This window comes from Corynebacterium sp. HMSC062A03, assembly GCF_001811145.1.
GTDB lineage: Bacteria > Actinomycetota > Actinomycetes > Mycobacteriales > Mycobacteriaceae > Corynebacterium > Corynebacterium aurimucosum.
Genome location: NZ_KV803651.1, coordinates 285,073 through 334,473 on the forward strand (window position 1 = coordinate 285,073; position 49,401 = coordinate 334,473).

Here is a 49,401-nt window from a genome sequence, read left to right on the forward strand (position 1 = left end):
TAGGTCACCATTGGGCCAACCATTGTGTTGATCTTTTCATTCGGGAAGAACCCGTCCGGAATGAAGAGAGCAGTCAAAATGCCCCACGCAATGAAGGCACCGATGTTCGGCATGATCATCGAAGAAAGGAATGTTCCGAACTTTTGGACAGCGACTCGTGCGCCACCCTTGCTTTGTTGCGTCTCAGCCATGCGCATCTTCCTTTACTTGTGACTGTGCGCGCACACTAGGCCCGCGCACAATTGAAGAGTTTCGTTTCTGATCCTATTACCTTGAGTGCTTTTCACATAGCCTAAAAGTTGTTTCTTTCTGCTCCCCGAAGCATAGGGACTCATTGTGACGCGTTGATTCGCCTAAGCAGCGACGCATTCCACCTGTGCGGGCGATCTTTGCTCTATTCTGTAAAGCGTGTCTGCGAATTTGAAGAAGCATCTCGGTACGTTGTCTAAGCGCGGCCCGCACCGCGTTCTCGTCGGGGACCTGTCCTATGCAGGGCTGGAGGGCAAGGTCTACACCCCAGCTGAGGGTAAAGGTCTGCCTGCCGTGGCATTTGCCCACGACTGGACGAAAAGCGTTAAGGACTACCACGCCACCCTGCGCCACTTGGCCAGCTGGGGCATCGTGGTGGTTGCTCCCGATACGGAGACAGGCGTCTTTGCCAAGCACCGCAACTTGGCTGCCGACCTCGAATCGGCGTTGCAGATTGCCGCTGGTGTCCGGTTGGGTGCCGGAAAGATTTCGGTGTCCCCCTCCAAACTAGGTGTCTTTGGGCACGGCATGGGCGGCGGCGTAGCCACCTTGGCCGCCGTGGATAACCCAAAGGTCCGCGCCGTCGCTGCCCTCTACCCCGCCGATACTTCCCCCTCTGCAGTTCAGGCCGCCCACGCTGTTAAGGCCCGCGGGCTCGTTATCGGCGCAGGCCAGGATGATATCTTCCGCGCCGGTAATCCCGCGAAGCTAGCCAACGCCTGGGGCGGCCCGGTGGCCTACCGTGAGGTTGCTAAGGGCACGCAGTCCGGTTTCAGCGAGGATAAATTCTTCAAGTTGGCGCTTGGTTCCGGCTTCTTCCAAGGATCCGCCGTTGAGACAGCCCGCGGCCTAGTCACCGGCTTCTTGCTGTCCACCCTGGCTGGTGAGTCCAAATATGACGCCTTTGCGGCTGCCGACGCCTCCGCCAAGGGCGTCGAGAGCTTCCTCGGCGAGGACCTCACCAAGCGCGCGGGTTTCTAGCGACGGGAAAGGTTTCGACGAGCTAGCACCGCAAGGCGCACGTGTGCTCCGACTAAAGCAGGACGATCGTTTATACGTCCTGCTTTAGTCGTTTTAAGCGAGGAACTTCAAGAAGAAGCCAGGCGATAAGGCCAATTCCTGGGAGAAGCAGCTGCGCGGCCGTCCACAGCTTTATGTGGGCCATATCTCTGTCGCATTTAATCTCAATGCCAAGCACGACAAAAGCCACCAAGAGGTACAGCATAGGAAGAACTCCCCACAAGACGTCATAAAGCCAAGGAACTGTCATGTGGTCTTCCCCCAAACCTTGGTTGATACGTGCAGTGGCTACTCACGCCACAGTAACACCGGGAGCTGCTGGCCCACTGAGGAGTTTCCCGGTTTCCGTGTCACCCGCGCCTGAGCACTGATTGCACTTGGCCGCGCGGGCGGCCTCGCCCCTGCCTTTGGCTTTGGCTGTGCGCTCCGCTCCTAGAAGCAGGGTTCCGCCGCTGCGCCTCTGTAGGCGATTGGGCTTGGGCGGCACGCTGCGCAGACTTTTCCAATTCGTCCTGTGCTTTAGCCATGGCTTTCTCAAATTCCAGCAGCCGTGCGGCTGTGCGCTCGCGGAATCCGCGTGCGAACTCATCAAAATCATTGTGCGGCATTACCACTGCCCTGCCTTTCGTGCGTGTACGGAGGAGGTTTCTGAACTTTCTTGCGGGGGCATTTCTGGCGTGGCCTCAGCCCCAGCGGCCGGACCTGGTGCTGGCTCAGGTGCAGGTGCTGGCGCCGGGGCTGGCTGTGGCGCCGGCGCCTCCGCTGCCTGCATGTGCGCAAGTTTCTCTGGCGGTACCTCTGGCTCAGGAACGTTGTTCAGCTCCGGAGGCGGCGGCGTAACACCGTTGTCAGGAGCAGGCTCTGGTGCAGGCGGTGGGCAGGGTTCGGGCTCTGGCTGCGGTTCTGGCTCGGGTACAGGCTCCGGTACGGGCTCCGGCTCCGGCAGATTCTCCACGAAGTCCATAGCTGCCTCAGCCAACAGACCCAGCCCCAGAATGGCAACGCCCACGCCAAGCAGGCCTAAGCTCCCACAGCAGGCATCTTCAGGCTTGCACTCACCTGCTTCCGCACCGGGTGGCTGCTCTGCTTCTTCGTAGTCCTCGTCTCCTACAGGTTCTTCAGGGCACTCGATGTCTTCGGCTGCCGGCTCCACGTTCTCAGGGCAGTCCACCACCTTCTGCGGCACAGGTTCAGTGGGAACCTCAACCCCTGCATCGGCGGGCTTCGTGGTTCCTAGTTCACGTTGATGTGCACCACACCCGCACGACTGTGCTTCCTTTTCGGCATTGCAGCGGCACGGTGTGTGCTCCTCTTCTGGTGCCGTTGAAGCAGGCTCAGTTGGCACATGCGCAGGCTGTGGCTTCTCTTCAACCGGTGGGCAGTCTTTTTCAGGCACCGTGGCGGGCTGAGTGGGCTCCGGCTTTTCTGGTGGTGCCACCGGTGTTTCTGGTTTCGGCTCTACAGGTTGCTGCGGTGCGGCTGGCGCCGAAGGCTGGGCTGGCTGTGTGGGCTGAGACGGTGTGGACGGGGCCGGAGCTGGTGACGGCTGGGCCGATGCACAAGGTTCAGGCTCAGGTTGCGGGCACTCTTTCCGCTTCTCCTCACAGCCGCATTCGGGCTCTGGCGGGGTTTCCGGCAGCTCCCGCTCGCACACCTCGGTGCAGCGCCGTTCAAACTCGTCATAGCAATTCTCAATGGCGGTATCGCGGTCCCGGCACGTTTGCGTGATGGTGTCATTCGTCTGATCGATAAGCTCCCCACCAATGCGCGATATCACCGGGATGATGACCTTTCCCAGAGGGTGCCGCTGCAACAGCATGGTCAAGATGTTAATCAGTGGAATCACAGCAGAGATAAGCTCTGCCACCGCGGAATCAGAAACATCAACGACGTCTTCGATGGCATCCGAACACTGCTGCGCGGATTCCACCAAATCATCGGCTTCGTCCCTTTCCTTTTCGAAATCGTCTTGCACGCCACGCAAATGATCCATGATCGCTCCCCCGGCCAGCGATAGAACCGTGCCGAGAAGGAATTCCCGCAACCCGTTACCACCGCGCCCTGGGCGGCGAGCACCCATCGCCGACGCAGTGTTCGTAACCAAGTCGCCTGGGTTAATCCCATCGACCGACCCCACCATGTCCCCCAACAAGCCAATGGGCGTGCTGGGCCCGGAATAGCCTCCTTGGCTTGCCGCTTGGAACTGGGACACCGCTTGTGAATAATCACCCAAGAGTGACTTGACCATCGTGGACATCAATTCACCCCTGCTTCCTGGTCACCGAGTTGCCCGGCGAGGCCGCGGTCCACGTCCCCGAAAGCACGCAGTTGTTCGCGCGCGGCATCCGCTGTGGCCGATATGTTCTCTAACCGCCACGCACCGCGTTCATGGAGCCGGTTCAACAGGCCCTGAATCTGTGCGCCGTGCCCGCCGAAATCACGCCCCGCGGAGGATTGGGGAAAATTCGGCCTATCCCCGCGGTGCGCGTCACTTTGGGCACGGGTTTGGTCCACGACGGCGTCGAGAAGCCGCGTGGCTTCATCCTCATCAAAAAATACGTCGGGCATATGCGCCCTCCTTCTCGTCCACAACAAACAGTGATTCCTGCTTTTATTGGACTGAGCAACATCCACTTTGGTTCCCACACCACCCCACAAAACACGAAACCCCAGGCCAGCAGCCTGGGGTTGTGGTGGAATGAGTAGAGCTACACTGCAGCAACGACGGCCGCAAGCTTGCCTGCGACCTTGCGCGCCTGCTCCTTTTCAGCAGCCTCCACCATGACGCGGAAGAGCTCCTCCGTGCCGGACGGGCGCAGCAGAACGCGGCCCGTATCACCGAGCTCTGCCTCGGCAGCAGCGATAGCTTCCTTAACCTCAGGGGCGTTAAGGATGGCGGTCTTGTCGGACACCGGAACGTTAATGAGCACCTGCGGCAGCACCGTCATCACGGAGGCCAGCTCCTTGAGGGTCTTCCCGGACTTGGCCATGCGCGCCATGATGGACAAACCGGTCAGCGTGCCATCACCAGTGGTGCAATCATCCGGCAACACCACGTGGCCGGACTGCTCACCGCCCAGAGAGAAGTCACCGCGATTGAGCTCTTCCAGCACGTAGCGGTCACCCACAGCGGTTTCCTTGACCTCGATGCCCTGCTCCTGCATGGCCAGCTTCAGGCCCAGGTTCGACATCACGGTGGCCACCAAGGTGTTGAAGCGAAGATCGTTTTCTTCCTTCATACCCACGGCGAGTATCGCCATGATCTGGTCACCGTCAACGACGTTGCCTTCGGCGTCCACGGCTAGGCAGCGGTCAGCGTCACCATCGTGCGCTAGGCCCAGATCGGCGCCGTGCTCGACGACGGCCTCCTGGGTCTTCTCAATGTGCGTCGAGCCGCAATCCTCATTGATGTTGAAGGCATTGGGCTTGTTGTGAATGGCAACGACCTCAGCACCCGCAGCCTCATAGGCCTGCGGTGCAACCTTGGAGGCAGCACCATTTGCAGTGTCGACGACCACCTTGATGCCGCTGAGATCCGTGGTAACAACCTCGGCCAAGTGCTTCAGGTAGCGCTCGCGACCATCCGGAGCCTCCGAAATAATACGACCAATCTTGGTCGCAGTCGGGCCATCTTCAGTGAGATTGTCCATAGCAGCCTGGATGCGGTCTTCCACCTCATCCGGCAACTTCTTGCCGCCCGCGGAGAAGAACTTGATGCCATTGTCTGGCATCGGGTTATGGGAAGCGGAGATCATCACGCCGAGATCTGCCCCAAAGTCATCGGTAAGGAACGCGATTGCCGGGGTAGGCAGCACGCCGACGCGCACGACGTCAACGCCTCGCGATGCCAGACCCGAGGCAATCGCCGCATCCAGCATCTCACCCGACACACGCGGGTCGCGCCCGATAATCGCGAGCGGGCGACGCTCATAAGATTCACGGTCTGAAGTAAGAACTTCCGCTGCCGCCTGGCCCAAGCGCAGCGCGAGAATCGGTGTGAGCTTCTTGTTCGCGAGGCCGCGAACTCCATCGGTTCCAAAAAGTCGAGTCATAGTTGTTCATTATGCCCGCTCCCCGTTGTGTGGCGCAGATCGGTCCACCTTTGGGGCTTGGTTATACCCCGCAACATAGCAGGAAACTCGCCCCACCCCTGCCATACACGGCGAAAGCCGCCGCCTCCACGAAAGGGAAGCAGCGGCTATCGGAAAATGCAGTAAGCGAAGATTAACGCTTGGAGTACTGCGGGGCACGACGTGCCTTGTGCAGACCAGCCTTCTTGCGCTCCACGGCACGAGCATCACGGGTGAGCAGGCCAGCCTTCTTCAGGGCCTGGCGGTCAGCCGGGTTGTAGATGTTCAGTGCGCGGGCGATAGCCAGGCGCAGGGCGCCTGCCTGACCGGTCGGGCCACCACCGTTGACGGTGACCTTGATGTCGAACTGACCCTCGCGCTCGAGGATGGTCAGCGGCAGCAGGATGTCCTGCTGGTGCAGCTTGTTCGGGAAGTACTCGTCAAAGGCGCGGCCGTTGACGGAGATGTTGCCGGAACCAGCAACGAGGCGAACACGAGCGATGGCGCGCTTACGGCGACCAACGGTCTGGATCGGGCCCTCATGGATAGCCGGGGCAGCGGTCTCAACCTCAGCCTCGGTATCGGTTGCCAGGGAATCACCGATGGTGTTGGTGAACTCCTCGGTAGCGGCGGTTGCTGCAGCGATGTCGGCAGCGTCGGCTACATTGTTGTCGATGTTCTGCTCGGTCATTACTGTGCCACCTGCTTAAACTCAAAGGTTTCCGGCTTCTGGCCGGCGTACGGGTGCTCCTCGCCCACGAAAACGTGCAGCTTCTTGATGGAGGCGTTGGAAAGCTTGTTGTGCGGCATCATGCCCTTTACAGCTTCCTCGATAACGCGGACCGGGTTGGCGTCCAGGGACTGACCAAGGGTCATGGACTTCAGGCCGCCCGGGTAACCGGAGTGGCGGTAGCGCATCTCGCGCTCGCGCTTGTTGGAGGAAATGTGGATCTTGTCCGCATTCAGGATGATGATGTGGTCGCCGCAATCAACGTTCGGTGCGTACTGGGGCTTGTGCTTGCCGCGCAGCATGTCAGCCACGGTGGAAGCGAGCTTGCCCAGAACCACGTCGGTAGCGTCGATGACGTACCACTTGCGGGTGATGTCACCGCTCTTCGGGTGGAAAGTAGACAAAATGACTCCTTGAAAGTCTGTCTCGGAACTGCCGGCCATCGCTATGTAAGCCCCTACGCGGTACATACAGCGGCCGGTGGAGACCTGCAGCACGCGCGCACCAACGTTCAACGAGGTGCGGACACATAGGTGTTTCACTTTAGTACGCAGCGGATCAAAAACCCAAAACGCCGATATCGCCCCTCACCAACGCCTCCATCCCAGCTAATTCGGGGTGGGGGTTCGAGACAGAAACGTTGATGAGAAGCGATACCGGCGCCTTTTACTGAGTGGGCGGAGGGTGGTGTGGGTCAAGGTGGCGCGTCCAGCCCTTCCATTCTCTGCGCCACTCCCCTAGCCTCCGCGTCTTCCCCCCTCCCGCTCACTGCTCATGGTGGTGAATGGTCAGGCAGAGAGTGTCCGCACACCCAGCTCAAGACTCACAGTAGGAGTGGTTTAGCCCCAGCTAGCGGCAGCGCGACGGTTGACGTCGCTCATATTGTCATTGCCCTGGGAAACCGTGGTGGAGATGGTCGCTAGCACCGTGTTGAGCTCGGCGGCTGCCTTGTCCCATTTCGCCTGCGCCGCGTTATATGCGGCAGCGGAATCTCCCTCCCACGTCGATACCATCGGCTGCAGGGTGGATTTGAGGTCACCGAGGAGCCCGTTGATGCGGCCCGAGGTGGAGTTGATGTCGGCGGCGGCACCGGCGATGGCGCCAAACTGATACTTGATTCCAGACATTGCGTGTTCCTTATCTTCTGTGTTCGTGCGTGGTTCAGCGTGTGCAGTAGTCAGTGAAAGCAGCTCGTGTTTAGAGGGCCAGGCCCGCGCCGCCAACGTTCTCGAAAGACTGGGCGTTATCAGCCTCGACCGAATCAAAGTTGCGGGCATTGTCCCTGATGTTCTCGCTGATGGCGGTCAGCGCCTCACGCAGCTGCTGCGCGGAGGAGTTGTAGCGCTGCATTAGGTTGTCAAAGGAAACCTGCGCGCGGCCTGCCCAGCTGCCACGGACGGAGTCCACAACACCCTGCAGGCGGGTGAGCTCCCCCTGTACCTCGTCGTTGGTGGAGTCGACGCGGCCAGCGGTGGCCACCATTACGTCGGCTTCTGTGCGGAACGTTTGAGTCATGTCCTTCTCTTTCTGTCTTGTTCCCTACCTTGGGGCGTATCCCTTATTCCTAGGGATTGGTGTGTGTTTCTTCCCCCGAGAAGCACCCTGTGTCCTTCTCACCCTTATTGGACTGAGCTAGTAGCTCATCGGTTCCCGCTAATTTCCAGATTCTTTGAGATTCGCAGAACTTTCCCGCTTAGTCCTTCTTGACCAGCGATTCTGCCGCCATTCGGCAGGCAGCCTTCTGCACTACATTGGGCTCAAACTTGGTGTGACAGCCCACGGACATCTGATGGCCCTTGTCTTCCCACATCATCCACGTCACCCGGGAGCCGTCGCCGGGGTCCTCGGTATACGTCAGCCGTCCAGAGTCCTCTACCGGATCACGGAGGGCAGGATCGGATTCGATCTGCTCTTTAATCTCTGTGAACAACGCGTCGACAGGCACATTGAAAAGCGGATCAGCAGCCAGGAGGATGCGCAGGTTGGGGTCTTCACCGGCAGCGGTGACCAGACCATCCTCCACGCTGGTGCGGAATCCTTGAGGAAGCACCAGGGACATTCCCTCCACGTCGATGGCCTGCTGACCGGGTCGCAGCTGCCTGCTTCCGGATTCCTGAGCTCCGGTCCCCTCAGCAGAGCTCTCGGGCTGTGCCTCCGTGTCGGGATTCGGGGCCATGCCCGAAGTGCCGGAGGCGGCAGATGCTCCTTCAGCTGTCTGATCGGGAGTCGACGCTGCCACAGCCGCATCCTTGCGACCCACCGCCCACCACGACACCCCGGCCACCACGAGCACCATGACCGCGATAGCGATGTAGAAAAGATCGATACCTCCCAACAACGCGGACCAGCGGGATTCCGCTGCACGGTGCGAGCGCCCGCGGCGGACAGGCCGGGACAGCTCGGCAGTCGCCGCGTCCTCATCCCCAAGGTCCTCGTGCTGCGTGCCCACGACCGAACGGGAAGAAGACGGTGCAGCACTAGCCGCAACAGACACGGACGGCGGCGATGGTTCTGGTTCCTGCACGGTCGCACCCGCACCAGCGAGCTGACGGCGCAGGATATTCACGGCTTCGACGCTGACCTCCGTTCCGGAGGGATCCGCCACCACATCAACGCTGATATCCGGCCATTCCGCCCCGCAGACTTTTTCGGCTTGGTCGAGGACTGCCTCCAGCGCCCAACCTTCGGCGATTCCAGTGCCGGGCAGGTCATAGCGATAGATCGTCTCTGGGCCTTCATAGATCGTGGCGGCATCGAGCACCGTAATAGCTAGCGTGGTCTCGGGCGCGGTTGTCGGGGTTCGCAGTGCATGCGTCGTGGTCATTGGTTCTCTCCCTTGTTGCTTGTGGTCTGTGGTGAGGTATGTGAACTATCGGCGCTTGGCACATAGACCTGCGCCAAGCCTTGGGATACGCCGCGGACGACCCATTGGCCACGGCCGGGCGGCAATGCCGTCGGTTTGATGCCGAAGATGGCGCCTTCGTCACGGTCGGCGTCGAGAAGCAGCAACGCCGGCTGCAAGTCCCGCACCGCCGAGAGGAACTGCCCAAACATCGCGCGCCCAATGCCACCTGCTTTGCGCGCGAACACCAGGTGCAGCCCCACATCGCGGGCGTGCGGGAGGAGCTCCAGCAGAGGTGCTAGCGCTATCTCGCTGACGAGGTCGAGGTCATCGATGACAAGGTAAATATCTGGGCCCTGCCACCAGCTCCGCGCGGCGAGCTGGGCAGGGGTGACGTCGGCGCCAGGGAGGCGCTGCTCTAGGGTGCGCACTGTATCGAGAATGGCTTGGGTGGCCGCGCTTGCCGACGCCCCATAGGCCGCCACCATCTCCTCATCCAGCGTCCCCAAATGCGCGCGGCGCTCATCGATGACCACCAGGCGGGCTTCCTCCCGACTCAGCTGGCTGATTCCGGCGAGAATCACGCTGAGAAAATGCGATTTGCCGGAGCCTTGAGAGCCAATGCACACGAGGTGAGGCTGGACGCCCGGATCCCAGTCGAGGACCTCTAGGTCCGGACCACCAATGCCCCAGGCCACCCCGTCTGATGACGAACCATCTTCCGGCTCAGGCAATTCGGTGAGCACAGTGGGCAACATTTTCAGCGGTGGAACCGGAACAGCATCCGCATGCACGCCACAGATATGAGCGATATCCTGCGGTGAGGTCGCTGCAAAAAGGAGGTTTTCTCCTGCTAAAGTGATCCCTCGCCCAGGTGCTGCCGGCAACTTCTGCTGCGCCTTGCGGTCGATGAGGGAATCCATGGCTTCGCCCAAGCGCAGCTCAAGGCGGGCCGCGATGAGATCCCGAATCGACGGCCGCAAACTGGTCCACCGCGCCGCTGCAATCAAGACGTGAACGCGGGCGGAGGCACCGTCAGCAACCAACTGGGTAATCGGCTCAGCTAAGTCCTCAAAGTCTGCCCCGGACGTGCCGATGTGGTGCCAGCCGTCCACGATCAAAAAGGTGTGGCGAGGTTCCGGGCGGCGCACGAGGCCGGCGACTTCATCGACGATGCGCCGCACCTTTTCCGGTTCCTCACGTCCGGCTACCCCAGCTACATGAGGCAGACGGTCCAACACCCGCAACTGCCCGCCTCCTAGGTCGATGACATAAAAGCGCACCTGGTCCGGTGAATGCCACAGGGCCATACCGGAGGCGATGCTGCGCAGCGCCATCGACTTTCCTGACTGCGGTCCGCCGCACAGTGCGAGGTGCCCACCGCCCGTCGTGAAATCCACGAGCAGCGGGTCTTGACGCTGGTGATAAGGACGATCAATAAGCCCCACCTCCGCGCGTAGCCCGCCACCTGCGCTGAGTGAATCCGTGCGCAGAGCGGCAACGCTGGATAGCTCTACCACGGGCGGCAAGGGTGGCAACCAGATTCGCCTCGCTGACTGGCCGCGCTTGGAGGCTTCCTCCCGGGCGGCAGCCACCACTGTGTCCAAGAGTGTGCTCGAAGAATCCACGAGCTCCGTATAGTCCGCGTCCTCCTCCGCCGTACGATGCCCACTAAAAAGCTCTACGCGTGCCGAATGCCGCGTATGTTCGGTCACCTCATCACGCACTACCCGGCGCGTGACCGGGCCAGAAACATAAGAAGCCTGAAAGCGCGTGGGGGCATCGGCATCCGTTTTGAGGTAGCCGGCTCCCGGCTGGGCGGGGAGGTGATAAGCATCAGGCACACCGAGGACCTGGCGGGATTCCCCGGCGGAGAAAGTCTTCAACCCAATGCGATAAGACAGGTGCGAGTCCAATCCCCGCAAGCGCCCTTCCTCCAAGCGCTGGGAAGCGAGCAGCAGATGCACGTGCAGCGAGCGGCCGAGCCTTCCCACCGCGACGAAGAGTTCAGCGAAGTCCGGGTGCTGCCCCAACAGCTCCGAAAACTCATCCACCACAATGACCAACGCCGACAGCGGCCCGTGCTCCGCCACCGCGGCAGCGGAGGCGTTGAATTCGCCCACGTTGGCAAAATTTCCTGCCTTGCGCAGCAGCTCCTGGCGGCGATTCATCTCGCCGGAGATGGCATCGTACATTCGCTCCACCAGGGTGGATTCTTCTTCCAGGTTGGTAATCACGGCGGAGGTGTGCGGCAGTTCCTCACAGCCCAAGAAGGTGGCGCCACCTTTGAAGTCAACGAGCACAAGATTGAGTTCCTCCGGACTGTGCGTGGCGGCCAGCGCTACGACAAGCGTTCGAAGTAATTCCGATTTTCCGCTGCCTGTGGCACCAATGCATAACCCATGCGGCCCCATCCCGCCCTGCGCGGACTCCTTTAAGTCAAGCATCAAAGCGTGCCCGGACTCGTCGACACCGATGGGCACACACAGCCGCTCAGCAGGGCTGCGCCCCTGCCACATGCCGGAGGCTTGGAGCGCATCTACATCCCGAAAGCCCAGCAACGAGGGCACATCCGCATTGCGGCCATGCCGAGGCGTGGACGCGACATCGCCACCGAAGGGGCGGTGATAGGGCGCGAGGGTGCGGGCAAGGAGGAGGGCCGTGGGGACGTCGACAAGCGCGCAGCTTCCTAGCTCCTCCTCGCCCGCGGCAGTAACCACGGAGAGCGTGCTTTCCGCCCGCAGGTAGATGCCCTCTTCCTCGGCGCGCCGTCCCAGCGGCGAATGGGGTGTCACCCCCACGGCGATGGTGGTTGTGGGGCTATCCCCCGGCGCGTCACTGCGCAGCACACCAACGCTATGCCCTTGTTCCTCCGTCATGACGCAGATGCGAAACTGCGCCTGGTCAGGCTCCCTGGAATGCGGCAGCCACTTCAACCATCCCCATTCCGCACCGTGATACTCAATGCCCACGGTCTCCGGGCCATGCAGCACCGCCAGGTGTAACAGCAGCGCGCGGGCCACCCCAGCGGCGTCTTCACCGGCCAGGCCGACGACGCGAAAGGCCTGCAACTGGATGACCACCGGCATATCCGCGAGGGTTCCCACCGCACGCACGGTCTGGCGCAGGCTCACCGCGCACACCGGGTCGAGGTCTTCCGCCGCACCCGAATCCGGCACATTAATGGGAGTGCACAGGGCCATCGGCCCCGTCCCCACCCGCACTTCCAAGGCATCCGGGGCATCCGCCGTCCGCTCCCACAGCCGCGGGGTGGGAATCAGCGCGCCAAGCTGTTCGGGGTCAGGGTTGCGGTGTTCCTCGTGCGCGCGCTGAGCCGCCCCACGCTCTAGTGCTTCCTCCCGCAGTGCCTTGAGGTGGCGCAAGTAGGTCCGGCGGGTCTCATCCGGATCGTGCCCGCCTGCCTGTGGGTTAAACATCATGGCCATGCTGGCCAGCATCATGAGCGGGAACATGAGGCTCATGGGACTGATCCGTCGTGCATCCCCCGCTCCGAGAACCATGAGCGCCACCATGCCCAGCATGGCCGCGATCATCACCAGCGGCATGAGTAAGCGCACGAGCGGCACCGGTTGTGCGCGGGCTGCCTCCGGCACCGCCTCGGCATCAATGCTGCCCTGCGGCAACGGTGGTGCTGGCTCCCGATAGGCCGCCACCCCAGTGCCAACGACGCGTGTAGGTACGCGCATGTCAAAGTCCTTCCCCCCGAAGTACTCCACCGCCTCCTTAAGCGGTGGACAGCGTGCCACAAGTAAGCCACAATGTGAGGCAATGGGCAAGGGGTTGCCCAGAAAAATTTTTCGGGGGAGGTACTTTCCATGACTCGCGCACTTGCGCATTCCATTCACGTCACCGTCCGCATCCATGCAGGCCAGACCCGCAAAGAAGCAGATGTATCGCTACCGCTTTCTTCCAGCGTCGGGGAGGTGCTGGGAGAATTGCTCGTGCTTGTCGACGTCCCCCCGGCCCCCATCCTCTGGCGCGCCACCACCGCGGCGGGCAAAACCATATCGATGACCACGCCACTCGACCGCACCAGTTTGGAAGACGGCTCCGTCCTGGTGCTCAGCCCAGATGCGCCGACACCGGCGCCCATCGTGCGGGATGCCGCGGAGGCACTCGCTGCCGAGGCCTCGACCACGCAGCTGTCTGGTCTAGCCGGGGTCTGGGGCGTGGCAGGGCTTATCGCCGTCGGCGCCTTGCTCGCCGCCGCCCTATCTCCCTCGATTGGCTGCGCCGCCGCTGCACTCCTCGGCCTCGTGCTCGCGGCGTGGACCCGGCGCGGTTCTCTGCTTGCAACCGCCCACGTTGCTGCTGGTCTGGCGGGGGCGCTGTCCACTGGTTCGCCTGTGGCTACTGGCCCAGCCGGAACCGTGATTCCGGCCGCACCACTCGTGGGTGCTGCGGCGGCCGTGGGTGCTGTGGCGGTGCTCTCCCACGTGGTGCGTATTGGCGGATTACGTGCTCGGGCAAGTGCCGCCACGTGGTGCCTGCTCGCGCTCGTCGGTGTGCTTGGCCCCGGCCCGTTACTTGCCTCCACTGTGGTCCTGCTAGCGGCCTCTCCCCTGCTGACCACGCGGCTTGCTGGTCTCCGAGTGCCGCAACTGCCCACCGCCGGGCAGGACTTGAGTATCTCGGATGAGGATCCCACGGATAACTCACTCAAAGCCCGGCACGCCGGGCAGGCCTACGAAGGTATAGCGGTGGGCTGCACGCTGGCGGGCATTCCTTCCCTCTTTCTCGTCGCGCTCAACGCTCACACGGACGCAACCGTGGTTGCTTCCCAGGCATTATGCGTGAGCATCGCCGGAGCGGTCATCGTGCATGCGGCACGCCATGCCCGGCTCATTGCGGCGTGGGCACTGGGTATCTATGGCCTGGCCGCGGCTAGTGCCGCGGTGGCGGTGCCTCTGCGCGAGTGGCAGCTGCTTAGTGCCCCGACTATGGGAACGTGGGTGCTCAGCGTGATCGTGGGTCTCATCGTGGTGGCCATGCTTTCAGTACCGGTGTGGGCAGGCAAACTACAGCAGATTGAGCCAACTACCATCGTGTGGTTCGAGCGCGCCGAGGCACTCGCGCTCGCCGCTTGCCTGCCGCTCGCCGCGCACCTGGCCGGGCTCTTCGAGTTCATTCGGGGGTTGGGCGCATGACAGCTCTAAGCAGAATCAGCGCTGCCAGCGCAGCCCTTGGCGCCGTCCTGGCTTGGGGTTCCTGCGTGTTGCCTGGGCCGGTAGCTGCTGCCCGCGAACCGGATACCGCCTGTGCAGTAGCCACACGGGCTCCGGCAGGACCACAGCCCTCGGCGCAGTACTCGGAGTATCGTACGCGGTTGCATTCCTTTGCCACGGGTGCCGGGGTGAAGGTCGCGGTCATCGACACTGGAGTGGCCGCCCACCCACAGCTGCACGTATCACCAGGAGCGGACTTCGTAACCCCGGAGGAACCAGACCCGCTGCGGGATTGTGACCTGCACGGAACGGTGGTGGCCGGCGTCATCGCAGGTAAGGAACTCGGCGTGGCTCCGGATGCGGAAATCTACTCCATCCGGCAGACCAGTTCGCATTACCGGGCTCCAGCAGCAGAGAGCAGTGAAGCGGAACGAGCTGGCTCCGGCACACTGGCCAGCCTGGCTGCCGCCATCGAGGATGCTGTTAACGCAGACGCAAAGGTCATCAACGTCTCCGTGGTCTCCTGCGTTCCGCAGGATGCCGCGGCAAGGGTGGACCGCGCTGGTGTGGATGCGGCGCTTCGCCGTGCAGAAGAGGCTGGGGCGGTGGTCGTGGCGGCGTCGGGAAACGCCACGGCTGGCGGCTGCGAAAAGGATGACGTGGTCTTTCCCGCGGAAGCCGAAACCGTCCTCGCGGTCGGCGCCTTAGCTACGCCGCATGACCTCGCGGAGTACTCCATCGCCGCGCCCCTCAGCGCGGAAGGAAACGTCCCTCTCGCGCTTGAACCCGGCGGCGGCTGGGCCACGGGAAAAGGCGACGCTACCTTTCAAGGCACTTCCTTTGCTGCGCCGTTGGTCAGCGGTACTCTCGCTTTGCTGGTGCAGCGATACCCCGGGGACTCCCCGGCACAGCTGCGCCAGCGCATTATTGATTCGGCCGAACCCGGGCACGGGGTGGTGGATCCTCTTACTGCGGTAACCTATCGGCCCCCGAGCGATTCCCGTAAGGATCGCTCGATTGCGGTCGCACCAGCGGCGGCATCGAAAGGCACGTCCTGGCCACAGGTGCGTTTGCTCCTCGGGGCCTTAGGCATGCTCATCCTCGTGGCGGTTTTCAGTGCTCAGCCTTTAAGGCCTCCGCGCGGCTTAAGGTAGAGCCTTCCGGCAACAGGCGCAGGATCTCCCACGGCACCTGCTCCGGTTCCTCCACGCCCAGCGCGCTCAGCTCCGCGGCACCAGCCAGCTCGTGGCGTCTGCCAGTGGCGGACACCACGTGATAACCGTGCCCGCTATCCACGCCCACGCCAGCTTGGAGTCCGGCGAAACGGTGCGCGGGCGAATCTCCCGGTAGGTCCACCGTGGCCGCCACCGGCCGCAGCATGCCAGCACCCTGTTCGTGTGTCGCACACAACCAGCCTTGCTCGGGAGACAGGAAGTCCACGCGGGTGGTGGGCAGGTTGAAGGTCGGTGGGACGTCGCCCAGCGCGGCCACCTCTTGCGCCTGTGCGGGCAGGCGCTGAGCACCCACGCCGACGAGCATCTCCGCCTGGGTGGGGGTGATGGAGAAAACACCGTGCTCCGTGCGCGCCCACAACTGCTCGCCGGTGTCGAGGATCTCAGGCGGCGCGGCTGGAAAGCTCAGCGGCTCCAGCTCTGTGAAGGCGTTGAGCAATTCCTCGGGCATGGTCCACACAGCGGTTTCTGCAGTCATCCCCAACGCGCGGCGCAGGACCCTGCCCTGCGTGCTCGTAGCCTCAGGCAACACGACGCGCCCCTGGCCCGTCAGCAGCCACTGCGTTCCCGCGGATTCCACCACGGCGGCGTGCTCCGCATCGAAGGCAGGAACGGCATGGTGGGCCACCACGGTGACGATGCCGACGCGGCTGCTGGACTGCCAGTTCTCGCCTTGCGTAGATTCCTCCAAACAGGCCGACCAGCCTGACTCCTCCCCCATCGCCGTGCCCAGGAGGTTAGGCGCATCCGCAATTCCCAGCGGTGTGCCCAGGTTCACCTGCTCCAGGAAGCTTTCGCCGGCGGCCTGCGCTTCGACCGGTTCGTTGGCGATGAGTCTGGCCGAAGCCAGGTTGGTCACCGGATGATAGGTGCCATTCACTAGCGCTAAGAGCTGCCCCTCAGAAGAACGCACGACGGGCGCATCCCCTGGCTGCGGGTCCGGCTGCATCCACGCGATGAGCCCCGATCCGAGACTCAAAAAGGCCACGGCGGCCACCCCGCCAAGCAAGGCGCGACGCCGTCGCTTTAGCGGATCATGAATCATGCGGATATCCCCGAAGACCAAGCCGTGCTCGAGGCGACGCAGTAGAAACTTGTGCCCGGATACTTGGGCCTTGGTAGTAGGCAACGCGCGTGCCATGAGAGTCCTCCCCGAATCAGTGCGCCACCCTCCCACGGCGCAGTGAGTTCTAGATTAACCCAACTCGGTATCCTCTGCAGCGCGACGGCTGCGGGTCATCTCCGCGCGCGCGGCTAACTGTTCCGCATCGGGATAGTCCACGCCGACGAGGCTCAAACCCGCTGCCGGGGCGAGGGGAATCTGGGAAGACCTGCTGGTCTCTTTGAGCATCTGGTCTGCGAAATCCACGTCACGGGAGCCTTCGCCCACCCGCAGGCAGCAGCCTACGAGACAGCGCACCATGGACCAGCAAAAAGCATCGGCGCTCACGTGCGCCTCATAAAGCTGCGGTTCGGCTGGCGTGGAGACATCCTTCCACTCAAATGCCAACAGCTCGCGGATGGTGGTTGCGTGCGGCTTGGCTTTGCAGAAGGCCACGAAATCGTTGAGGCCCACCAGCCTGTCGGCGGCTGCCTGCATCAGATCCAGGTCCACCGGCTTGAACCAGGTCGCGGTATCGCGCGCGCGGGTCGGCAGTGCCCCGCGCGGATGCGTCGTAATGCGGTAGACATAGTGGCGGCATAGCGCCGAAAAGCGCGCATCAAAATCGGGCGATACTTCGGTGCAGGCGTGTACACGGACGTCGACGGGCAGCAGCTTGGCCAGGCGCCTGACCAGTTTGGCAGGGTCACCATCGATGCTCCGTTGGCTCAGCGCCTCACGGGTGGTGTCGAAGTGAGCCACCTGACCGCTGGCATGAACGCCCGCGTCGGTGCGCCCGGCCACGGTGAGCTCCACGGGGTGGCGCAGCACCATGCTCAGCTTCTCCTCCACGGTCTGCTGCACCGTGCGAAGCCCACCTTTCTGCCGAGCCCAACCATGGAAGTCGGTGCCGTCATAGGCCAAGTCCAGTCGCAGGCGAACGCTTTCACTCATGGGGGTTGATGATACCGTGCGCCCGAAGCGCCGTGCAGACTGCGTCGGTGGCCCGTTTTAACAAATAGTGGCCTAAAAACTGCAATTTTTGGACCCTTATTTGTTAAAACGGTACTTCATCCAGAGCACCTGCGCCGGGGCCCGTAAAAGACGACAAAGGCCCGCGTCCCACCACAGTGGTGAGCGCGGGCCCTATAAGACCTAAAGAAGAATTACTTCTCCTCGGTGGTCTCCTCTGCCTCAGCCTCGTCAGCCTTAGCGGACTCAGCCTCGGCCTCTTCAGCCTTAGCTTCCTCGGCCTGCTTGGAGGCAGCAGCGCGGGTAGCGCGGTTTGCCTCGGAGGTCACGGTCTCCTCGAGAACGAGGGAGATCTGGGACATCGGGGCGTTGTCGCCGGAGCGGTTCTCCAGCTTGATGATGCGGGTGTAGCCACCCTCACGGTTCTCGAACTTCGGTGCCAGCTCATCAAAGAGGTAAGCAACGACATCCTTGTGCGGGATGAGCTTGAGAACTGCGCGACGGTCAGCAACGGTGCCGGCCTTCGCCTTGGTGATGATCTTCTCGATGTACGGACGAAGAACCTTCGCCTTGGCATCGGTGGTCTTGATTGCGCCGTGCTCGATCAGGCTCGCAGCCATGTTGCTCAGCAGGTGCTTCTGCTGGCTGGCGGAGCCGCCGAGACGCGGACCCTTCTTGGGGGTAGGCATGATGTACTCCTCGTGTGCGGATTAATTGAGCGCGCGACGGGGCGCAAAAGTCGCGCCGTCACGATTCAGTGGAATTCTTTACTCGGAATCGTCGGAAGCCGGGTCTTTGAAGTCACCGGTTTCTGCGTCGTAGCCTTCCAGCTGGGTCGGGTCGAAGTCCTCGGGAGTGTCCTTGAGGGCCAGGCCCAGGTTAGCCAGCTTGATCTTTACCTCGTTTATCGACTTCTGACCGAAGTTGCGGATATCCAGCAGGTCCGACTCGGTGCACTCAGCGAGCTCACCAACGGTGTGGATCTCCTGACGCTTCAGGCAGTTGTAGGAGCGGACGGAGAAGTTCAGATCCTCGATCGGCATGCTGTAGGCGGCGATGTACTCCGTCTCCTGCGGGGACGGGCCAATCTCGATGCCCTCAGCAGCGGTGTTCAGCTCGCGAGCCAGGCCGAAGAGCTCGACCAGAGTGCCGCCGGCGGAAGCCAGGGCGTCGCGTGCGGAAATCGAGTTCTTGGTCTCGACGTCGATGATCAGCTTGTCAAAGTCAGTGCGCTGCTCAACACGAGTAGCTTCGACCTTGTAAGAGACCTTCAGCACCGGGGAGTAAATCTGGTCAACCGGAATGCGGCCGATTTCTCCCGAGGTAGCAGCAGCCGGGACGTAGCCACGGCCGCGCTCGACGACGAGTTCCATCTCCAGCTTGGCGGACTCATTCAGCGATGCAATGTGCAGATCCGAGTTGTGGATCTCCACGCCAGCCGGCGGCTGGATATCGCCTGCAGTGACCTCACCCGGGCCTTCCTTGCTCAGGTACATCACAACCGGCTCGTCGGAGTCGGAGGACAGAACCAAGCCCTTGACGTTCAGGATGATCTCGGAAACGTCTTCCTTCACACCGTTGATGGTGGTGAACTCGTGGAGCACACCGTCAATCTTGATGGAGGTTACTGCCGCGCCCGGGATGGACGAAAGCAGCGTGCGACGAAGCGAGTTGCCAAGGGTGTAACCGAAGCCCGGCTCGAGCGGCTCGATGACGAACTTAGAGCGGGACGAGTCGATGAATTCCTCGGTGAGCTGAGGACGCTGGGAAATAAGCATGGAGTTTCTCCTTGTCGGCGCCCGCTATATGACGCCGGTAGAAGGGGTAAAGATGAAAGTGTCGAAGGATTACTTCGAGTAAAGCTCGACGATGAGCTGCTCCTGCAGCGGGACGTCGATCTGAGCGCGCTCGGGCAGCTGGTGCACGAGGATGCGCAGGGTGTCCGGAACGACCTGCAGCCACGCCGGAACGTTGGCGTCGACCAGGCGGTCCTGAGCCTCTTCGAACCATTCCATCTTCTGGGAACGCTCACGAACATCGATGATGTCGTACTGCGTAACGCGGAAGGAAGGAACGTTGATCTTCTTGCCGTTCACGGTGAAGTGACCGTGAGAGACAAGCTGGCGAGCCTGGCGGCGGGTGTTGGCCAGACCGGCGCGGTAGATCACGTTGTCGAGACGGGACTCGAGCAGAACGACGAGGTTGTCACCGGTCTTGCCCGGGAGACGGTTAGCCTCGGCGTAGTAGCGACGGAACTGACGCTCCAGCACACCGTAGGTGTACTTCGCCTTCTGCTTCTCCTGGAGCTGCAGCAGGTACTCAGATTCCTTGATGCGGTTGCGGCCAGCCTGTCCCGGAGGGTACGGGCGACGCTCAAATGCCATGTCGCCGCCGACCAGGTCGACGCGCAGACGGCGGGATACGCGGGTAGCGGGGCCAGTATAACGAGCCATTTTCTTACCTCTTCCTTTCCCTTAAACCTTGCGGCGCTTGGTCGGACGGCAGCCGTTGTGCGGCTGTGGGGTGGCATCCGTGATCGAGGAAACCTCGAGGCCTGCAGCCTGCAGGGAACGGATGGCGGTCTCGCGGCCGGAGCCCGGACCCTTGACGAAAACGTCAACCTTCTTCATACCGTGGTCCATGGCCTTGCGGGCCGCGTTCTCTGCAGCCATCTGCGCAGCGAACGGGGTGGACTTACGGGAACCCTTGAAGCCGACGTGGCCGGAGGATGCCCAGGAGATGACAGCACCGTGCGGGTCCGTGATGGACACGATGGTGTTGTTGAAGGTGGACTTGATGTATGCGTGGCCAGCGGCCACGTTCTTCTTTACGACGCGACGACCACCACGGCGCGCGCCGGAACGAGTCTTGGGTGGCATATTTTACTTCTTCTTTCCTGCGATCGTCTTCTTCGGGCCCTTGCGCGTACGAGCGTTGGTCTTGGTGCGCTGACCACGAACGGGCAGGCCACGACGGTGGCGGATGCCCTGGTAGCAACCGATTTCAATCTTGCGACGGATGTCAGCCTGAACCTGGCGGCGGAGGTCACCCTCTACCTTCCAGGTAGCTTCAATGACGTCACGCAGCGCCGACAGCTGATCGTCGTCGAGGTTGTCGGTGCGCAGGTCGGGAGAAATGCCGGTCTTTTCCAGCAGTTCCTTGGCACGGGAAGGCCCGATGCCGTAGATGTAGGTGAGAGCAACCTCCATACGCTTGTTGCGCGGGAGGTCAACACCAGCTAGACGTGCCATATGGCTAGTCCTTTCGGGTTGTTACGATGGTTTTCTCCTCATCCGTCCCCCGCCACGCATACGCTTCGCCCCGGACCGTGCCGGGGTACTGTGGGCATGCTTAGCAGCGTGGGCTCAGGCCATCGCAGCCTGAGGTGAAAAAGGACGCAGCTAGTGCGTCCCGTGGGTGAGGAGGCTTACAGTCTTTACTTGTAGCGGTAGACGATGCGTCCGCGGGTCAGGTCATAAGGAGACAGCTCCACAACAACGCGGTCCTCCGGGAGGATGCGGATGTAGTGCTGACGCATCTTGCCCGAGATATGGGCGAGTACCTTGTGTCCGTTGTCGAGTTCGACGCGGAACATTGCGTTGGGCAGGGGTTCGACGATGCGACCCTCAACCTCGATTGCGCCTTCCTTAGCCATAACCTCTACTTTTCTGGTGAAGTGCGTGCCACGCTTGGCGACGCCCCCACCTGCATGTTTGATGTCTACTGCCTGGTGCCTCCAGCAACCACTTTGGCCGCATACAGACACCAGCACTAAAGCATACGCTGCGAGAACGGGTTTTCCAAATACAGAAACCTCCCGTCACCACATGGTGCGGGAGGCTGATGCCATGTAGCGGTGACTCGCTCACCGCAACGTCTTAGTAGATGAAGACCTTCGAGCCCATCGGCACATCATTCCAGTAGCGCACCGCATCCTGATGGGTCAGGCGCACGCAGCCATTGGACTGGTATGCCGGGGAACCCTCATGGAAGGCGTGGCCATTGTTGGTGAAGTACATGGCGTAGGGCATCGGGGCGTTGCCGAACTCCCAGGAGATCTCGTCCTTGATCTTGCGGTTGATGTAGAAGGTACCAGCCGGGGTTTCCTCACCCGGCTTGCCGACAGACATGCCCTGAGCGACGTAGGTGACGTTGCCGTTGCCATCCTGCAGCCAGGTACGGCTCCCACCACGATCCACGCAGATGCGTGCATCTGCCGGGCAAGGACCAACGTCGAAGCGCTGTGCCTGACGCTCAGCCTCAGCCTTGCGGGCAGCTTCCTCAGCGGCAGCCTTCTCGCGGGCAATCTGCTCAGCGTGGGCGCGCTCTTCAGCTTCGCGAGCGGCGCGGATCTCAGCATTCTTCTGGTCAATCAGACCCGGGAAGATCAGCTCGATGGCACCATCGATAACTGGGCGGAGGGCGTCAGCCGCCTGCGGGTTAACGCTCTGGAGCGTCTCCAGCATCTGGTTGCGGCTATTCCACGCGTTCTCGCGGGTCTGGCCAGCGAACTCATCAAGCTGGGACTGAACATCGGAAGACAGGGTGTCGATCGAAGGAACCGTCTGTGCGTTAGCGGCCGGAGCCACCGAGAGAGTGGCGGTTACCAGGCCAATTGCGGTGGCGCGACGTAGGGAACGGGCGCCAACTAGGGAGCGAATCTTAGACATGGCAAAAAGTATAAACCTTCCTTAGGCAAAATGCCTACCCAGGAAACAAGTTTTAATAACGCTGAGTCAGGATGCGCGGACCATTCTCCGTGGCCGCCACCGTGTGCTCCCAGTGGGCAGATAGTGAACCGTCGAGCGTCACGACAGTCCAATCATCGTCGAGAACTTCATTGTCCTCGGTACCCAGGGTCAGCATCGGCTCAATGGCGAGGACGGAGCCCTCCTGAATAATCGGGCCACGTCCCGCCTTACCTTCATTAGCCAGGTAAGGCTCTTCGTGCATTTCACGGCCAATGCCGTGGCCACCGTAGCCATCGACGATGAATAGCTCCACGCCGAACTTATCCTCGGCGCGATAGGTAGCCTGCTCGAGGGCTGCGGAGACGTCGGTAAGCCGGTTGCCGGGAACCATGGCCTTGAGGCCTTCGTGTAGGACCCATTCGGTGGCGTCGCTCAGCGCCTGTGCCTCAGGGCTGAGTTTGCCGACGCCAAACGTCCACGCACTATCCCCCACCCAGCCGTCTAGCGTGGCACCGCAGTCGATGGAGACGAGGTCTCCCTCGGCCAGGAGAAGGTCTTTGTGAGGAATACCATGGACAATCACGTCATTGACGGAGGCGCAAATAGACCCCGGAAAGCCGCCATAGCCCTTGAAGGTGGGCACGGCGCCGGCATCCCGAATGGTGTGCTCGGCTACTTCATCGAGTTCGAGCGTACTCACCCCCACTGCCGCGGCGGCCCGCACGGCTTGCAGAGCGCGGCCGACAACTTCTCCGGCCGCCTGCATGGCGTCGAGCTCGCCCGGCGTGCGGGCGGGAATGGTCTTGGTGCGTCGTCGAAAAGCCATGGCGAGGTTGGCAGATTACTTGCCCATAGCCTGAAGGGTGCGCTCGTTGATCTCCTCAACGCTTCCTTCAGCCTTAATGGAGATGATGGCATCGCCGTAGTGCTCAATGAGCGGGAAGGTCTCCTCGCGGTAGACACCTAGGCGGGTGCGAATGGTTTCCTCTGTGTCGTCCGCGCGGCCGCGAGCAAGCATGCGCTCGACCACGACGTCCTCGGATACCTCAAAGTTCAGGACGCCATCGAGCTTCAGGCCCTTGTCGGCGAGTAGCTTCTCCAGGATGTCGGCCTGCTCCACGGTGCGCGGGAAGCCGTCGAGAAGGAAGCCGTCCTTGGCGTCATCCTGGGTGAGGCGGTCCTCCACCATGCGGGCCGTGACGTCGGTCGGCACCAGCTTGCCGGCATCAATGTAGGACTTGGCCTCTACGCCGAGCGGGGTGCCCTCACCAATGTTGGCGCGGAAGAGGTCACCGGTGGAGATGTGCGGAACGCCGAGCTTCTCGCTGAGGAGAGCGGCTTGGGTGCCCTTGCCGGCACCGGGAGGGCCAAGGAGTACGTAACGCATTACTTAAGCAGTCCTTCGTAGTTGGATTGTAGGAGCTGGGACTCGATTTGCTTGACCGTGGTCAGGGCCACCGAGACCATAATGAGGATGGCGGTACCACCGAAAGCGGAGGTACCAGCGGCACCAGCGCTGCCGATTCCAAGATCCAGGAGGATATTCGGCAAGACGGCGATAACCGCGAGGTAGATCGAGCCGACGAACAACAGACGGTTCATGACAAAGCCTAGGTACTCGGCGGTCGGTCGGCCCGGGCGAATGCCCGGGATAAATCCACCATACTTCTTCATGTTCTCAGCCTGCTCGGCCGGGTCATATTGAACCGAAACGTAGAAGTAGGAGAAGAAGATGGTGAGCACGAAGTACAGGACGATGTACTGCCAGGAGCTCGGCGACTGCAAGTGCGCGATGACATTGCGCTGCCACCAGTTATCAGACACGCCCGCGGAACCGGAGTTAACGATCTGGGTGATGAGCACCGGCATGTAGATCAGCGAGGAAGCGAAGATGACCGGGATAACGCCGGCCTGGTTGACCTTAAGCGGCAGGTAGGTGGAGGAACCACCGTACTGGCGGCGGCCCACCATGCGCTTGGCGTATTGCACCGGAATCCGGCGCTGGCCCTGCTCGATGAAGGTAATGCCCACGACGAGGAAGATGAGCCCGGCAAGAACCATGGCGAAGACCAGGCCGCCATTGTTCTGGAGGATGTTAACGCCGTCGGTAGGAAGGCGGGTAGCAATACCGGCGAAAATCATCAGCGACATACCGTTGCCGATGCCCTTCTCAGTAATCAGCTCACCCATCCACATCACAAGGATGGCGCCGGAGGTCATGGTGATAACGAGCACGATGAGGGTGAAGAAGTTGCGGTCCTCCGCCAGGACGCGCACACCTTGCCCCAGAAGCTGCTCGCGGTCCGCCAGAGCCACGATGCCCGAAGACTGCAGCAGCGCCAACGCCAGGGTGAGGTAGCGCGTGTACTGCGTCATTTTGGCCTGACCGGACTGTCCCTCCTTCTTCAACTGCTCGAAGTGGGGAATGACCACGGTCAGCAGCTGCACGATAATCGACGCCGTAATGTACGGCATGATGCCGATGGCGAAGATGGACAGCTGCAGGAGCGCACCACCGGAGAAGAGGTTGATCACCGAATAGAGGTTGCCTGCTTCCTCCGTGAGGTCACGAAGCCGGCCGGCGATGGTGGCGTAATCAACGCCCGGCGACGGGATCTGTGCGCCAACGCGGTAGAGGATAATCAACACGAGTGTGAAGATGATCTTCTTACGCAGGTCGGCATCTTTGAAAGCCTGCAGAATGGCGGACACTACTAAATCCTCCTGGCCTACCGCGCTTGCTATGCGGTTCGAATTCGCCGCGCACGGGGGTGGATCTCATCTGTTCCCAAACTTTAAGAGTCTTTTTAAGGTCTCTCATAGGAACGGTTGAACACTTTTGACCCCATCACCCTACCAGCCTCGGCCTCATTCGCCACATTGAGCCCGCCCATGCCACGCCGCTGGGCTCCCTATGGTTTTCCCCCTTAGCGCCTTCTACAGATCGGGCCTACCATGGACCCCGTTGCTTTAAGGCAATGTCCTTACAAGATTTTTACGTCTTTTCGACCTTTCCGGCGACGCCTGGAGTGTCTCGGAGTATGGCCGTTCTTGATCTGCCAGACACTGAACCGAAAGAAGTATGTAATTTTATGAGTAAGCGATTCACCCCAATGACCGTGGCTGAGATCATCGATTCCTTCGTTCCCAGCCCCAACCCCTTCCGCTGGGAGGCATTCGACGGTTCCTCTACCGGCCCGGCCGATGCGCAGTTCACCGTCAGGATTAACAACCTCCAGGGCTTGGCCTATATCGCTACTCACCCAGGGGACGTCGGGTTCGCCCGCGCCTATGTCACCGACGGCATCACGGTCGAAGGCGAACACCCGGCGCATCCCTATGGCATCTTCGACGCCTTGCATGCGATGTATGACAAGTTCTCCCGCCCGGACGCCAAGACACTGGCCCGGGTAGCCCGCTCCTTAGCCTCGCTGGGTGCCTTCCAAATCCAGCCGGTCCCAGAGGTTGAGCGCGCTTCCTGGCTGCGCCGCAAGCTGCACGAAGGCCTGTCCAAGCATTCCAAGGAGCGCGATGCAGACGTCATCTCCGATCACTACGACGTGGGCAATGACTTCTACGAACTCTTCCTCGGCGATTCGATGACATATACCTGCGCCTACTACCCCTCCCCCGACGCCATGCTGGATGAGGCTCAGGAAAACAAGTACCGGCTCATCTTCGACAAGCTGCGCCTCAAGGAGGGCGACCGCCACCTGGACGTCGGCTGTGGCTGGGGCGGGATGGTGCGCTACGCCGCTAAGCGCGGCGTGAAGTCAGTCGGTGTGACCTTGTCCAAGGAACAGGCTGAATGGGGCCAAGCCAAGATTAAGGAGGAGGGCCTCGAGGACCTGGCGGAAATCCGCTTCCTGGATTACCGCGACGTCACCGAGGAAGGCTTCGATGCCATCTCCGCCATCGGGCTACTCGAGCATATCGGTGTCAAGAACTATCCCAGCTTCTTCAGCTTCCTTCACGGCAAGCTCAAGCCAGGTGGTGTGATGCTCAACCACTGCATCACCTACCCGGATAACCATAAAACGCCGAAGGGTGGGTTCATCGACCGCTATATCTTCCCCGACGGCGAGCTCTCCGGCTCCGGCACCATCACCAAGTGCATGCAGGATGCCGGATTCGAAGTTGTCCACACGGAATCCCTCCGCTTCGACTACATGCGCACGCTGCATGATTGGTGCGAGAACCTCAAGGAGAATTGGGAAGAAGCCTGCTCGCTGGTGGGTCTGCCCACCGCGCGCCTGTGGGCCATCTATATGGCCGGCTCCGAGTGGGGCTTTGAGCACAACATCATCAACCTGTACCACTTCGTGGGCGTCAAACTGGGCGAAGCCGGCTCCCGCGCCGGCGTGCCAGAGCGCCGCTGGTGGGAAGATTCGCGCTTCTAAAGACTTAAGGGAGTTTTATGTTGACCGATCTCATCCGTAATCACCGCAGCGTTGACGCAGTAGAGATTCCGCCGGTGGGCTGGAAGGCGCACCGGGAGGGCGTCGATAAGCTGCTGCGTAGCTTCTGCGCGGTGCCGAAGGATAAGCGTGTGCGTTTGGCCAAGAAAACCTCGAACCTGTTCCGCGGGCGCAGCGGTGAGCAAGCCGGGCTGGACGTCTCCGGTCTGGATGGGGTGATTGAGGTTGATCCCATTGCACAGACCGCCGAGGTTCAGGGCATGTGCACCTACGAGGACCTCGTCGACGCCACCCTGCCGCACGGCCTCATGCCCTTTGTGGTGCCGCAGCTCAAGACCATTACGCTGGGCGGCGCCGTGACGGGCATGGGCGTGGAGTCCACGAGCTTCCGCGATGGACTGCCGCATGAATCCGTATTGGAGATGGACGTCCTGACGGGCACGGGGGATATTGTCACGTGCTCGCGCGAGGAGAACGTCGATCTCTTCCGCCTCTTCCCCAACTCCTATGGCTCCTTGGGCTATGCGGTGCGCCTGAAGATTGAGCTGCGCGCGGTCAAACCTTATGTGGAGCTGCGGGAGGTACGCTTTCACGACTTCGAGTCTTTGGCACACACGCTTGACGACGTCTCCCGCACCCACACCTACGACGATGTCGAAGTGCACGGCCTGGATGGCGTGGTCTTCTCGCCGGAGGAGTCATACCTCGTCATGGCCCGTTTCACCGATGAGGAGGGACCAACCTCGGACTACACGCGGGAGAAAATCTTCTATCGCAGCCTCCAGCATGCGAACGGCATCCGGCGCGACCGCCTCACGGTGCGCGACTATATCTGGCGCTGGGACACGGACTGGTTCTGGTGTTCGCGCGCCTTCGGGGCGCAGAATCCGCGCGTGCGCAAGGTGTGGCCGCGGCAGCTGCGCCGCAGTTCCTTCTACTGGAAGCTCGTGCGCCTAGACCGCAAATACGAGCTGGAGTACAACTTCATCAAGAAGCCGAAGGGCCTGCCCCGCGCCGAGCGCGTGGTGCAGGACATCGAGGTCACACCGGACAATTTGCCGGAGTTCTTGGATTGGTTTTTCCAAGCCTCCGGCATCCAACCAGTGTGGCTGTGCCCGATTCGGCTGCGCGAGGGCGTCGAAGACCTCGCTGACACGGGCACGCTGGCCGCTGATTCCCCAGCTCCGTGGCCGCTGTACCCCCTGCGCCCGGGCCAGACCTGGATCAACGTGGGCTTTTGGTCAGGCGTAGAGGGCAATCACGTCGACCCCTCTGCTCCAGGCAATGGCGCCTTCAATCGCGTCATCGAAGACAAGGTGAGCGAGCTAGGCGGGCATAAATCGTTGTATTCGGAGGCATTCTACTCCCCCGAAGAATTTGCCAAGCTCTACGGCGGAAACCTCCCGGAGCGCATCAAGGCCGTCACCGATCCGGATGGCCGCTTCCCTGGCCTCTACGAGAAGACGGTCAACGAGGCCTAACGGCCCCGCATAAATTTCATGCCATACGGTTTCTCCCAAAAGGCATTAATACCTTTTGAGAGATGCCTTTTGCGGCACTCTCCACGTAAACCCCCAGGTCAATACATAACACGCAAGCCATAAGGCACCCCTCAAAAGGTACTCATGCCTTCTGCGCCCAGGGCTGCCCCGAAAACGCCAGAAGCCCTCCCGAAGGCCACCGAAAGGTGGCGCCGCGGGAGGGCTATGGCTCTCACAGAGCCTGTAAGAGAATTACTTGGTTGCGGTGGCGGTGCCGCCAGCAGCCTCGATCTTCTCAACAGCAGACTTGGAGAACTTGTCAGCGGTGACGTTCAACTTAACGTTGATCTCACCGTTGCCCAGAACCTTGACCGGCTGGTTCTTGCGAACCAGGCCAGCAGCAACGATGTCCGCAACGGTGACGTCGCCACCGTTAGCGAAAGCCTCTGCGAGGTCAGCAACGTTGACTACCTGGTACTCAACGTGGTTCGGGTTCTTGAAGCCCTTAAGCTTCGGCAGACGCATGTGGATCGGCATCTGGCCACCCTCGAAAGCAGCTGGTACCTGCTTACGAGCTCCGGTGCCCTTGGTACCGCGACCAGCGGTCTTACCCTTGGATGCTTCACCGCGGCCGACGCGGGTCTTGGGCTTGTTGGATCCTGCGGCCGGGCGCAGGTCGTGGAGCTTGATGATATCAGCCATGGTTTACTCCCCTGCCACTTCTTCGACGGTGACCAGGTGACGCACCTTGTGAACCATACCGCGGATGATCGGGGTGTCCTGCTTCACAACAGAGTGACCGATGCGCTTGAGACCAAGCGACTCCATGTTTGCGCGGTGGTTCGGCTTGGTGCCCACAAGGCCCTTTACCTGAGTAATCTTCAGAGCCATTGCTTATGCCTCCTGACCTGCGCGCTTGCGCAGCATCTGGGCCGGTGCGACCTCCTCGAGGGACTTGCCACGACGTGCGGCAACTTCCTCAGGGCGAACCAGCTGCTTGAGGCCGTCCACGGTAGCGCGGACGACGTTGAGAGCGTTGTCGGAGCCCAGGGACTTCGACAGAATGTCTTGCACGCCAGCGCACTCAAGCACCGGACGAGCAGCACCGCCGGCGATGACACCGGTACCCGGAGCGGCCGGCTTCATCATCACGATGCCAGCTGCGTCGCGACCCTCAACCGGGTGGGTAATGGTGCCAGCAATCATCGGGACGCGGAAGAAGTTCTTGCGAGCCTCTTCTGCACCCTTCTGGATTGCGGCCGGGACTTCCTTGGCCTTGCCGTAGCCGACGCCCACCATGCCCTGGCCGTCGCCGACGACGACGAGAGCGGTGAAGGACATGTTGCGGCCACCCTTGACGGTCTTAGCGACGCGGTTGATGGTCACAACGCGCTCGATGTACTTATCGCGCTCGTTGTCCTGGTGGTTGCGGCGGTCGTTACGACGGCCGTTGTTGCGACCCTTGCGGTCGTTGTTGTTCTCGGCGGAGCGTCCGCCGTCACGCTGTTCACGGTCCGACATTAGGCGTTCCTTCCGTTGATGTTTCCGTATGCCTTAATCATTAGAACTGCAGACCACCTTCGCGAGCGGCGTCGGCCAGCGCAGCAACGCGGCCGTGGTACTTGTAGCCTGCACGGTCGAAGACGACCTGCTCGATGCCAGCGGCCTTGGCGCGCTCAGCGATGAGCTGGCCTACCTTGGCAGCCTTGGCCTTCTTATCGCCCTCGAGTGCACGCACGTCGGCTTCCATGGAGGAAGCGGCAGCCAGGGTGTGGCCGGCCAGGTCGTCGATGACCTGAACGTGCATGTGGCGGGAGGAGCGGTGAACGACCAGACGCGGTGCCTCAGGGGTGCCGCGGAGGGTCTTACGGATGCGGAAGTGGCGGCGCGCGCGTGCTTCACGACGACGCGAGGAAATGTCCTTGCCAACCGGGGTGCGCTTTGCGTTTTCAGTGTTAGCCATTGCTTACTTACCCGTCTTTCCGACCTTGCGGCGGACCTGCTCGCCGTCGTAGCGAATACCCTTGCCCTTGTAAGGATCGTCCTTACGCAGGCGGCGGATGTACGCGGCGACCTGTCCAACCAGTTGCTTGTCAATACCAGATACGGAGAGCTTGGTTGCGCCATCCACAGCGAAGGTGATGCCCTCCGGAGCCTCGATGAGGATCGGGTGGGAGTAGCCCAGAGAGAACTCCAGGTCCTTACCCTTCTGCTGGACACGGTAACCAACACCGAAGATTTCCATCTTCTTGGTGTAGCCCTCGGTCACGCCAACAACGGCGTTGTTGACCAGGGAGCGGGCCAGACCGTGCAGGGCGCGGTTCTTGCGGTCGTCATCCGGACGGGAGACCTTGATCTCGTCATCCTCGACGGCTGCGGTGATCGGCTCCGGCAGCTCAACCTCGAGGGTGCCCTTGGCACCCTTAACGTTGACAACCTGGCCATTGATGGTGATGTCGACGCCCTTCGGGACGGCGATAGGTGCTAGACCGATACGAGACATGTGTCAATCCTCCCTTACCAGACGTAGGCGAGAACTTCTCCGCCTACACCCTTCTCCTGAGCCTGACGGTCGGTAAGCAGACCCTGAGACGTGGAAATGATAGCCACGCCCAGGCCGCCCAGAACCTGCGGCAGTTCGGTGGACTTTGCGTACACACGCAGACCCGGCTTAGACACGCGACGCAGACCCGAGAGGGAACGCTCACGGTTGTTGTACTTAAGCTCGAGGGACAGCTCGTGGCCCTCGACGGAGTAGTCAGCGATGTAGCCTTCCTGCTTCAAGATCTCAGCGATGTTCGCCTTGAGCTTGGAGGTCGGCATCGACACGACGTCGTGGTGCGCATTAGATGCGTTGCGCACGCGCGACAGCATGTCGGCAATAGGATCAGTCATAGTCATATGAGTGACCTTTAACCTTTCTCGTTGCGGTTCCCACAAAAGCTCACCAAAGCGTTTTCCGTGTGATTTCGGGCTACTCACGCTCCCCGCGGTCAATACCACGAGGCGCTCGCCACCCTTTGATACAGACAACGGTCCGCTATCTACGGCGAGGGGCCTACAACAAAGTAGATGTGTTCAATTCTTCCGGCTTGGCACGTTTCCGCACCTCCTGCACTGTTTTCGCGGCACAGGAGTGGAAAAATGCAAGTCCGTCGGATTACTCTACCCGCTGACATGCAGTTTTCCAAAACGCGTTAGCATAGGAAGCCATGAGCGAAACACCTGATCCGATCCGCACCGCCCATCAGTGGCTGAAGGAGGCTGCCGAGCTGATCGGCGCCTCTCCCGAGGAGGCCACCGCTTTGATCAAAGAACTTCTCGATCTGACCAAAGACGTTGCGCATACCCAGTCCCGGCCCGCCGCTCCCCTAACCGCTTACCTGGTGGGGCTCGCGTCCAAGAACACCGATGAGGCCCGTGCACACATTGCCACCTTGAAGGAGGCCCTCAACCGATGAGCGGGCGCGTCAACGCCACATTCGCTGTGACCAAGGTGCGCCTCGATGAGAACGGCCACGTCACCCAAGTCGATACCCGTGGCGATTCCGTCGCCGGCGAGGAGCCGCTGGAGATCCGCGTCGGCGGGCAAACACTAACGACGACGATGCGCACCCCGGGACACGACGTCGAGCTGGCACATGGTTTCCTCCACTCCGAAGGACACATTGAGAAGGTCAGTGACGTCCGGGGGGCCCGCTACTGCGCCGGCGCCTCGGTGGATGGGCGCAATCCCTATAATCTGCTCGACGTGGAGCTGGCTAACCCCCACGCGCTCACGCTCGCCGATCTGCGTCTGACCACCACCACGTCCGCCTGCGGCGTGTGTGGCACCTCCTCCATCGAGGCACTCATGAAGCAGTCACGCTACGAGATTCCACAGGTGCCGGTGGATCCGGGGGTCGTCGCCAAGCTGCCCGAGGCCCTCAAGCGGGAGCAGAAGCAGTTCCGTAAAACCGGAGGTATTCACGCTGCCGGGGCCTTTACTCTCGACGGCGCTCCCGTCGTGGTGCGCGAGGACGTCGGGCGGCACAACGCCGCCGACAAGGTCATCGGCAACCTGCTCATGGAAGGAAAGCTGCCCGCCAGTGACCTCATTCTGGTCATGAGCTCGCGCGCCAGCTTCGAACTCGTCAATAAAGCAGCGATGGCCGGCTTCGGCATGCTTGTCGCGGTCTCCGCAGCCTCCTCCTTAGCCGTCACAACCGCCCGGGAGACGGGCATGGCGCTCGTCGGCTTTACCCGCGGCGACCGATTCAACCTTTATTCGGGTCAACTTAGTCGCGATACGCTTCCGGGCCGGAGTTAAGCCACGCGTAGACCCCACCCATGAGGAAGCCACCGCCGATGAGGTTTCCCATCCACGCGATGGACCAGTTGGTGAGCACCGCGCCCAGGCTAAAGGCATCGGGCAGCGGGCTAGCACAGAAGACCGTCAGCAACATCAGACAGAAGTTCGCGATGACGTGCTCAAGGCTTAAGCCCACAAAGCACGCGATGATGGGAACGATGACGAAGAATTTGGACACCAGCTCCTTGGCCGAGATCGCCCCGATGATCGCCATGTTCACCACGAAGTTGGCAACGACGGCCTCGACGAAAAGACCGCCCGGGGTCTTCTCCAGCTTCCCCGCCGACATCGTGGCGATAAGGTGACCCGGGTCCATGTTTCCCAGCTTCGCGGACACCGACATGGCGGCGGCAAAAATCACTACGCCGACGAGGTTAAACAGCGTGGTCACCACGAGCAACCACAGCGCCTTTCCCCACCCCACCTGCTTCTTCACCGCGCCGTAGACCATGTACATCATGTTGCTGGTGGCCAAATCAGCACCCAAGATGACAATGGCGAACAGGCCGAGCCCGAAAAGCGCAGCGAAAACCAAGGAGCCTAAGCCAGTCGCGTGCTTTTCGACACCCATCCCCACTACGCCAGCGAATGCCGTGCCGATGGCTAGGTACGCGCCCGCCAGGGTAGCTCGCACGGCGAAACGGGCGAGGGATTCGTCGAGAAGCGTGAGCTTCTTCTTCACCGCAACGGCGGCGGCTTCGTTGAGAGACATCCAGTACCTCACTGGCTCGAGAAACGTTAAGGCACCCGATATCGTACTCCGTGTCAGGACGCGCGAAACCCCCGGCCTCCTTGCAGGGAGTACCGGGGGTCGTTCTCTATCTCAAAGAGAAAGTGTCGCCGCTTACTTGAACGGGAAGCCGAGCTCGCGCAGGAGCTTGCGGCCTTCCTCGTCGTTGGTAGCGGAGGTGACGACGGTGATGTCCATACCGCGCGGGCGGTCCACCTTGTCGATGTCGATCTCGTAGAACATGGTCTGCTCGCTGAGGCCGAAGGTGTAGTTGCCGTGGCCGTCGAACTGCTGGTCGGAGAGACCGCGGAAGTCGCGAATACGCGGCAGCGCGATGGTCAGCAGGCGGTCCAGGAACTCCCACATGCGGTCGCCACGCAGGGTAACGCGTGCGCCGATGGGCATGCCCTCACGGAGCTTGAAGTTAGCGATGGACTTCTTAGCGCGACGCACCTGCGGCTTCTGGCCGGTGATAGCGGTAAGGTCCTCGAGAGCGCCGTTGATCATCTTGGAGTCGCGGGCAGCGTCGCCCACACCCATGTTGACGACAACCTTGGTGACGCCCGGAATCTGCATCACGTTCTCATACTTGAACTCTTCGTTCAGAGCCTTCTTGATTTCCTCGCGGTAGCGGGTCTTCAGACGCGGAGTGTAGTTCTCGCTCATTTTAGATGTCCTTCCCGTTGCTACGTGCGATGCGGACCTTCTTGCCGTTCTCGTCGAAACGGTAGCCCACGCGGGTCGGGTTGCCCTCGGAGTCAACGATCGCAACGTTGGACACGTGGATCGGAGCTTCCTGGGTAACGATTCCGCCGGACTCGGCGCCACGCTCGGTAGCGGAGTTAGCAACGTGCTTTTTGACGCGGTTAACGCCCTCAACGAGGACCTTGTCACGCTTCGGGTATGCCTCGATGACCTTGCCCTTCGCGCCCTTGTCCGGGCCCGAAATAACGATCACCATATCGCCCTTATGAATCTTCATAAGACTAGATCACCTCCGGTGCGAGAGAAACGATCTTCATGAAGCGCTTGTCACGAAGTTCGCGAGCAACCGGGCCGAAGATGCGGGTACCGCGCGGCTCGTTGTCACCCTTGAGAATAACTGCGGCGTTTTCATCGAATGCGATGTAGGAGCCGTCCGGGCGACGGGTCTCCTTCTTGGCACGTACGATGACGGCCTTGACGATGTCGCCTTCCTTTACGTTGCCACCCGGGATGGCTTCCTTGACAGTGGCGACGACGATGTCACCAATGCCAGCGAAACGTCGAACGGAGCCGCCGAGAACGCGGATGACGAGGATCTCTCGTGCACCAGAGTTATCGGCGACGCGCAGACGCGATTCTTTCTGAATCACTATGGGTCTCCTGACCTGGATTAACGTGCGTCAAGATTTCCGTCCTTGACACACCTGGTCTACTTGCTTATGTGGCACAGGCTGTGCGACGAACTCGCTGTTCACAGCGGTCGAAGGGTCTCGGTGCGGCGATTCGGAAACGCATCGCGCTGCACCGACCGGCCATATGCAACCCATACATTCAAGCATGCCTTAGACTGTTTCCCCAAATTGCACGCCCCGCTGCTTCCCACAGCCCGGCTGCATGACGGGGCTCCCATGCGGCATACCCCCTCGCTCGCGTCTGCACTCCTAGGCCTTGGAGGCTGATGCAGTGGTTGTCGCATCAGCAGGTTCTGGTTTCGGGTCCACGGTAAGGAATGCATCGCCGAAGGAAATCTCCTCGCCCGTGACGAAGGCCGGCAGGACCGGGCCTGTCTTCTTCGAGTTGGACACGACGACCGGCGTGGTCACCGGGTAGTCGGCGGCCTTGATGGCTGCGATGTCGAACTCGCACAGCAGGTCACCAGCCTTCACCTCATCGCCCTTGGACACGTGCGAGGTGAAGTGCTCGCCCTTCAGGTTCACGGTGTCGAAGCCGATGTGCATGAGAATGTCCACGTTGTTGCCGTCAGCATCCTTGCCACGCACGGCATACGCGTGCTTGGAGGGGAAGGTGACGGTAACCTTGCCGTCAATCGGGGATACGAGGCGCCCCTCGGTCGGCTCGACGGCCACACCCGCACCCAGCTTGCCAGCGGCAAACATCGGGTCCGAGACCGACGCCAAGGCGATAGCTTTTCCAGCCAGCGGGGAGGCCACGCGATAGGCATTCGGGTCGGCGGTGGCAGCAGGCACCGCGCCGCCGACACCGGTGGCAGCACCGGTCTCATCGGGGTCGATGGAACCATGCTTGGAAATGAGGTAGCGGCCATAGGCAAAGGCCACGCCGAAAGCGAGGATCAAAGAGGTAAAGGCGCAGACGAAGAACTGCGTGTAATCCTCGGGACGCATGGAGACGAAGCCGATGAAGCCGGCGGCGCCGAGGGCGGTTGCTTTGACGTCGAAAAGCGCAATGAGCGTCGCGGCAATCGCGGAGGCACCCATGCCGATGTAGAAAGGCCAGCGCAGTCGCAGGTTCACACCGAAGATGGCAGGCTCGGTAATACCGAAGAGCGCGGACACACCCGAAGCGCCGGACAGACCCTTGAGCTTCTCAGAACGGGTCAGGAAGTAGACCGCCAGGGCCACGCCACCCTGGGCAATGTTGGCCACGGAAGCGACCGCAAAGATGAAGGAGCCGCCCTCGTTCCACAGCATGGTCTCGATCGGCGGGAAGGATTGGTGCAGGCCCGTGATGACAATCGGCGAGTAGAACAGACCGAAGATGAAGCCGCCCACCGGGCCGGCAAACGTGTACAGGTCATTAAGACCCGCGCCGAGCATGTCGCCCGCAGTGCGCAGCACCGGCCCCACTGCGATGAAGGTAATAAAGCCCGTCACCAGCAGCGTGAGCAGCGGGGTGAGCAGGAAGTCCACCGTTCCCTTAAGGTGCTTGTGCAGGAATTTCTCAATCGTGGCCAGAATCCACGCGATGACCAGGATGGGCAGGATGGAGCCTTGGTAGCCCGCTTGGGCAACGTCGAGGCCGAAGATATTCCAGTAGGCCATCTCCCCTGCCTCGATGGTCGCGGCCACCTGGTAACCATTGACCAGGTCCGGCATCACCATCGCCATGGCCATGCCGGCGCCGAGGAACTCGTTACCGCCGAAGCGCTTGGTGGCGGTAAAGCCCACCAAGATCGGCAGGAAGGCAAACGGCGCGGAGGCCAAAAGGTTAATGAGCCCAGCAACATCTGCCATGGCCGGGAACATCTCAATAACGGACTGCTCACCAAACAAACCATTGACGGTCAGGACGTTGTTGAGCGCCATGAGCAGACCGCCACCGACCAGAATCGGGATGAGCGGCACGAAGATATCCGCGAGGACCTTCACCGCGCGGGAGAACCAGTTGCCGGAATCGGCGGCAATGTCCTTGAGCTTATCGGTGGAGACCGCGATGTCCTTGGTGGTTATCTTGTTGAGCTGGTCGAAGACGATGTTGACATCGCCCGGACCGACGATGACCTGGAACATGCCCCCGGCCTCAAAAATGCCTTTGAGGTCCGGATCGTTTTCCAGGGCGGCCTTGTCGACCTTCTTGCTGTCTTTGAGCACCATGCGCAGGCGAGTGGCGCAGTGTGCGAGCGCCACGATGTTGTCTTCGCCGCCGATGGCTGAGAGTATTCGCGCCGCGACCTGTGAGTGATCCATTCCGGCGTGCCTCCTAGAAGAGTGAGATGAATTAAATAGCGTCACCTCCTATTAGACACGTTACCCAACACAAAGCCAAGCATTCGGGCATAAATATAGGAAAATTCACACCCTAACGGGCTTCCCAGCCGTGCCAGCGAGCGTCGCTGGCACCAAAAATCGCCGACGCGCCCGCAATCCGCCCATCGCCCGCGAAGACCTCCACGGCACATCCATCCGCGATGAGCTCCACGGAGCCAGCCGGGCAGGGAACGACGCGCTCATCGTCCCCAACTGCCAAACGGAGTTCTCCCCCGCCGTAGGTGACGCGGAAGGCGTCGGCCCCGGAGTCGTCGACAAGCACGTACGTTCCCTCGCCGGCCATCAGCGTGGCTACCGAACCGAACCCAACGCGTGCTGCCTCCGCCGGCACAGCCGGCAGCGACCACAACGGCGCCTGGCGCAACCAGCCTTCCTCCAGCCACACGCGCCGCGGCAAGGTGAGCGTGTGGACCCAGCCCTGGGCAACCGTCGGGGTGTCATCCTGCACGGGCAGCCCCATCCACCCCAGCATGATGGCCTCGCCATCCTTTTCCACCAGCTGCGGCGCATAAAACTGGTGGCCATAATCCAGCTCGCTAAAGCCCCGCTCCACGTGGAAGACGGTGCCCTCCAACCGGCCCACGAGGTAACCGCACTGATCGGAGGAGGCGTAGTGCGTGGTGCCGTCAGCAACCACCGGCTCGAGTCCTTGCGGGCAGATGACCAAGACGTCCTTGTCCTCTCCCGTCGCGCGGTCCCGGAGCGTGAGAAGGTTGGGGCACTCCCACATGTAGCCGCCCGGCACGAGATCCGGGCTCAGGCCCGGCTGAGCACTCGAGGTATCAAAGGTGATCGTGCCTTCAAAGGACCACTGCGCCAAGTCCGTAGAGCGGTAGAGCACGGCGTGCCCGCTTTCGTCTTCTGCTTGGGCGCCGAGCACCATGCGCCAGCCGGCACCATCGCGGGTGATCTGGGGATCGCGGTAGTGCCCCGTGAAGCCCTCCGCGGGGCCATTGATGAGCGGGTTGGCGGGGTCGTGCTCATAGAAACCGCCTTCTGGACCGCCGGCATCGACGGCACGGACGCGATTCTGCGAGGGAATCCGCACGCCATCGCGCTTGAGATTGCCGGTATAAAACAGCCAGACGTCCTCACCGTCGACCACTGCGCCGCCCGAGTAGCAGCCGTGGGCGTCGTGCTCACGGATGGGATACAGCGCGTCCGGGTAGTGCCGCCATGGCTTCGCCTCGCTTAAGGAGGCCACGGCATGACCCCAGCCTGTCTGCTTCGCCGCGTGCGGGAAGTAGGGGTCGTGCTGATAATAAACATGCAGGTTGTTGCCATCGATGAAGACCCCATTCGGGTCATTGAGGCGGCCGGAGGGCGGGGAGAGATGGAAAAGCGGACGGTAGTTCATGCTCTCGATAGTATGGGTTCCATGAACATTATGGTGTGTGGCGAAGGCCTTGTTGACCTCGTTCCGCGCGGACGCGGGCAGCTGGCGGATTTAACACCGGCCTTGGGTGGCGGCCCCTTCAACGTAGCGGTCGCGGCGGGGCGTTTGGGTGCAAACGTGGGATTTCAGTCGCGTCTCTCGCGGGATGCATTCGGGCAGGCGCTGATTGAACGCCTTGCTGAAGAGGGCGTCGATACCTCGCTCGTGCAGCGCGGTGACGAGCCCACAACACTAGCGGTCTGCAATATCGGGGAGGACGGGTCGGCCACCTATTCTTTCTATACGGAGGGCACGGCGGACCGCCTGGTGGAGCCTGTGCTTGCCGACGTCCCCTGGGCCTGCTTCGGCACCGTCTCCCTCGCCTTGGAGCCTGGCGCATCCCGCTATGCCGCGCTGCTTCAGGAGCTTGCGGCACAGGGCACGAAAGTGGCCTTGGATCCCAACATCCGCCCCTTCTTCGCCACCCCGGCGCACCGTGAGTTCTTGCTGTCCTTGCTGCCGCACGTCACGCTGCTGAAGCTGAGTGAGGAAGAAGTTGAGTTCCTCGGTGAGGACGCGCTGGCACAAGTGCCTGTGGTCGTAACCACGCGTGGCGCGGAGGGGCTCAGTGTGCGCACAGATTCGGTATCGGTGCAGGTCCCGCCGGTCACGGTAGAGGTGGCGGACACCATCGGCGCGGGCGACACAGTCATGGCCGCGCTCTTGAGCCAGGTGGTGGAGCGGGATATTGATGCGCTGGGCGTCGAGGAGTGGCGGGAAATCCTGCGCTTTGCGGCGACGGCCGCAGCCATTACGGTGTCCCGCACGGGCGCGCAGCCGCCCACGCTTTCTGAGGTGGAGGAGCGCCTGTGAGTTATCCACTGCGCGCCGGCGTCCTGCACGGCCTGCTCTTCGTGCTGGTGGCCGTGGCCTTCATCCTGCCGGTGCTCTTCGGCGCTGCAGCACTACTACCGGTGCCGCTTGCGGCGTGGGCGTCGGTGGTGCTCGCCGCACTCGCGCTTGTCGACGCCTCCTACCACGCCTTCTCCCCCTCCCAGCGCCCCACCCGCGGTTTACGAGCCCTGTCGGCGGTAGGCAGCGCTGCGCTCATCGCTGGCTGGTTGGTGTGGCTGCGGATTTATAACACCATCGACCTGGTGAGCGCCACGCCCTACCGTATCGGCACGTTCCTTCTCGCGGTGGGCGCGGTGCTCAGTGCGTTTTGCCTCGCTATCGCTTTCACGCACCGGCCGCCCCGGCGGGATCGCTAAAGAATATCTGCCGGTATGTAGATCACGCGCAGCGTGCCCATAGGGACACTAACATCGCTTTGCCAGAAACCGTTCCTGGCATCAATCGGCAAGGTGACCTTCGTGCCTTCGTAGCCGTCCCACGCATCCCCATTGCTGAAACCGATGCATTCCTGGTTTGCACGAACCTCCACCTCACCCGGCCTGCCGCTCATGCTGCCGCTCAAGGTGGTGGGCGCGTCCAAGGCAACGAACCAGACTTCCTTAGAGGCATATTCAGGCAAAACAATGCCTGGCTCACCGCCGTCGAGGTCACCTGCTTGGGCTTTGTACACGGTGCCCGACACAGTGGAGGGAACATCGGCAGGATTACCCTCGCTGCGGACGCGATCCTTCCGGTACACGCACTTTTCGATGCCGCTGGCCGCAGAGGTGCCCGCGCCGTCTTTAGCTACGTCCTGTGCGTTGGACGTCCTCGGTTTTTCAGCCGTGCCAGAATCAGCGGCCCCAGGTTTATAGCCGGCTGGCAGCGTCGGCTGAGGGCCGGCTGCACCGATGCTCGGCTGTGGCTGTGCGTCGTCTTCCTGGGCCTCCTCCGTAGCTGAAGCAGCGACGTCGACAGCATCTACGGTGGAGGCGTCGGAAGCGACAGGCGCAGGATCCTCGGCAGCACAGCCAGCAAGGGCCGCAACGGAGGAAGCGCAGGCGAGGGCAACAGTAATGCGCGAGAGCGAGGACATACGAAGATAAGCCTTTCAAGAGATGAACGGGCTTACCCTAACACGTTCCTGCAGCGTAAACGTCATGGTTGGAGAGCACTCCCCCTCTCCAGGCTGTCGTGTGAAGCGCGCCTTCGGCGGCAACGGGATGAGCGCATAAAAAATGACCCCCACGTAAACCGTGGGGGCCACTGTTATCGAGGAGGGCTGGGTTTTACTTAGCCTTCTCAACGATCTCGACGAGACGGAAGTGCTTGTCCTTGGACAGCGGGCGAGTCTCGGCGATGAGAACGCGGTCGCCGATGCCGGCGGTCTCGTTCTCGTCGTGCGCCTTAACCTTCTTGTTAGTGCGCATAATCTTGCCGTAGAGGGCGTGCTGCTTGCGGTCCTCGAGCTCGACAACGATGGTCTTATTCATCTTGTCGGAGACAACGATGCCGGTGCGGGTCTTGCGAGCGCCCTTTTCCTTCTTAGTGTTCACGTTTGCCTCACTCATGATTAAGCCTCAGCTCCCGGAGCAACGGACAGGCCCAGCTCGCGCTCGCGCAGAACGGTGTAGATGCGGGCGATGTCGCGCTTAACCGTGCCGATGCGGCGGTTGTTGGTCAGCTGGCCAGTGGCCTTCTGGAAACGAAGGTTGAAAAGCTCTTCCTTCGCATCCTTCAGGCGGTTCTCCAGCTCAGCGTTGTCGAGCTCACGGAACTCGTGGGCGGGGGTACCGGTAGCCATTAGAACTGGTCCTCCTTCTTGATGATGCGGACCTTGCACGGAAGCTTCTGGCCGGCGCGGCGCAGAGCCTCGATGGCGGTAGCTTCGTTCGGGTAGGTCATCTCGAAGAGGATGCGGCCCGGCTTAACGTTGGCAACCCACTTCTCGACGGGACCCTTACCGGAACCCATACGCACGCCGAGCGGCTTCTGGGTCAGCGGACGGTCCGGGAAGATGTTGATCCACACCTTGCCACCACGCTTGACGTGGCGGTTGATGGCAATACGTGCGGCCTCAATCTGGCGGTTGGTGATGTACGCCGGCTCAAGAGCCTGGATGGCGTAGTCACCGAAGTTGATGCGGTTACCGCCCTTGGACACACCCGAGCGGGTCGGGCGGTGCTGGCGACGGTACTTGACGCGCTTAGGAATCAGCATGGATTAGCCCTCCTGCTTCTGCTGTGCGCGCTGGCGACGCTGGCCACCACGGCGCGAGCGACCGTTACGGTCACCGCGGCCGCGGCCCTGCGCCGGAGCGTTCAGTTCGGACTCGCGGACGCCACCGACAACGTCACCCTTGTAGATCCACACCTTGATGCCGATGCGGCCGAAGGTGGTGTGGGCCTCTGCGGTGCCGTAGTCGATTTCGGCGCGAAGGGTGTGCAGCGGAACGCGACCCTCGTGGTAGCGCTCAACGCGAGACATTTCTGCACCGCCCAGGCGGCCGGACAGCAGAATCTTGATGCCCTTGACCTGCGGCTGGCGCATAGCGGACTGGATAGCCTTGCGCATTGCACGACGGAATGCGACGCGGTTAACCAGCTGCTCCGCGATGGACTGTGCAACCAGGGTTGCGTTGGCGTCGACCTGCTTGACCTCGAGGATGTTGAGGGCAACCATCTTGCCGGTGAGCTTCTCCAGCTCACGACGGATGCGGTCAGCCTCAGCGCCGCGGCGGCCAATCACGATGCCCGGGCGGGCGGTGTGAATGTCCACGCGGACGCGGTCGCGGGTGCGCTCGATGACGACGTCGGCAATGCCGGCGCGGTCGAGGCCCTTCTCTAGGTACTCGCGGATCTTGATGTCTTCGGCTACGTAGTTTGCGTAGTCCTTATCGGCGTACCAGTGGGTCTTCCAGTCGGAAGTGATGCCCAAACGTAGGCCGTGAGGATGGATCTTCTGGCCCATTACTTGGCCCCTTCCTTCTGGCTCTCGACAACCACGGTGATGTGGCTGGTGCGCTTACGAATCATGAATGCGCGGCCCTGTGCGCGCGGCTGGAAACGACGCATGGTCGGACCCTCGTTGGCGTATGCCTCGGAGATGACCAGGGTGCGCGGATCCAGGCCGAAGTTGTTCTCAGCGTTGGCGGCTGCGGATGCAACGACCTTGGCAACCGGCTCAGCGGCGCCCTGCGGAGCGTACTTCAGGATTGCAAGTGCCTCGGCTACGGACTTACCGCGGACCAAGTCGATGACGCGGCGTGCCTTCATCGGGGTAACGCGGACGTAGCGAGCCGTTGCGGATGCGGAGGTGATGGTGTCACTCATCGCTTATCGACGTCCCTTCTTGTCGTCCTTGACGTGACCCTTAAAGGTCTTGGTGGGTGCGAACTCACCGAGCTTGTGACCAACCATGGAGTCCTCAACGAACACCGGCACATGCTTGCGGCCGTCGTGGACGGCGAAGGTGTGACCGATGAAGTCGGGCAGGATGGTGGAACGGCGAGACCAGGTCTTGATGACCTGCTTGGTGCCGGCCTCGTTCTGAGCATCAACCTTGTTGAGGAGGTGCTCATCGACGAACGGGCCCTTCTTAAGGCTGCGTGGCATTGTTTACCTCCTCTTAGCGCTTCTTGTTCGGGCGACGACGGCGCACGATCATGTTGTTCGAGTAACGGTTCGGGTTGCGGGTGCGGCCTTCCTTGTGGCCCCACGGCGACACCGGGTGGCGGCCACCCGAGGTCTTACCCTCACCACCACCGTGCGGGTGGTCAACCGGGTTCATAACGACACCGCGGACGGTCGGGCGGACGCCCTTCCAGCGCATACGGCCGGCCTTGCCCCAACGGATGTTCATCTGGTCAGCGTTGCCAACCTCACCGACGGTGGCGCGGCAACGGATGTCGACGCGACGGATCTCGGAGGACGGCATACGCAGGATGGCGTACTTGCCTTCCTTACCCAGCAGCTGGATGGAGGCACCAGCGGAGCGGGCCAGCTTAGCGCCAGCGCCCGGCTTGAGCTCCACAGCGTGGATGGTGGTACCGGTCGGGATGTTGCGCAGCGGCAGGTTGTTGCCAACCTTGATATCTGCGTTCGGACCAGCCTCGACGATGGTGCCCTGCTTCAGGCCCTTCGGGGCGATGATGTAGCGCTTCTCGCCGTCTGCGTAGTGCAGGAGGGCGATGTTGGCGGTACGGTTCGGGTCGTACTCGATGTGTGCGACCTTTGCAGGGATGCCGTCCTTGTCGGTACGACGGAAGTCGATCAGACGGTAACGGCGCTTGTGGCCACCGCCGATGTGGCGGGTGGTGATGCGGCCGTAGTTGTTACGACCACCAGTCTTGCTCAGCGGGCGCAGCAGGGACTTCTCCGGGGTCGAGCGAGTGATTTCCTCGAACTCGGACACGGAGGATGCGCGGCGACCCGGAGTTGTCGGCTTGTACTTACGAATAGCCATAATTCTTCCTTTTCCTTTCGGCTCTTCGGTGGGGCTTAAGCGCCTGCGCCGAAGACGTCGATGGAGTCGCTGCCTTCACGGAGCGTCACGTAGGCGCGCTTGGTGGACTTACGCTGACCGTAGCCGGTGCGGGTGCGCTTGCGCTTGCCTGCACGGTTCACGGTGTTCACGGAAGCAACCTTCACGCCGAAGATCTGCTCGACGGCATCTTTAATCTGGGTCTTGTTGGAGTCCGTGGAGACGTAGAACGTGTAGACGTTCTGTTCCATCAGGCCGTAGGACTTCTCGGACACAACCGGTGCGATGATGACGTCGCGCGGGTTAGCGAGCTTAGCCATTACTTCTCCTCCTTAGCTTCCTCGGCGGCGCCGGTAGCGCGCTCGACGAAGGTGTGCAGAGCCTCAACGGAGAACACAACGTCGTCCGAGTAGAGGACGTCGTAGGTGTTCAGCTGGCCGGCGTCCAGGATCTGGACGTTCGGCAGGTTGTTGGCGCTGCGGCGAGCATTGATGTCCTCGCGGCCGATGACCAGAAGAACATTCTTGCGGTCGGTGAGGCGCTCGATGAAAGCCTTGGCCTGCTTGGTGGACGGGGTCTGGCCCGGGACGAGCTCCTCGATGACGTGGATGCGCTCGTTACGTGCACGGTCAGACAGTGCGCCGTAGAGAGCAGCCTTGATCATGCGCTTCGGGGTGCGCTGGGAGTAGTCACGCGGGACCGGGCCGTGCACGGTGCCACCACCGGTGTAGTGAGGCGCACGGATGGAGCCCTGGCGGGCGCGGCCGGTGCCCTTCTGACGGAACGGCTTGCGACCACCGCCGCGGACCTCGCCGCGAGTCTTGGTCTTGTGGGTACCCTGACGAGCAGCAGCGAGCTGTGCGTTGACAACCTGGTGCATCAAAGCAATGGATGCCTCGGTGTCAAAGAGCTCGGCCGGCAACTCAACGGTGCCGTTGGTCTTACCGTCAGCGGTCTGGACGTCTAGCTTGAGGTTGCTCATGCGTGTGCACCGCCCTTCACTGCGGTCTTAACGGTGACGAGGCCACCGCGCGCACCCGGGATAGCACCCTTGATGAGCAGCAGGTTGGACTCGGCATCAATCTTCTGAATCTTCAGGTTCTGGGTGGTCACGCGGTCCTGGCCCATGCGGCCAGCCATGCGCTTACCCTTGAAGACGCGGCCCGGGAACGAAGCGCCACCAATGCCACCAACGCGGCGGTGAGCAGCCTGGTTACCGTGGGCAGCGCCCTGGCCTGCGAAGCCGTGGCGCTTCATGGCGCCAGCGTAGCCGTGACCCTTGGTGGTGCCGGTAACGTCAACGAAGGACACGCCCTCGAAGATGTCCACCTTGACCTCCTGGCCGACCTCGTATGCGGAGGTGTCGTCCATGCGGATCTCAGCGACGTAACGGCGCGGGGTCACGCCAGCCTTCTTGAAGTGACCGGTTGCAGGCTTGTTGACCTTGCGCGGGTCCTTCTCGCCGAAGGCAATCTGGATGGCGTTGTAGCCATCGGTTTCTTTCGTACGGATCTGGGTAACCACGCACGGGCCAGCCTCGACGACGGTCACCGGCACAACGCGGTTCTCCTCGTCGAAGACCTGGGTCATGCCGAGCTTGGTGCCCAGAATTCCCTTGATCTCGTTTTCACTCATTGTTTGTTCTCCACCAAATACGTTGTGTCGATCGCTTACTGGATATTCACGTCGACGCTTGCCGGAAGGTCGATGCGCATGAGGGCGTCAACGGTCTTCGGGGTCGGGTCGAGAATGTCGATGAGGCGCTTGTGAGTGCGCATCTCGAAGTGCTCGCGAGAGTCCTTGTACTTGTGCGGAGAACGAATAACGGCGTATACGTTCTTCTCGGTTGGGAGCGGCACCGGGCCGACAACACGAGCACCCGTACGGGTAACGGTCTCGACGATCTTCTTAGCAGAAGCGTCGATGGCCTCGTGGTCGTAGGCCTTCAGCCGAATGCGGATTTTTTGTCCCGCCACGCTTATCCTCTTCCTCGCTTCCCCACTTTCACATTCCCGGCGTATCCGGGGCGTGAAGCGGTGGGAAATTGCTTCTCGATTTCTCTATAACGTTGTCCGGGCTGGAAGCCATGGCTCAACGCCAGTTGTCTGACTGTCATGACGACCACGAGAGTGACTTAAGGCAAAAGCCCAGAGTGCAGTGCTCGTGACGGGGTACAAGACCCGTAGTCAAAGTAAATAGGAAGAAGACTGGGGCGTTAGATCTCAATGATCCGCAACCAAAGTCTTATTCATATACTGCCGCTGTTTATTTGCCATGCCCCTTCTCCGGTCCATCTTCTCGGGATTGTCTCTGCTCAAGCGCGGACCTAGCCCGATCGGATGACCTTCGCGTGTAGTTCTAAAAGAACCCCACAACAAAGGTGTCATGTTCGCCTTACCAGCAACAACGCCCTACAAGCTGAAGCCTGTGGTTACGTCGCTGTGTTAAAGCAACCCCTGTATTTAAGCACGTAACCTCGCGTTTTCCAAACTCCTGCGGAAACAGTGGGTAACATCACGTTTTGGCCAAGGTTCGGCTCCCCGCCGCCCCGCGGACCGCGTTCACGGTTAAGCTCGTGACGTAGATACATACCTACATCAACTACACAATGAGAGGGATCCACCATGGCTGAAAACACAACCCCCAAGGACGTCGCCGAGCAGACCGCCCCGGCGAACGACGCCACCCCGGCGCCTGCCCCGGAGCGCAACAAGAACCTGGAGACCGATTTCGGCACCACCCGCATCGATGATGTCGTTGTGTCCAAGATCGCCGGCATCGCTGCCCGCGAGGTTTCCGGCGTCGCCGCCCTCGGCGGCGGTGGCGCCCGCATGATGGGCTCCATCCGCGAATCCTTCGGCGCTTCCGAGGACGTCCGCCAGGGCGTGAGCGTCGAGGTGAACAGCGGCACCGCTTCCATTGATATCGCCATCATCGCCGAGTACGGCGTGGCCATCCACGAGCTCGCCGAAGCCATCCGCCGCAACATCATGAATGCGGTCGAGCGCATGACCGGCCTGTCCGTCGATCGCGTCGACGTCGTCGTCCACGACGTCAAGCTGCCGCGCGAAGAGGACGAGTCCACCGAGGCAACTCCGGCGGTTACCCAGGGCCAGGCATAACGTGACCTCTGCCGAGCTCACCCTCCCCCTTGCCACGTCCATAGCGGCGGCGGTGACGGATCTAAGGGGCGTCGCCAAGCTCTCGCCCGGCCGGTTCGGGGAGGTCGCGCTGCTCTTCCCCGGTGAGCGCGTGCACGGCATCCGCCGCCCCAGCCCGCAGGATGACACGCACCTGGAGCTGCACATTGTCGTTGATGTCAGCGCAGGCGTACCACTCGCCGAGCTTGGCGACGTCACCCGCACCACCGTCCGCGCCACCTGGCCCGCAGTGCGCCGCGTAGACGTGGTCTTCGACGACGCGGTCTAAAAGGAACCGACATACAGAACTAAAGGAAAACCATGAAGAACTACACCTCCCTCGGCGTGATCGCCGGCTTGGTTCTGGCCTTTTTCATCTACCTCGGCGTGTGGTACGTCGCGCTCGCGGTCTTGCTTGCCGCGGTCGGCGGCGTCATCGGCGCGCATTTCGACGGCCGCATTGACCTCACCGCGGTGTGGAAAGGCGTGGTCGGCCAGGATAGAGGCCGAGGCTAGTGAGCACCGAATCAACCGGGGTCGCTCTCTTCGGGCGAACCCGCTTTTCCCTGCGCGCGATGGAGAAGGTCATTAACGCCGCCATTGCGAGCGTGCCGGGGACCGCGGCTGTCGACGCCAAATTAGCCGGCCTCGCCGGCCGCGCCTTTCCGCGCGTGATGGCGCAAATGGACCCGGATACGCAGATGGTGGCGGTGGATGTCGACATCGCTGTGTACTGGCCCTCCCCCGTCACCGAGGTGGCGAAGGCAGTTCGCACGGCAATCCGGGAGGCAGTCCGCGATTTCACAGGTTTTCGCACCACTCGCGTCAACGTAACGGTGGGCGGTGCGGTCCCAGGCGAGCGCACAACCGCGCTGGCGGTCGAGACACGCGCGCCACTGTCGGCGCAGATTCCAGCGATTGTTCCGGAACGCGCTTTGAAGCCGGTGGACGTAAGCCAGCGCGCCGCGGTGCGCCAAGTGTCGACCCCTGCGCCGGTCCCTGTACGCACGGTGAGGGTGCCGGAGGCGGTGCGGGTGAGGGGCGTCGGCAAGCCTGCGGACGTTACGGTACGCACGGAAGGTTTCGGCCCCGGCGAGAATCGCTACGACAAGCTGCGCCCCATCCACACACCCGAACCGCAGCCGCTGCGCGCAGTCACGGATCCTGCGCCGGTACAGGTCCGCTCGGTGCCTGCGCCACGGGAGTTCGCGCTGCGCCACGTCGAAGTGCCCCGCCCGGTTGAACCGCGCGGCGTGGACCTTCCGCATACTTCTCCGCTTCGCGTCCCGCATGCCAAGCCGCTTCAGCTTCGCCCAATTGCGATTCGGCCCTCGGCCGAGTTCACACGCCGGGTAGACGTTCCACGTCCGGTGCCGCTGCGCGCCATCACCATCCGCGAAGGAGGTCATCATGAGTGAGAACTCGCTGCCCGCTGGCTTTGGCCAACGCCCGAAAGCCTCCCCACCGGCGCGGGGGTGGACCATCATCGTGGGCATCCTGCTGCTCGCGGCCGCCGTCATCGTGGGGCGTGAGGCCTGGGTGTCAGGTGCCAACGAGGGCGCAACCTCGTGGCTGCAGCCCTTCATCGACGTGATGTCCTCGCCGGAGATCCATACATGGATGCTTGTGGCCGGGGGCGTGGCGATCTTCGTCGGGTTGATTCTGTTGTGGGCGGCGTGTGCGCCGCGGAAGACAACGCACGTGCGGATTGGCTCCGAGGACGCGTCGATGTGGCTGCGCGCGGTGGATATTGCGCGGGTGGCGTCGGCAACGGCGCGTCGGGTGCCGGGAACGACGGCGGCGCGGAGTCGGGCCAAGATCACTAAGGAGCGCTCCCGTATCACGGTCACGGCCACGGGCGATGCCGATGATGCGCAGCTTAAGGAGCGCGTGACTGAAGCAGTGACGGCGGCGCTGGCGGCTATCACGCCAGCCCCGGAGGTTACCGTGGTGATTGAGAATGAACAGGAGGACATCGCCAATGTCTAAGAAGCTTGCCGGTGTGGACCGTGCGCTTTTGGCCATACTGGGAATCCTGCTTATTGCCTTGGGGGGGTGGCCGATCCTCATCCACTTCGACGTGCCTTTCGCAACGTACTTGGCCTCGTGGGTGGACCACGACACGTGGGCGGGTCTGCCGGAACAGACCTGGTGGCCTTATGCACTGGGCTTGGCGACAATCATCTGTGCCCTCACCGGCCTGTGGCTGGTGATAAGCAACCTGCGCCATCATCGCTTTAATTCGATGCCCTCGGAGGAATCGAATGAGGAGGGTGCGATTAAGACGGAGATGCCCGCGATTGCAGGGGCGGTAACGGATACTCTCGCTGACATTGAGGGCGTGGAGAAAGTATCGCGACTGGTAGCCTACGACCGCTCGCGGCCGACGTTGCAGTATGAGGTGCTAGCGGATCCCGATACCCCGCTGCTGCGCATCAAGGATGCCATTGAGGTCAATGACCGCGACTTCCGCGCGGCCTTCCCGGACGTGGATGTGGATACGCGGTACAAGGTTCACTTCACGAAGGTCCGCAACGCTACCGTCTAGGCCGCCGCGCGCGGCGAGCGGGCTTACTCACCGCCTACGTGCGTCTTGCGGCACCGACTAACCTCGCATTCTCTTGCCTCCGCGATTGGCGTTTCGCCCACCGGTAAGCAGGCGGTTTCTGCTTCCGGTTGCGGGGTGGCTAGTGCTGTTTTAGTCT

The 49,401-nt window shown here is 61.8% G+C and carries 61 protein-coding genes (1 of these 61 only partly in view); 15 read left to right on the plus strand and 46 right to left on the minus strand.

From position 1 onward, the window contains the following. On the minus strand, nucleotides 1-191 hold the beginning of the coding sequence (locus tag HMPREF2781_RS03600) for a PTS mannitol transporter subunit IICBA (RefSeq protein ID WP_210385992.1). Its footprint begins 1,771 nt before the window's first position; 191 of the gene's 1,962 nt are visible here — the first part of the coding sequence; it begins with the start codon at nucleotides 189-191; the stop codon falls past the left edge of the window. Nucleotides 192-408: 217 nt separating this feature from the next. Between HMPREF2781_RS03600 and HMPREF2781_RS03605 the strand changes: the two genes are divergently transcribed. Then, complete coding sequence (locus HMPREF2781_RS03605) at nucleotides 409-1,230, plus strand: dienelactone hydrolase family protein (RefSeq protein WP_070446529.1); 822 nt, start codon at nucleotides 409-411, stop codon at nucleotides 1,228-1,230. A 646-nt stretch (nucleotides 1,231-1,876) separates the two neighbouring features. On the opposite strand, the gene HMPREF2781_RS03620 is transcribed toward HMPREF2781_RS03605, so the two are convergent. The 9 genes from HMPREF2781_RS03620 to eccCa all read right to left on the minus strand — a co-directional run bounded on the left by HMPREF2781_RS03620 (nucleotide 1,877) and on the right by eccCa (nucleotide 12,618). Beyond that, nucleotides 1,877-3,526 carry a zinc metalloprotease gene (locus HMPREF2781_RS03620; protein WP_070644430.1) on the minus strand — a complete coding sequence of 550 codons (1,650 nt, stop codon included), beginning with the start codon at nucleotides 3,524-3,526 and terminating at the stop codon, nucleotides 1,877-1,879. Next, complete coding sequence (locus HMPREF2781_RS03625; protein ID WP_070644431.1) at nucleotides 3,526-3,837, minus strand: hypothetical protein; 312 nt, start codon at nucleotides 3,835-3,837, stop codon at nucleotides 3,526-3,528. The genes HMPREF2781_RS03620 and HMPREF2781_RS03625 overlap by 1 nt, the downstream gene beginning before the upstream one ends. 140 nt (nucleotides 3,838-3,977) lie before the next feature. Then, complete coding sequence (glmM, locus tag HMPREF2781_RS03630) at nucleotides 3,978-5,321, minus strand: phosphoglucosamine mutase (protein ID WP_070644432.1); 1,344 nt, start codon at nucleotides 5,319-5,321, stop codon at nucleotides 3,978-3,980. A gap of 172 nt (nucleotides 5,322-5,493) precedes the next feature. Continuing rightward, nucleotides 5,494-6,030, minus strand: coding sequence for a 30S ribosomal protein S9 (rpsI, locus tag HMPREF2781_RS03635; protein ID WP_070644433.1), 537 nt, complete (start codon nucleotides 6,028-6,030; stop codon nucleotides 5,494-5,496). Beyond that, nucleotides 6,030-6,473: a 50S ribosomal protein L13 gene (gene rplM, locus HMPREF2781_RS03640; RefSeq protein ID WP_010189505.1), complete on the minus strand. Its 444-nt coding sequence runs from the start codon at nucleotides 6,471-6,473 to the stop codon at nucleotides 6,030-6,032. The genes rpsI and rplM overlap by 1 nt, the downstream gene beginning before the upstream one ends. Nucleotides 6,474-6,908: 435 nt before the next feature. Continuing rightward, nucleotides 6,909-7,196 carry a WXG100 family type VII secretion target gene (locus HMPREF2781_RS03645; RefSeq protein WP_010189507.1) on the minus strand — a complete coding sequence of 96 codons (288 nt, stop codon included), beginning with the start codon at nucleotides 7,194-7,196 and terminating at the stop codon, nucleotides 6,909-6,911. Between the two features lie 70 nt (nucleotides 7,197-7,266). Next, complete coding sequence (locus HMPREF2781_RS03650; RefSeq protein ID WP_010189512.1) at nucleotides 7,267-7,584, minus strand: WXG100 family type VII secretion target; 318 nt, start codon at nucleotides 7,582-7,584, stop codon at nucleotides 7,267-7,269. Between the two features lie 178 nt (nucleotides 7,585-7,762). Beyond that, nucleotides 7,763-8,893 (minus strand): type VII secretion-associated protein, encoded by a 1,131-nt coding sequence (locus HMPREF2781_RS03655; protein ID WP_070644434.1) that lies wholly within the window; start codon nucleotides 8,891-8,893, stop codon nucleotides 7,763-7,765. Then, entirely contained in the window at nucleotides 8,890-12,618 is a 3,729-nt protein-coding gene (gene eccCa / locus HMPREF2781_RS03660) for a type VII secretion protein EccCa (RefSeq protein ID WP_246821765.1), read from the minus strand. The genes HMPREF2781_RS03655 and eccCa overlap by 4 nt, the downstream gene beginning before the upstream one ends. Nucleotides 12,619-12,747: 129 nt before the next feature. Here eccCa and eccD point away from each other — a divergent pair, with 129 nt between their 5' ends. Further along, complete coding sequence (eccD, locus tag HMPREF2781_RS03665) at nucleotides 12,748-14,079, plus strand: type VII secretion integral membrane protein EccD (protein WP_070644436.1); 1,332 nt, start codon at nucleotides 12,748-12,750, stop codon at nucleotides 14,077-14,079. Then, complete coding sequence (locus tag HMPREF2781_RS03670) at nucleotides 14,076-15,251, plus strand: S8 family serine peptidase (RefSeq protein ID WP_070644437.1); 1,176 nt, start codon at nucleotides 14,076-14,078, stop codon at nucleotides 15,249-15,251. Before eccD ends, HMPREF2781_RS03670 begins: the two co-directional genes overlap by 4 nt. Here the strand turns inward: HMPREF2781_RS03670 and eccB are convergent. The 12 genes from eccB to secY all read right to left on the minus strand — a co-directional run bounded on the left by eccB (nucleotide 15,211) and on the right by secY (nucleotide 24,806). Then, complete coding sequence (gene eccB, locus HMPREF2781_RS03675) at nucleotides 15,211-16,470, minus strand: type VII secretion protein EccB (protein ID WP_070644438.1); 1,260 nt, start codon at nucleotides 16,468-16,470, stop codon at nucleotides 15,211-15,213. The genes HMPREF2781_RS03670 and eccB overlap by 41 nt on opposite strands. Before the next feature lie 54 nt (nucleotides 16,471-16,524). Continuing rightward, nucleotides 16,525-17,385, minus strand: coding sequence for a tRNA pseudouridine(38-40) synthase TruA (gene truA, locus HMPREF2781_RS03680; protein ID WP_070446552.1), 861 nt, complete (start codon nucleotides 17,383-17,385; stop codon nucleotides 16,525-16,527). Between the two features lie 212 nt (nucleotides 17,386-17,597). Next, a complete protein-coding gene (rplQ, locus tag HMPREF2781_RS03685; protein WP_070644439.1) occupies nucleotides 17,598-18,092 on the minus strand; it encodes a 50S ribosomal protein L17 in 495 nt (164 codons plus the stop codon). Between the two features lie 78 nt (nucleotides 18,093-18,170). Further along, a complete protein-coding gene (locus tag HMPREF2781_RS03690) occupies nucleotides 18,171-19,181 on the minus strand; it encodes a DNA-directed RNA polymerase subunit alpha (protein WP_010189530.1) in 1,011 nt (336 codons plus the stop codon). Between the two features lie 69 nt (nucleotides 19,182-19,250). Next, a complete protein-coding gene (rpsD, locus tag HMPREF2781_RS03695; RefSeq protein WP_010189536.1) occupies nucleotides 19,251-19,856 on the minus strand; it encodes a 30S ribosomal protein S4 in 606 nt (201 codons plus the stop codon). Between the two features lie 21 nt (nucleotides 19,857-19,877). Beyond that, nucleotides 19,878-20,282: a 30S ribosomal protein S11 gene (gene rpsK / locus HMPREF2781_RS03700; RefSeq protein WP_010189540.1), complete on the minus strand. Its 405-nt coding sequence runs from the start codon at nucleotides 20,280-20,282 to the stop codon at nucleotides 19,878-19,880. Nucleotides 20,283-20,285: 3 nt separating this feature from the next. Then, nucleotides 20,286-20,654, minus strand: a complete 369-nt coding sequence (gene rpsM, locus HMPREF2781_RS03705) for a 30S ribosomal protein S13 (protein WP_039673764.1) — start codon at nucleotides 20,652-20,654, stop codon at nucleotides 20,286-20,288. A 185-nt stretch (nucleotides 20,655-20,839) separates the two neighbouring features. Beyond that, a complete protein-coding gene (gene infA, locus HMPREF2781_RS03710) occupies nucleotides 20,840-21,058 on the minus strand; it encodes a translation initiation factor IF-1 (protein ID WP_003854422.1) in 219 nt (72 codons plus the stop codon). A gap of 223 nt (nucleotides 21,059-21,281) precedes the next feature. Then, nucleotides 21,282-22,073 carry a L,D-transpeptidase gene (locus HMPREF2781_RS03715; protein ID WP_070446556.1) on the minus strand — a complete coding sequence of 264 codons (792 nt, stop codon included), beginning with the start codon at nucleotides 22,071-22,073 and terminating at the stop codon, nucleotides 21,282-21,284. A gap of 52 nt (nucleotides 22,074-22,125) precedes the next feature. After that, nucleotides 22,126-22,920 carry a type I methionyl aminopeptidase gene (gene map, locus HMPREF2781_RS03720; RefSeq protein ID WP_070446558.1) on the minus strand — a complete coding sequence of 265 codons (795 nt, stop codon included), beginning with the start codon at nucleotides 22,918-22,920 and terminating at the stop codon, nucleotides 22,126-22,128. Between the two features lie 15 nt (nucleotides 22,921-22,935). Continuing rightward, on the minus strand, nucleotides 22,936-23,481 hold the full coding sequence (locus HMPREF2781_RS03725) for an adenylate kinase (RefSeq protein ID WP_070644440.1): 546 nt from the start codon (nucleotides 23,479-23,481) through the stop codon (nucleotides 22,936-22,938). Beyond that, nucleotides 23,481-24,806, minus strand: a complete 1,326-nt coding sequence (gene secY / locus HMPREF2781_RS03730) for a preprotein translocase subunit SecY (protein WP_070446562.1) — start codon at nucleotides 24,804-24,806, stop codon at nucleotides 23,481-23,483. The genes HMPREF2781_RS03725 and secY overlap by 1 nt, the downstream gene beginning before the upstream one ends. 380 nt (nucleotides 24,807-25,186) lie before the next feature. Here secY and HMPREF2781_RS03735 point away from each other — a divergent pair, with 380 nt between their 5' ends. Beyond that, on the plus strand, nucleotides 25,187-26,494 hold the full coding sequence (locus HMPREF2781_RS03735) for a class I SAM-dependent methyltransferase (protein WP_070644441.1): 1,308 nt from the start codon (nucleotides 25,187-25,189) through the stop codon (nucleotides 26,492-26,494). Nucleotides 26,495-26,511: 17 nt separating this feature from the next. After that, nucleotides 26,512-27,993: an FAD-binding oxidoreductase gene (locus HMPREF2781_RS03740; protein ID WP_070644442.1), complete on the plus strand. Its 1,482-nt coding sequence runs from the start codon at nucleotides 26,512-26,514 to the stop codon at nucleotides 27,991-27,993. Nucleotides 27,994-28,245: 252 nt separating this feature from the next. On the opposite strand, the gene rplO is transcribed toward HMPREF2781_RS03740, so the two are convergent. The 6 genes from rplO to rpsH are packed head-to-tail and all read right to left on the minus strand — an operon-like array spanning nucleotide 28,246 to nucleotide 30,894. After that, on the minus strand, nucleotides 28,246-28,695 hold the full coding sequence (gene rplO, locus HMPREF2781_RS03745) for a 50S ribosomal protein L15 (protein WP_010189563.1): 450 nt from the start codon (nucleotides 28,693-28,695) through the stop codon (nucleotides 28,246-28,248). 3 nt (nucleotides 28,696-28,698) lie between these two features. Beyond that, nucleotides 28,699-28,884: a 50S ribosomal protein L30 gene (rpmD, locus tag HMPREF2781_RS03750; RefSeq protein WP_010189565.1), complete on the minus strand. Its 186-nt coding sequence runs from the start codon at nucleotides 28,882-28,884 to the stop codon at nucleotides 28,699-28,701. A gap of 3 nt (nucleotides 28,885-28,887) precedes the next feature. Next, nucleotides 28,888-29,514, minus strand: coding sequence for a 30S ribosomal protein S5 (gene rpsE, locus HMPREF2781_RS03755; RefSeq protein ID WP_010189568.1), 627 nt, complete (start codon nucleotides 29,512-29,514; stop codon nucleotides 28,888-28,890). Nucleotides 29,515-29,554: 40 nt separating this feature from the next. Beyond that, a complete protein-coding gene (gene rplR, locus HMPREF2781_RS03760) occupies nucleotides 29,555-29,956 on the minus strand; it encodes a 50S ribosomal protein L18 (RefSeq protein WP_046648465.1) in 402 nt (133 codons plus the stop codon). A gap of 3 nt (nucleotides 29,957-29,959) precedes the next feature. Beyond that, entirely contained in the window at nucleotides 29,960-30,496 is a 537-nt protein-coding gene (gene rplF / locus HMPREF2781_RS03765; RefSeq protein ID WP_010189572.1) for a 50S ribosomal protein L6, read from the minus strand. Nucleotides 30,497-30,510: 14 nt separating this feature from the next. Beyond that, the gene (rpsH, locus tag HMPREF2781_RS03770; RefSeq protein WP_010189573.1) at nucleotides 30,511-30,894 is read right to left on the minus strand and encodes a 30S ribosomal protein S8; all 384 of its coding nucleotides are present in this window, start codon (nucleotides 30,892-30,894) and stop codon (nucleotides 30,511-30,513) included. Nucleotides 30,895-31,205: 311 nt separating this feature from the next. Between rpsH and HMPREF2781_RS03775 the strand changes: the two genes are divergently transcribed. Both HMPREF2781_RS03775 and fdhD read left to right on the plus strand, forming a co-directional pair. Next, nucleotides 31,206-31,454 (plus strand): DUF6457 domain-containing protein, encoded by a 249-nt coding sequence (locus HMPREF2781_RS03775; RefSeq protein ID WP_010189574.1) that lies wholly within the window; start codon nucleotides 31,206-31,208, stop codon nucleotides 31,452-31,454. Beyond that, nucleotides 31,451-32,302, plus strand: coding sequence for a formate dehydrogenase accessory sulfurtransferase FdhD (gene fdhD / locus HMPREF2781_RS03780; RefSeq protein ID WP_070644443.1), 852 nt, complete (start codon nucleotides 31,451-31,453; stop codon nucleotides 32,300-32,302). The genes HMPREF2781_RS03775 and fdhD overlap by 4 nt, the downstream gene beginning before the upstream one ends. Here the strand turns inward: fdhD and HMPREF2781_RS03785 are convergent. The 6 genes from HMPREF2781_RS03785 to HMPREF2781_RS03810 form a co-directional block, all read right to left on the minus strand. Next, nucleotides 32,271-33,056, minus strand: a complete 786-nt coding sequence (locus HMPREF2781_RS03785; protein ID WP_070644444.1) for a formate/nitrite transporter family protein — start codon at nucleotides 33,054-33,056, stop codon at nucleotides 32,271-32,273. The genes fdhD and HMPREF2781_RS03785 overlap by 32 nt on opposite strands. 132 nt (nucleotides 33,057-33,188) lie before the next feature. Beyond that, nucleotides 33,189-33,740 (minus strand): 50S ribosomal protein L5, encoded by a 552-nt coding sequence (gene rplE, locus HMPREF2781_RS03790; protein ID WP_010189579.1) that lies wholly within the window; start codon nucleotides 33,738-33,740, stop codon nucleotides 33,189-33,191. Between the two features lies 1 nt (nucleotide 33,741). Continuing rightward, the gene (gene rplX, locus HMPREF2781_RS03795) at nucleotides 33,742-34,056 is read right to left on the minus strand and encodes a 50S ribosomal protein L24 (protein ID WP_005527724.1); all 315 of its coding nucleotides are present in this window, start codon (nucleotides 34,054-34,056) and stop codon (nucleotides 33,742-33,744) included. A gap of 4 nt (nucleotides 34,057-34,060) precedes the next feature. Beyond that, nucleotides 34,061-34,429 (minus strand): 50S ribosomal protein L14, encoded by a 369-nt coding sequence (rplN, locus tag HMPREF2781_RS03800; protein WP_070446572.1) that lies wholly within the window; start codon nucleotides 34,427-34,429, stop codon nucleotides 34,061-34,063. A 291-nt stretch (nucleotides 34,430-34,720) separates the two neighbouring features. Continuing rightward, the gene (locus tag HMPREF2781_RS03805) at nucleotides 34,721-36,724 is read right to left on the minus strand and encodes a sucrose-specific PTS transporter subunit IIBC (RefSeq protein WP_070644445.1); all 2,004 of its coding nucleotides are present in this window, start codon (nucleotides 36,722-36,724) and stop codon (nucleotides 34,721-34,723) included. Nucleotides 36,725-36,836: 112 nt separating this feature from the next. Further along, complete coding sequence (locus HMPREF2781_RS03810; protein WP_070644446.1) at nucleotides 36,837-38,162, minus strand: glycoside hydrolase family 32 protein; 1,326 nt, start codon at nucleotides 38,160-38,162, stop codon at nucleotides 36,837-36,839. A 21-nt stretch (nucleotides 38,163-38,183) separates the two neighbouring features. Here HMPREF2781_RS03810 and HMPREF2781_RS03815 point away from each other — a divergent pair, with 21 nt between their 5' ends. Both HMPREF2781_RS03815 and HMPREF2781_RS03820 read left to right on the plus strand, forming a co-directional pair. Beyond that, entirely contained in the window at nucleotides 38,184-39,053 is an 870-nt protein-coding gene (locus tag HMPREF2781_RS03815) for a carbohydrate kinase family protein (protein ID WP_070644468.1), read from the plus strand. Next, complete coding sequence (locus HMPREF2781_RS03820; RefSeq protein ID WP_070644447.1) at nucleotides 39,050-39,451, plus strand: hypothetical protein; 402 nt, start codon at nucleotides 39,050-39,052, stop codon at nucleotides 39,449-39,451. Before HMPREF2781_RS03815 ends, HMPREF2781_RS03820 begins: the two co-directional genes overlap by 4 nt. Here HMPREF2781_RS03820 and HMPREF2781_RS03825 read toward each other — a convergent pair. The 12 genes from HMPREF2781_RS03825 to rpsJ form a co-directional block, all read right to left on the minus strand. Further along, nucleotides 39,448-40,170: a hypothetical protein gene (locus HMPREF2781_RS03825; protein WP_070644448.1), complete on the minus strand. Its 723-nt coding sequence runs from the start codon at nucleotides 40,168-40,170 to the stop codon at nucleotides 39,448-39,450. The genes HMPREF2781_RS03820 and HMPREF2781_RS03825 overlap by 4 nt on opposite strands. A gap of 193 nt (nucleotides 40,171-40,363) precedes the next feature. Beyond that, on the minus strand, nucleotides 40,364-40,645 hold the full coding sequence (gene rpsQ / locus HMPREF2781_RS03830) for a 30S ribosomal protein S17 (protein WP_010189641.1): 282 nt from the start codon (nucleotides 40,643-40,645) through the stop codon (nucleotides 40,364-40,366). A gap of 2 nt (nucleotides 40,646-40,647) precedes the next feature. Then, complete coding sequence (gene rpmC, locus HMPREF2781_RS03835; RefSeq protein WP_010189642.1) at nucleotides 40,648-40,878, minus strand: 50S ribosomal protein L29; 231 nt, start codon at nucleotides 40,876-40,878, stop codon at nucleotides 40,648-40,650. After that, a complete protein-coding gene (rplP, locus tag HMPREF2781_RS03840; RefSeq protein ID WP_010189643.1) occupies nucleotides 40,878-41,294 on the minus strand; it encodes a 50S ribosomal protein L16 in 417 nt (138 codons plus the stop codon). Before rplP ends, rpmC begins: the two co-directional genes overlap by 1 nt. A gap of 3 nt (nucleotides 41,295-41,297) precedes the next feature. After that, nucleotides 41,298-42,044, minus strand: a complete 747-nt coding sequence (gene rpsC / locus HMPREF2781_RS03845; RefSeq protein ID WP_070446580.1) for a 30S ribosomal protein S3 — start codon at nucleotides 42,042-42,044, stop codon at nucleotides 41,298-41,300. Then, the gene (rplV, locus tag HMPREF2781_RS03850) at nucleotides 42,044-42,406 is read right to left on the minus strand and encodes a 50S ribosomal protein L22 (RefSeq protein ID WP_010189645.1); all 363 of its coding nucleotides are present in this window, start codon (nucleotides 42,404-42,406) and stop codon (nucleotides 42,044-42,046) included. The genes rpsC and rplV overlap by 1 nt, the downstream gene beginning before the upstream one ends. 3 nt (nucleotides 42,407-42,409) lie before the next feature. Continuing rightward, nucleotides 42,410-42,688 carry a 30S ribosomal protein S19 gene (rpsS, locus tag HMPREF2781_RS03855; protein ID WP_010189646.1) on the minus strand — a complete coding sequence of 93 codons (279 nt, stop codon included), beginning with the start codon at nucleotides 42,686-42,688 and terminating at the stop codon, nucleotides 42,410-42,412. A gap of 13 nt (nucleotides 42,689-42,701) precedes the next feature. Further along, a complete protein-coding gene (gene rplB / locus HMPREF2781_RS03860; protein ID WP_010189648.1) occupies nucleotides 42,702-43,538 on the minus strand; it encodes a 50S ribosomal protein L2 in 837 nt (278 codons plus the stop codon). Nucleotides 43,539-43,573: 35 nt separating this feature from the next. Next, entirely contained in the window at nucleotides 43,574-43,876 is a 303-nt protein-coding gene (rplW, locus tag HMPREF2781_RS03865; protein ID WP_010189649.1) for a 50S ribosomal protein L23, read from the minus strand. Further along, nucleotides 43,876-44,538: a 50S ribosomal protein L4 gene (gene rplD / locus HMPREF2781_RS03870; RefSeq protein WP_010189650.1), complete on the minus strand. Its 663-nt coding sequence runs from the start codon at nucleotides 44,536-44,538 to the stop codon at nucleotides 43,876-43,878. Before rplD ends, rplW begins: the two co-directional genes overlap by 1 nt. Beyond that, on the minus strand, nucleotides 44,535-45,191 hold the full coding sequence (gene rplC / locus HMPREF2781_RS03875) for a 50S ribosomal protein L3 (protein ID WP_010189651.1): 657 nt from the start codon (nucleotides 45,189-45,191) through the stop codon (nucleotides 44,535-44,537). The genes rplD and rplC overlap by 4 nt, the downstream gene beginning before the upstream one ends. 35 nt (nucleotides 45,192-45,226) lie before the next feature. Then, nucleotides 45,227-45,532: a 30S ribosomal protein S10 gene (rpsJ, locus tag HMPREF2781_RS03880; protein WP_003848085.1), complete on the minus strand. Its 306-nt coding sequence runs from the start codon at nucleotides 45,530-45,532 to the stop codon at nucleotides 45,227-45,229. 648 nt (nucleotides 45,533-46,180) lie between these two features. Here rpsJ and HMPREF2781_RS03885 point away from each other — a divergent pair. The 6 genes from HMPREF2781_RS03885 to HMPREF2781_RS03910 are packed head-to-tail and all read left to right on the plus strand — an operon-like array spanning nucleotide 46,181 to nucleotide 49,244. Beyond that, a complete protein-coding gene (locus tag HMPREF2781_RS03885; RefSeq protein ID WP_070644449.1) occupies nucleotides 46,181-46,678 on the plus strand; it encodes an Asp23/Gls24 family envelope stress response protein in 498 nt (165 codons plus the stop codon). A gap of 1 nt (nucleotide 46,679) precedes the next feature. Continuing rightward, complete coding sequence (locus tag HMPREF2781_RS03890) at nucleotides 46,680-46,985, plus strand: hypothetical protein (RefSeq protein WP_010189667.1); 306 nt, start codon at nucleotides 46,680-46,682, stop codon at nucleotides 46,983-46,985. A gap of 32 nt (nucleotides 46,986-47,017) precedes the next feature. Further along, on the plus strand, nucleotides 47,018-47,212 hold the full coding sequence (locus HMPREF2781_RS03895) for a hypothetical protein (RefSeq protein WP_010189668.1): 195 nt from the start codon (nucleotides 47,018-47,020) through the stop codon (nucleotides 47,210-47,212). Beyond that, a complete protein-coding gene (locus tag HMPREF2781_RS03900) occupies nucleotides 47,212-48,114 on the plus strand; it encodes an Asp23/Gls24 family envelope stress response protein (RefSeq protein ID WP_070644450.1) in 903 nt (300 codons plus the stop codon). The genes HMPREF2781_RS03895 and HMPREF2781_RS03900 overlap by 1 nt, the downstream gene beginning before the upstream one ends. Then, a complete protein-coding gene (locus HMPREF2781_RS03905; RefSeq protein WP_070644451.1) occupies nucleotides 48,107-48,685 on the plus strand; it encodes a DUF6286 domain-containing protein in 579 nt (192 codons plus the stop codon). The genes HMPREF2781_RS03900 and HMPREF2781_RS03905 overlap by 8 nt, the downstream gene beginning before the upstream one ends. Beyond that, nucleotides 48,678-49,244 (plus strand): hypothetical protein, encoded by a 567-nt coding sequence (locus HMPREF2781_RS03910; protein WP_070644452.1) that lies wholly within the window; start codon nucleotides 48,678-48,680, stop codon nucleotides 49,242-49,244. The genes HMPREF2781_RS03905 and HMPREF2781_RS03910 overlap by 8 nt, the downstream gene beginning before the upstream one ends. Nucleotides 49,245-49,401 lie beyond the last annotated feature (157 nt).

Coding starts and splice junctions, on each gene's coding strand:
- HMPREF2781_RS03620 (WP_070644430.1), bottom strand. CDS start 3,526: ATGTCCACGATGGTCAAGTCACTCTTGGGTGATTATTCACAAGCGGTG.
- HMPREF2781_RS03625 (WP_070644431.1), bottom strand. CDS start 3,837: ATGCCCGACGTATTTTTTGATGAGGATGAAGCCACGCGGCTTCTCGAC.
- glmM (WP_070644432.1), bottom strand. CDS start 5,321: ATGACTCGACTTTTTGGAACCGATGGAGTTCGCGGCCTCGCGAACAAG.
- rpsI (WP_070644433.1), bottom strand. CDS start 6,030: ATGACCGAGCAGAACATCGACAACAATGTAGCCGACGCTGCCGACATC.
- HMPREF2781_RS03645 (WP_010189507.1), bottom strand. CDS start 7,196: ATGTCTGGAATCAAGTATCAGTTTGGCGCCATCGCCGGTGCCGCCGCC.
- HMPREF2781_RS03650 (WP_010189512.1), bottom strand. CDS start 7,584: ATGACTCAAACGTTCCGCACAGAAGCCGACGTAATGGTGGCCACCGCT.
- HMPREF2781_RS03655 (WP_070644434.1), bottom strand. CDS start 8,893: ATGACCACGACGCATGCACTGCGAACCCCGACAACCGCGCCCGAGACC.
- eccCa (WP_246821765.1), bottom strand. CDS start 12,618: ATGCGCGTACCTACACGCGTCGTTGGCACTGGGGTGGCGGCCTATCGG.
- eccD (WP_070644436.1), top strand. CDS start 12,748: ATGACTCGCGCACTTGCGCATTCCATTCACGTCACCGTCCGCATCCAT.
- HMPREF2781_RS03670 (WP_070644437.1), top strand. CDS start 14,076: ATGACAGCTCTAAGCAGAATCAGCGCTGCCAGCGCAGCCCTTGGCGCC.
- eccB (WP_070644438.1), bottom strand. CDS start 16,470: ATGGCACGCGCGTTGCCTACTACCAAGGCCCAAGTATCCGGGCACAAG.
- truA (WP_070446552.1), bottom strand. CDS start 17,385: ATGAGTGAAAGCGTTCGCCTGCGACTGGACTTGGCCTATGACGGCACC.
- rplQ (WP_070644439.1), bottom strand. CDS start 18,092: ATGCCTACCCCCAAGAAGGGTCCGCGTCTCGGCGGCTCCGCCAGCCAG.
- HMPREF2781_RS03690 (WP_010189530.1), bottom strand. CDS start 19,181: ATGCTTATTTCCCAGCGTCCTCAGCTCACCGAGGAATTCATCGACTCG.
- rpsD (WP_010189536.1), bottom strand. CDS start 19,856: ATGGCTCGTTATACTGGCCCCGCTACCCGCGTATCCCGCCGTCTGCGC.
- rpsK (WP_010189540.1), bottom strand. CDS start 20,282: ATGCCACCCAAGACTCGTTCCGGCGCGCGCCGTGGTGGTCGTCGCGTC.
- rpsM (WP_039673764.1), bottom strand. CDS start 20,654: ATGGCACGTCTAGCTGGTGTTGACCTCCCGCGCAACAAGCGTATGGAG.
- infA (WP_003854422.1), bottom strand. CDS start 21,058: ATGGCTAAGGAAGGCGCAATCGAGGTTGAGGGTCGCATCGTCGAACCC.
- HMPREF2781_RS03715 (WP_070446556.1), bottom strand. CDS start 22,073: ATGTCTAAGATTCGCTCCCTAGTTGGCGCCCGTTCCCTACGTCGCGCC.
- map (WP_070446558.1), bottom strand. CDS start 22,920: ATGGCTTTTCGACGACGCACCAAGACCATTCCCGCCCGCACGCCGGGC.
- HMPREF2781_RS03725 (WP_070644440.1), bottom strand. CDS start 23,481: ATGCGTTACGTACTCCTTGGCCCTCCCGGTGCCGGCAAGGGCACCCAA.
- HMPREF2781_RS03735 (WP_070644441.1), top strand. CDS start 25,187: ATGAGTAAGCGATTCACCCCAATGACCGTGGCTGAGATCATCGATTCC.
- HMPREF2781_RS03740 (WP_070644442.1), top strand. CDS start 26,512: ATGTTGACCGATCTCATCCGTAATCACCGCAGCGTTGACGCAGTAGAG.
- rplO (WP_010189563.1), bottom strand. CDS start 28,695: ATGGCTGATATCATCAAGCTCCACGACCTGCGCCCGGCCGCAGGATCC.
- rpmD (WP_010189565.1), bottom strand. CDS start 28,884: ATGGCTCTGAAGATTACTCAGGTAAAGGGCCTTGTGGGCACCAAGCCG.
- rpsE (WP_010189568.1), bottom strand. CDS start 29,514: ATGTCGGACCGTGAACAGCGTGACGGCGGACGCTCCGCCGAGAACAAC.
- rplR (WP_046648465.1), bottom strand. CDS start 29,956: ATGGCTAACACTGAAAACGCAAAGCGCACCCCGGTTGGCAAGGACATT.
- rplF (WP_010189572.1), bottom strand. CDS start 30,496: ATGTCTCGTATCGGTCTAGCACCTATCGCCGTCCCGAAGGGCGTCGAC.
- rpsH (WP_010189573.1), bottom strand. CDS start 30,894: ATGACTATGACTGATCCTATTGCCGACATGCTGTCGCGCGTGCGCAAC.
- HMPREF2781_RS03775 (WP_010189574.1), top strand. CDS start 31,206: ATGAGCGAAACACCTGATCCGATCCGCACCGCCCATCAGTGGCTGAAG.
- fdhD (WP_070644443.1), top strand. CDS start 31,451: ATGAGCGGGCGCGTCAACGCCACATTCGCTGTGACCAAGGTGCGCCTC.
- HMPREF2781_RS03785 (WP_070644444.1), bottom strand. CDS start 33,056: ATGTCTCTCAACGAAGCCGCCGCCGTTGCGGTGAAGAAGAAGCTCACG.
- rplE (WP_010189579.1), bottom strand. CDS start 33,740: ATGAGCGAGAACTACACTCCGCGTCTGAAGACCCGCTACCGCGAGGAA.
- rplX (WP_005527724.1), bottom strand. CDS start 34,056: ATGAAGATTCATAAGGGCGATATGGTGATCGTTATTTCGGGCCCGGAC.
- HMPREF2781_RS03805 (WP_070644445.1), bottom strand. CDS start 36,724: ATGGATCACTCACAGGTCGCGGCGCGAATACTCTCAGCCATCGGCGGC.
- HMPREF2781_RS03810 (WP_070644446.1), bottom strand. CDS start 38,162: ATGAACTACCGTCCGCTTTTCCATCTCTCCCCGCCCTCCGGCCGCCTC.
- HMPREF2781_RS03815 (WP_070644468.1), top strand. CDS start 38,184: ATGAACATTATGGTGTGTGGCGAAGGCCTTGTTGACCTCGTTCCGCGC.
- HMPREF2781_RS03825 (WP_070644448.1), bottom strand. CDS start 40,170: ATGTCCTCGCTCTCGCGCATTACTGTTGCCCTCGCCTGCGCTTCCTCC.
- rpsQ (WP_010189641.1), bottom strand. CDS start 40,645: ATGAGTGAGGCAAACGTGAACACTAAGAAGGAAAAGGGCGCTCGCAAG.
- rpmC (WP_010189642.1), bottom strand. CDS start 40,878: ATGGCTACCGGTACCCCCGCCCACGAGTTCCGTGAGCTCGACAACGCT.
- rplP (WP_010189643.1), bottom strand. CDS start 41,294: ATGCTGATTCCTAAGCGCGTCAAGTACCGTCGCCAGCACCGCCCGACC.
- rpsC (WP_070446580.1), bottom strand. CDS start 42,044: ATGGGCCAGAAGATCCATCCTCACGGCCTACGTTTGGGCATCACTTCC.
- rplV (WP_010189645.1), bottom strand. CDS start 42,406: ATGAGTGACACCATCACCTCCGCATCCGCAACGGCTCGCTACGTCCGC.
- rpsS (WP_010189646.1), bottom strand. CDS start 42,688: ATGCCACGCAGCCTTAAGAAGGGCCCGTTCGTCGATGAGCACCTCCTC.
- rplB (WP_010189648.1), bottom strand. CDS start 43,538: ATGGCTATTCGTAAGTACAAGCCGACAACTCCGGGTCGCCGCGCATCC.
- rplW (WP_010189649.1), bottom strand. CDS start 43,876: ATGGCTAAGCTCGCTAACCCGCGCGACGTCATCATCGCACCGGTTGTG.
- rplD (WP_010189650.1), bottom strand. CDS start 44,538: ATGAGCAACCTCAAGCTAGACGTCCAGACCGCTGACGGTAAGACCAAC.
- rplC (WP_010189651.1), bottom strand. CDS start 45,191: ATGAGTGAAAACGAGATCAAGGGAATTCTGGGCACCAAGCTCGGCATG.
- HMPREF2781_RS03885 (WP_070644449.1), top strand. CDS start 46,181: ATGGCTGAAAACACAACCCCCAAGGACGTCGCCGAGCAGACCGCCCCG.
- HMPREF2781_RS03895 (WP_010189668.1), top strand. CDS start 47,018: ATGAAGAACTACACCTCCCTCGGCGTGATCGCCGGCTTGGTTCTGGCC.
- HMPREF2781_RS03905 (WP_070644451.1), top strand. CDS start 48,107: ATGAGTGAGAACTCGCTGCCCGCTGGCTTTGGCCAACGCCCGAAAGCC.
- HMPREF2781_RS03910 (WP_070644452.1), top strand. CDS start 48,678: ATGTCTAAGAAGCTTGCCGGTGTGGACCGTGCGCTTTTGGCCATACTG.